The organism is Kitasatospora sp. NPDC001540, assembly GCF_042894345.1.
In the GTDB taxonomy this organism is placed as follows: Bacteria; Actinomycetota; Actinomycetes; order Streptomycetales; family Streptomycetaceae; genus Kitasatospora; species Kitasatospora phosalacinea_C.
Genome location: NZ_JBIAVO010000004.1, coordinates 230172 through 287307, shown reverse-complemented (window position 1 = coordinate 287307; position 57136 = coordinate 230172). Strand labels below are relative to the sequence as shown.

The following is a 57136-nucleotide window of genomic DNA, read 5'->3' as shown; positions in this document are numbered from 1 at the left end:
CCAGGAGGGACTCTGGCCCGACCTGCGCCGCCGCGGCTCGCTGCTGGAGGCCGACCGGATCGGCCGCGACGGCCTCGCCGAACCGCTGTCGGCGGGCGCGCTGCTCGCCGAGGAGCGGCGGCTGTTCTACGTCGCCGCGACCCGGGCCAAGGACCGGTTGGTGGTCACCGCCGTCAAGGCGCCCGCCGAGGACGGCGACGAGCCCTCCCGGTTCCTGCGCGAGCTCTACCGCGAGACCCTCGACCCGCGCACCGGCAAGGTGCTGGAGCGCACCCCCCGGGTCAAGGTCGCCGACGTCACCTCCCGGCCGCGCCGCCCGCTGTCGGTGCCCGCGCTGGTCGCCGAGCTGCGCGCCGTCACCGTCGACCCGGCCCGCTCCCCGCAGCTGCGCCGGGCCGCCGCCGAACGCCTCGCCACCCTCGCCGCCGCCCTCGACGAGGACGGCCGCCCGCTCGTCCCCGCCGCCCACCCCGACCAGTGGTGGGGCCTGGACGACCTCACCGCCGCCCCGCAGCCGCTGCGCGGGGCCGAGCAGCCCGTCCGGCTCTCCGGCAGCGGCCTGGAGCAGCTGGAGTCCTGCGCGCTGCAGTGGTTCCTGGAGAAGGACGTCAAGGCGGGCAGCACCGCCTCCGCCGCCCAGGGCTTCGGCAACGTGGTGCACGCCCTCGCCGACGAGGTCGGCTCCGGCCGCACCCCCGCCGACCTGGCCGTCCTGATGGAGCGCCTGGACACCGTCTGGGACGCCCTCGCCTTCGACGCGCCCTGGAAGTCCACCCAGGAGAAGGGCGAGGCCCGCGCCGCCCTGGAGCGCTTCCTGCGCTGGCACGTGCTGGAGCGCGAGCGCACCACCGTCGCCACCGAGCACGGCTTCGACCTGACGCTGGAGGTCGGCGGCGTCGCGGTGCGCCTGCGCGGTTCGATGGACCGGGTCGAGGCCGACGCCGCGGGCCGGGCGTACGTCGTCGACTTCAAGACCGGCAAGACCCCGCCCGCCAACAGCTCGCTGCCGGAGAACCGCCAACTCGCGGTCTACCAGCTGGCGGTGGGCCGCGGCGCGCTCGACGGACTGCCCGGCTTCGAGCACGGCGCCACCCCCGGCGGGGCCGAACTGGTGCACCTGCGCGAGCCGGACCGGAAGGACCCCGAGGCGCCCAAGGTGCAGCGGCAGCTGCCCGAGGAGAGCACCCCCTGGATCGAGGACCTGCTGGTGGAGACCGCCGGGAAGGTGCTCGCCGAGAAGTTCACCCCCACCGCGGGCGAGCGCTGCGGCCGCTGCGCCTTCCGCGGCAGCTGCTCCGCGCAGCGGGACGGCCGGCATGTCGTCGACTGAGCCGCTGCAGCACCCGGCCCAGCTCCGCGAACTGCTCGGGATCCCGTTCAACGACGAGCAGTTGGCGGCCATCGGCGCCCCCATGGAGCCCGGCGTGATCGTGGCCGGCGCGGGCTCCGGCAAGACCACCGTGATGGCCGCCCGGGTGGTCTGGCTGGTCGGCTCCGGCGCGGTGCGCCCCGAGCAGGTGCTCGGCCTGACCTTCACCAACAAGGCGGCCGGGGAACTCGCCGAACGCGTCCGCGCCGCCCTGCTGCGCGCCGGGGCCCGCGAGGCGGACGAGGACCCCCTCGGCGAACCGCAGATCTCCACCTACCACGCCTTCGCCGGGACGCTGCTCAAGGAGCACGGCCTGCGCCTGGGCATCGAGCCCGACGTCCGGCTGCTCGCCGACGCCACCCGCTTCCAGCTCGCCGCCCGCGTCCTGCGCCAGGCCCGCGGCCCCTTCCCGGCGCTCACCGGCACCTTCTCCGCGCTGGTCGCCGAGATCGTCGCCCTGGACTCCGAACTCGCCGAGCACCTGGTCGAGCCCGCGCGACTGCGGGCGTACGACGAGGAGCTGCTCGACGAGCTGGCCACCGTCAAGCTCACCAACGAGGACCTGCGGGCCGTCCCGAAGGCCGCCCGCGGCCGACAGGAACTGCTGCGCCTGGTGGAGGACTACCGGGCCCGCAAGCAGCAGCTCGGCCTGCTCGACTTCGGCGACCAGATCGCCGCCTCCGCCCGGCTCGCCACCCGGCGCCCCGAGGTCGGCCGCCTGCTGCGCGAGCAGTACCGGGTGGTGCTGCTGGACGAGTACCAGGACACCTCCGTCGCCCAACGCCTGATGCTGGCGGGCCTGTTCGGCGGCGAGCAGGGCGCCGGGCACCCGGTCACCGCGGTCGGCGACCCCTGCCAGGCGATCTACGGCTGGCGCGGTGCCTCGGTCGCCAACCTGGACGACTTCCCCCGGCACTTCCCGCGCGCCGACGGCAGCGGGGCGCACCGCTTCGCGCTCAGCGAGAACCGCCGCAGCGGCGGCCGCCTGCTCGACCTCGCCAACCGGCTGGCCGAGCCGCTGCGCGCCATGCACGAGGGCGTGGAGGCGCTGCGGCCCGCCCCCGGCGCCGAGCACGACGGCCACGCCCGCGTCGCGCTGCTGCCCACCCACGCCGAGGAGGTCGACTGGCTGGCCGACTCGGTCGCCCACCTGGTGCGCACCGGCACCGCGCCCGGCCGGATCGCCGTGCTCTGCCGGGCGGGCAGCTCCTTCGCCGACCTGCACGCCGCGCTGGTCGCCCGGCAGGTCCCGGTCGAGGTGGTCGGCCTCGGCGGGCTGCTGCAACTGCCCGAGGTGGCCGACCTGGTGGCGGTCTGCGAGGTGCTGCAGGACCCGACCGCGAACGCCGCCCTGGTCCGGCTGCTGATCGGCCCGCGCTGGCGCACCGGCCCGCGCGACCTGGCGCTGCTCGGCCGCCGGGCCGCCGAACTCGTCCGCACCGCCCGCCCCGGCGAGCAGGACGCGCTGGCCGCCGCCGTCGCCGAGACCGACCCGACCGAGGTGGTCTCGCTCGCCGACGCGCTGGAGACCTTCGTCGACGCCGAACAGCCCGACGACCTGCCGTTCTCGCCCGAGGCCCGGGTCCGCTTCGCCCGCTTCGCCCGGGAGATCCGCGAGCTGCGCCGGGCGCTGGCCGAGCCGCTGATGGACGTCCTGCACCGGGTGCTGACCGTCACCGGCCTGGAGGTCGAGCTCTCCGCCTCCCCGCTGGCGCTGGCCGCCCGCCGCCGCGAGACGCTGCACTCCTTCCTGGACATCGCCGCCTCCTTCGCCGACCTGGACGGCGACCCCGGCCTGGCCGCGTTCCTGGCCTTCCTGCGCGCCGCCCAGGAGTACGAGCGCGGCCTGGACGCCGGGCTGCCCGGCGGCGAGGACACCGTCAAGGTGCTCACCGCGCACAAGTCCAAGGGCCTGGAGTGGGACGTGGTCGCCGTCCCCGGCCTGGTCAAGGGCGCCTTCCCGTCCCGGAAGGGGCGCGACAGCTGGACCGCCAGCCGCAAGGTGCTGCCGCACGCCCTGCGCGGCGACGCCGCCACGCTGCCCGCCGACCCGGCCTGGACCTCGAAGGGGATGGGCCTGTTCAAGAAGGAGATGACCGAGCACGCCGCGGTCGAGGAACTGCGGCTCGGCTACGTCGCCTTCACCCGGCCGCGCTCGCTGCTGCTGGCCTCCGGGCACTGGTGGGGACCGTCCCAGAAGCGCCGCCGCGGGCCGTCGGAGTTCCTGACCGCGCTGCGCGAGCACTGCGAGCGGCCCGGCGGCGGTGGCGAGGTCGAGCACTGGGCCGAGGAGCCCGCGCCGGACGCGCGGAACCCGGCGTTCGACGTCTCGGTGGAGACCCCCTGGCCGCTGCCGCTGGACCCGGCCGCGCAGCAGGCCCGCCGCCGGGTCGCCCGGGTGGTGCGGCAGCGGATCGCCGGGGCCTCCGCGCCCGCGGCCGAGCCGATGGGCGTCGAGGACCAGCGGCTGCTGGCCTCCTGGGACCGCGACCTGACCGCCCTGCTGGGCGAGCTGGAGCGCTCCCGGCGGGCCGTCCGGGACGTCGAGCTGCCCGCCTCGCTGTCCGCCTCCCAGCTGATGCGGCTGGCCGCCGACCCGGACGGCTTCGCCCGCGACCTGGCCCGCCCGATGCCCCGCCCGCCCGCGCCCGCCGCCCGCCGCGGCACCCGCTTCCACGCCTGGGTGCAGTCCCGCTACGACCAGCCGCTGCTGCTGGGCCCGGACGCGCTGCCCGGCCTGGAGGCCGAGGAGATCGAGGACGAGCGCGACCTGGAACGGCTCAAGGAGGCGTTCCTGCGCGGCCCCTACGCCCGCCGCACCCCGCACCGGGTCGAGGCGCCCTTCCAACTGGTGCTCGCGGGGCGGGTGGTGCGCGGCCGGATCGACGCGGTCTACCGGGACACCGGTCGTGGCGCTGGGTCACCGCGCTACGAGGTGGTGGACTGGAAGACCGGCCGGGAGGAGAGCGGCGACCCGCTGCAACTCGCCATCTACCGGCTGGCCTGGGCCGAGCAGGTCGGCGTCCCGCCGGAAGAGGTCACCGCCTCGTTCTGCTACGTGCGCTCGGGTCGGGTCGAAACCCCGTCAGGACTTCCCGGCCGAAAAGAGTTGAGCGATCTTCTGATCGGGAATAGGTAGAAAAGAGTCACTCAGAGCATTCAACCCGTCACGAGATCACGCGAAACCTGTGCGCCCTGCACGTTTCGTGCCTATTGTGGGGTCGGTAACCGGTCATCCCTCGTACTCCGGCCGCCGTCAGGGCCTCCCGACCCCCTGACCTCCCGTCAGACCCGCAGGTGCCGAGCAGCACCCGCACCTTCCGCTGGAGAGACCGACGTTGAGCGCGACCGGATGGATCAGGGACGTCCTCCACGGCCCCACCCCAGGACCGGTACCGGGCACCGTCACCGGCACCTGGCCCAAGACCTCGCACGCCCTGCCGCTGATCGGCATGGCGCTGATCCTCTCGTTGGACCTGCTGACCAACAGCCAGGTCACCGTCGAACCCGCCCTGACCGCCGTCCCCGCCCTCGCCGCCGTGGTCTCCCGCCGCACCTGGTACCCGCTGCTGATCGGCGCCCTCGCCGAGGTCTGCGCCTTCGGCATGGCCTGGTTCCACGGCGTCCTCGGCCAGTCCGTGCACACCGCCACCGTCGCCGCGATCGTCCTGATCGCGGGCATCGGCCACCTCAGCGCCACCCTGCGGCTGCGCCAGGAACTTGCGCTCGCCGAGGCCCAGTTGGTCGCCGAGATCGCCCGCCGGGTGCTGCTGCGCCCCGTCCCCGAGCGGGTCGGGCCGGTGCGCGCCGCCGTCCGCTACGCCGCCGCCGCGGCCCACGCCTCCATCGGCGGCGACCTGTACGAGGTGGTCCACACCCGCTACGGCGTGCGCGCCGTGATGGGCGACGTCCGCGGCAAGGGCCTGGCCGCGGTGGAGACCGCCGCCGCGGTGCTCGGCGCGTTCCGCGAGGCCGCGCACCAGGAGGCCGCCCTCGACAAGGTCGCGGGCTGGCTGGCCGTCAGCCTGGACCGCGCCCTGCACGAGAACGAGCACCCCGGCGTCGAGGAGGAGTTCGTCACCCTGGTGCTGCTCGGGGTCCGCCCCGACGGCGTCCTGGAGATCGCCAACTGCGGCCACCCCGCGCCCGTCCTGCTCCGCGGCGACGCCCCGCCGCGGCTGCTCGCCGCCGACGAGAGCGTCCCCCCGCTGGGCGTGCTGGACCCGGCGGACGTCCGGCCCCCGCTGCGACTGCTCGACGTGCGGCCCGGTGACCGGATCCTGCTCTACACCGACGGCGTCATCGAGGCCCGCGACCGCTCCGGCGCCTTCTACCCGCTCACCGACCGCCTCCCGCTGCTCGCCGACGACGGCCCCGGCGACGTGCTGCAGCGCCTGCACGACGACGTGGTCCGCCACGTCGGCCACCGGCTCGGCGACGACGCGGCGATGCTGCTGCTCCAGTACGACCCGGTCGCGATGCCCGCGCAGGGCGCGTACTGGGGCGGCGCGTACGCGGGAGCCCCGTCAGGTGCCCCGCGTCCCTGACGCCGCGCTCCCCGCCCGCTACACCTCGATGTCGACGACCAGCGGCCGGTGGTCCGACACCCCCGTGCGGGGCGCCGAGACCGAGCCGACGGTGCTGCGCGGGACGCCGATGCCCAGGATGTGGTCGAACTGCACGGCCGGGCGGTGCGAGGGGTACGTGGGGGTGCGGGCCAGGTCGTACCAGCCCTGCAGCCGGGTGCGCCGGGCGGTGCGGACGCGCTCGCGCCGCGCGGTGCGCTGGATCGCGTGCGCCGAGCCGAGCACCGTGCGGGGCACCGCGCCGATCAGGTTGAAGTCGCCCAGCACCAGGTAGGGCTGCGGCAGGTCGGCGATCCAGCGCCGGATCGCGGCGAGCTGGGCGACGTTCCACCCCGGCACGAAGGACAGGTGCGCGGCCACCACCGTGAACTCCCCGCCCGGACCGGCCAGTACCGCGGCCAGCGCCGCCCGCGGCTCGTCCGGGACCGGCGTCAGCCCGCGCCGCCCGGCCACCCGCAGCGGCAGGCCGAAGGGCGCGGGGGCGAACCGGCGGGCCCGCCAGTGCAGCACCGGGAGCCGGGTGAGCAGCGCGGTGCCGTACGAGGGCCGGGAGTCGTCGTCCAGGTCGGTCGGCCCGTAGACGGCCAGGCCGGGCCGCTCGGGGTCGGGGAGCCAGCCCGCGCCGGGGGCGGGGGTGCCGTGCAGCGCGGCGGCGAAGCGCCAGTCGGTGGCGCCCATGGCCTTCGCGGCGACGGCGGCCTGGTCGGTGCGGCCGGAGCGGTCCTGGTACCGGTCGACCTCCTGGAGGGCGAGCACGTCGGCGTCGAGCGAGCCGACGGCGTCGGCCAACGGCCCGCCCGGCTCGGCCGGGTAGGGCGCCGGGCTGCCGTCGGGGGCGAGCGGCTGGCCGTGCAGCAGGTTGTACGTGGCGATCCGCAGTGTGGTCACGCCGTCGACCGTACCGGGCCGGTGCGAACGGGACGGCGGCTTGAGTCGAGGGCCACATACCCGGTATACATACTCGGTATGTCGATCCGTCACGGCCTGCTGGCCCTGCTCGACCAGGGCCCGCGCTACGGCTACCAGCTGAGAACCGAGTTCGAGGCCCGCACGGGGGCGACCTGGCCGCTGAACGTCGGCCAGGTCTACACCACGCTGGGCCGCCTGGAACGCGACGGCCTGGTCGAGGCCGCGGGCGAGGACGACGAGGGCCACCAGTTCTACGCCGTCACCGACGAGGGACGCGCCGAACTGCGCCGCTGGTTCGACACCCCGGTGCCGCGCACCAACCCGCCCCGCGACGAACTCGCGATCAAGCTCGCGATGGCGGTCACCATTCCGGGCGTCGACGTCGCCGCGGTGGTGCACGGCCAGCGCCGGCACAGCATGCAGGCCCTGCAGGACTACACCCGGCTCAAGGGCCGCGCGCTCGCCGCCGACACCGGCTCCGGCGGCGACCTGGCCTGGCTGCTGGTGCTGGAACAGCTGATCTTCCAGACCGAGGCGGAGATCCGCTGGCTGGACCACTGCGAGGCCCGGCTCGCCCAGCACGCCGAACGCGCCGCCGCCGCGCCGACCGCCGCCGCCGCGCCGACCGCCCGACGCGCCGTCAAGAGCCGCGACCGCGGCCGTACCTGAAGAACCTCCTGGGGGAGCGATGACCGAACAACTCAAGCCGGCCGACCCCGTCCTGCACCTCGACCGGGTCAGCCGCACGCACGGCCACGGCGCGGCCGAGGTGCACGCGCTGCGCGCCGTCGACCTGCGGGTGTACCCCGGCGAACTGGTCGCCGTGATGGGGCCCTCCGGCTCCGGCAAGTCCACCCTGCTGACCCTCGCGGGCGGCCTGGACAGCCCCACCGGCGGCCGGGTGGTCGTCGAGGGCACCGTCCTCGGCGAACTGGACCGCAAGAAGCTGGCCGCCGTCCGCCGCCGCTCGGTCGGCTACGTCTTCCAGGACTACAACCTGATACCGGCGCTCACCGCCGCCGAGAACATCGCGCTGCCCCGCGAACTCGACGGCGTCTCCGCCCGCGCCGCCCGCCGCGAGGCGCTGGCCGCGCTGGAGGAGCTCCACATCGCCGAGCTCGCCGACCGCTTCCCCGACGACATGTCCGGCGGCCAGCAGCAGCGCGTCGCCATCGCCCGCGCCCTGATCGGCGACCGCCGCCTGGTGCTCGCCGACGAACCCACCGGCGCCCTGGACTCCACCACCGGCGAGTCCGTCCTCGCCGTGCTGCGCGCCCGCTGCGACGCCGGGGCCGCCGCCATGATGGTCACCCACGAGGCCCGGCACGCCGCCTGGGCGGACCGGGTGGTCTTCCTGCGCGACGGCCTGCTGGTCGACGAGACCGCCCGGCAGGACGCCGGCAGCCTGCTCGTCACCGCCGCCGCCAATGCCCGGAAGGACGGGCAGCCGTGAAGCCGAGCGCCTGGCGCGCCGCCCTCCGGATCGCCCGCCGCGACGCCGTCCGGGCCAAGGGCCGCAGCGCCCTCGTCCTGGCGATGATCGCCCTGCCGGTGCTCGGCGTGGCCGGGGTGGACGTGATCGCCCGCAGCACCCAGCTGGAGCCCGCCGAGCGGGCCGCCCGGGCGATGGGCACCGCCCAGGCCCACGTCACCATGTCGTCGCCGGGCGGCACCGTCCTGCAGACCCCCGACGGCGAGGACAGCACCGACCGGATGCCCGGGAAGGACCAGCCGAGGACCCCCGCGCAGCAGCGCAGCTCCTCGGCCGACCCCGCGCAACTGCTCACCGAACTGCTGCCCGGCGCCGTGCTGGTCCCGACCGGGCAGAACAGGAGCACCTCGGCCACCACCGCGGAGGGCCGGATGTCGGTCACCGTCCAGGAGGCCGACCTGACCGACCCGGTGTGGCGCGGCAAGCTCGAGGTGGTCGACGGCACCGCTCCCACCCGACCCGACCAGATCGCCGCCACCCGCGAGTTCCTGGACCGCTCCGGCCTGCGGATCGGCGACCGCACCGCCCTCCACGGCCTGGCCTCCCGGCCCTACACCGTCACCGCCGTCGTCGAGGACCCCGGGCACCTCGACCAGAACGCGCTGTACGGCCGTCCCGGCGCGGTGATCGCCCCGCTGGCCCAGGCCGACCCGGACTCCGCCGACAGCGGGCCGCAGAACCCGACGAGCTGGCTGGTCAAGCTGCCCGACGCGGGGCGGATCGACTGGCCAGGGGTGAAGCGGCTCAACGAGTACGGCTTCGCGGTCACCTCCCGGGACGTCCTGCTGCACCCGCCCGCCCGCAGCGAGGTGCCCTACTACGCGGAGGAGGCCACGCTCTCCTCCGGCTACGTCAACAAGAGCCTGCTGGCCGTCGCCGCCCTGGTGCCCGGCATGGCCCTGCTGGAGATCGTGCTGCTCGCCGGGCCCGCCTTCGCGGTCGGCGCCCGCCGCTCGCGCCGCCAGCTCGGCCTGCTCGCCGCGGGCGGCGGCGACCGCTCGCACGTCCGGGCCGTGGTGCTGGCGGGCGGCGCGGTGCTCGGCACCGGCGGCGCCGTGCTCGGCCTGTTCGTCGGCGTCGCCCTGGTCGCCCTGCTGCGCGACTGGCTGGAGGTGTACGGCGGGCAGCGCTTCGGCCACTTCGACGTGCAGCCCCTCGACCTGCTCGCCGTCGCCCTGGTCGGCCTGGTCACCGGCCTGCTCGCGGCCGTCGTCCCCGCCGTCCAGGCCTCCCGGCAGGACGTCGTCGAGGCGCTCACCGGCCGCGGCGGCAGCAAGCCCGCCAACCGGATCGTCGCCGTCCTCGGCGCCGTGATGGTGGCCGCGGGCACCGGACTGGCCCTGCTCTGCGCGGTCACCAACACCGCCCCCGTGCCCGGCCTGCTCGGCGGCTCGGTGATCGCCGAACTCGGCATGCTGCTGTGCACCCCGCTGCTGATCGGCCTGTTCGGCCGGCTCGGCCGCCACCTGCCGCTCAGCCCGCGGCTGGCGCTGCGCGACTCGGTGCGCAACCGCGGCCGCACCGCCCCCGCCGTGGCCGCCGTGATGGCCGCCGTCGCGGGCGCCGTCGCGGTCGGCATCTACGACGCCAGCAACGTCGAGCATCAGCGCCGGGACTACCGGCCCACCCTGCCGGCCGGAGCGGTCGCCCTGCTGCAGTTCGGCCGCTCGGACACCGACCCGGCCGGGTTCGCCACCCTGCGCGAGGCCGTCGAGAAGGACTTCGGCACCCTGGGCGAGCGCGCCGACGTGCTGAGCCCCACCGCCGTCCCCCGCGACTGCGGGAGCAGCTACAAGTGCGGGTACGTCCAGGCGCTGAAGACACCGGACAAGCGCTGCCCGGCCGTCGACGCGACCACCGACGAGGAGCGCGAGCGGCTCTCGGGCGACCCCCGGTGCACCGTCGAGCGGTCGATGCCCGCCGAGCTGGGCAGCATGTTCGGCGACGTCCTGATCGGCGACCCGGCGCTGCTGCACAACCTGCTCGACGTGCACGACCCGGCCGCCGAACAGGCCCTGGCCGCGGGCAAGGCCCTGGTGTTCCGCCCCGACCGGGTGGGCGGCGGCAAGGTCACCCTGCGGGCCGAGGAACCGCCCACCCAGGCCCAGATCGACGCCGACGTCTACCGGGGCAAGACCCGGGACGTCGAAATGGACGCCGTCGAGGTGCACTCGCCGCTCCCGTTCGCCACGGTCGTGATGAGCGAGGAGGCCGCGCAGCGGGCCGGACTGGGCACCCGCTCCGAGGGATCGCTGTGGAAGTCCACCGCCCAGCCCTCCGACAGCCGGGTCCAGAAGGCCAGCGCGCACCTCGGCAAGCTCGACGACAGCGTCTACCTGGACGTCGAGCAGGGCTTCAAGGCCGAGCGGAGCATCAGGATGGTCGGCCTGACCGTCTTCGCCGCCCTGGTCGCCCTCGGCGCGGCCGGCATCGCCACCGGCCTGGCCGCCGCCGACTCCCAGCAGGACCTGGCCACGCTGGCCGCGGTCGGCGCCTCCGGCGGCATCCGGCGACGGCTGTCCGGCTTCCAGTGCGGGGTGATCGCCGCGATGGGAGCGGTGCTCGGCCTGCTCTGCGGCGCCGTACCGGCGGTCGCGCTGCGGCTGCTGGAGGCCCGCAACTCGCTGGTCTGGATCAACGGCGTCCCGAGCGGCCACGAGGACGCGGTCATCGCCGTCCCCTGGGCCGACCTGGCGGCCCTGCTGATCGGCCTGCCGGTGGTGGCGGTCCTGCTGGCCGGGCTGCTCACCCGCTCCCGGATCGGGCTGACCCGCCGGGCCGGCTGAGTCGCGACCGCGGCGGGGCGGGACCGCGGGGGGCGGGACGGCAGGGGGAGCGGGCCCGCGGGGGAGCGGGCCCGCCGCGGGGGCGGGGGACCGCGGCGGGTGACCGTGCTCACGGCCGGGGGAGGCCGTGGGCAGGCACCCGCCCGGGCGAACTAAAGTCGTCCGTATGACCAAAACGCCGGACAGCGCCGTCCGCTCCTTCATCGACCGGCACGAGGACGCCTTCCTGGCCGACCTCGCCGACTGGCTGCGCATCCCCTCGGTCTCCGCCGACCCGGGCCGGGCGGGCGAGGTCCGCCGCTCCGCCGAGTGGCTGGCCGACAAGCTGCGCGCGACCGGCTTCCCGGTCGCCGAGGTGTGGGAGACGGACGGGTTGCCCGCGGTCTTCGCCGAGTGGCCCTCCGGCGACGCGGGCGCGCCGACCGTGCTGGTCTACGGCCACCACGACGTGCAGCCCGCCGCCCGCGAGGACGGCTGGGACACCGACCCGTTCGAGCCCACCGTGGTCGGCCGCCGCCTGTACGCGCGCGGCGCCGCCGACGACAAGGGCCAGGTCTTCTTCCACACCCTGGGCCTGCGCGCCCACCTCGCCGCCACCGGCCGCACCGCGCCCGCGGTCAACCTCAAGCTGCTGGTCGAGGGCGAGGAGGAGTCCGGCTCGCCGAACTTCGCCGCCCTGGTGCGCCGCGAGGCCGAGCGGCTGGCCGCCGACGTGGTGGTCATCTCCGACACCGGCATGTGGTCCGAGACCACCCCGACCGTGTGCACCGGCATGCGCGGCCTGGCCGACTGCCAGATCGACCTGTACGGCCCGGACAACGACATCCACTCCGGCTCCTTCGGCGGCGCCGTCCCCAACCCGGCCGACGTGGCCGCCGCCCTGGTCGCGGGCCTGCACGACGCCGACCGCCGGGTCACCGTCCCCGGCTTCTACGACGGCGTGGTCGAACTCACCGAGGAGGAGCGGGCGCTGTTCGCCGCCCTGCCCTTCGACGAGGCGCAGTGGCTGAAGGTCGCCAAGTCGTACGGCACCCAGGGCGAGAGCGGCTACACCACCCTGGAGCGGGTCTGGGCCCGGCCGACCGCCGAGGTCAACGGCATCTGGGGCGGCTACACCGGCCCGGGCGGCAAGACCATCGTCCCGGCCGAGGCGCACCTGAAGCTGTCCTTCCGGCTGGTCGCCGGGCAGGAGGTGGAGAGGGTCCGGGAGGCGGTGGCCGCCTGGGTTTCCGCGCAGGTCCCGGAGGGCATCCGGTACGAGATCGTCTTCCCCGGCGCGACCCGCCCCTGCCTGACGCCGCTGGACCACCCCGCCCTCCGGTCCGTCGTCCGGGCGATGGAGCGGGCCTTCGAGCAGAAGGTCCTGTTCACCCGCGAGGGGGGCTCCGGCCCGGCCGCCGACCTGCAGGACGTGCTGGGGGCACCGGTGCTGTTCCTCGGCATCTCGGTGCCCTCGGACGGCTGGCACTCGATCAACGAGAAGGTGGAGCTCGACCTGCTGCGCAAGGGCGTCGAGACCTCCGCCCACCTGTGGGGCGACCTCGCGGAGAACTTCCGGCGATGACCGTTCCGCACTGGCACCGCAGCCGCAACGAACGCGAACGGGGATGGACGAGTTGAGCAGCGCACCCGAGACCAAGCACCTCGCGCTGGCCCGCGCCGGGGTGGACCGGGCGGCGCACCGCCGACTGGACGAGCCCTGGCTGGCCGCCGCCTGGAGCCACCCCACCACCCGGGTGCTGCCGATCGCCGGCGGCGAGGCCTTCGTGGTGGACACCGCCACCGGCAGCGAACTGGTGCTGCTGCCCTCCTTCGAGGCCCCCCAGAGCGGCGACCGCTACTTCCTCGGCACCGACGAGGACGGCACCCACTACTTCGCGCTGGACTGCGAGTCGCTGCCCGGCCGGCTCGACGGCGACGCCCGGCCCGCCGGGCTGCGCGAGGTCGGCGGCACGCTCTCCGACCGCGACTCCGGGCTGCTGGTGCACGCCGTCGCCCTGGAGCACTGGCACCGGCTGCACTCCTTCTGCTCCCGCTGCGGCCACCCCACCGAGAAGGCCGGGGCCGGCCACCTGCGCCGCTGCACCTCCTGCGCGGCCGAGCACTACCCGCGCACCGACCCCGCGGTGATCATGCTGATCACCGACGGCGAGGACCGCTGCCTGCTGGGCCGCCAGGCGCTCTGGCCGGAGGGCCGCTGGTCCACGCTGGCCGGGTTCGTCGAGCCCGGCGAGTCGATCGAGCAGGCCGTGGCCCGCGAGGTGCTGGAGGAGGCGGGCGTCCGGGTCGGCGAGGTCGAGTACGTGGCCAGCCAGCCCTGGCCGTTCCCGTCCAGCCTGATGCTCGGCTTCCTCGGCCGGGCGCTGCCCGACGGCACTGGGATCACCGTGGACGGCGAGGAGCTGTCCGAGGCCCGCTGGTTCACCCGGGAGGAACTGCGGGCCGGGATGGCCGCCGGGGAGATCCTGCCCCCGTCCGGCATCTCGATCGCCCGGCACCTGGTCGAACTCTGGTACGGCGAACCGCTCCCGGCGGCCGCCCGCTGGTGACCGCCGACGACGGGGGCGCGCGGAGGCGCTCCGCACGCCCCCGTCGTGCGTCGACCCGCCGACGGGACGCGGACGGCCGCGGGGGTTCCCGTGCCCCAATCCTGGTCGGGGATACGGGATTTCGCTGAAACCGCGCGAGCCGACTGGCTAGATTCACTCGCGTGACGATCCACCGCGGCGGCACCCCGCACCAGCCCAAGTACCAGCGGCTCGCCGCCGACCTGCGCCGCCGGATCGAGTCCGGCGAGTGGGCGGACGGCGGCCGGCTCCCGGTCGAGACCGAACTGGAGGGGCAGTACGGGGTCGCCCGTAACACCGTCCGGCTCGCCGTGGACGCGCTGGTCAACGAGGGCCGGGTGGTGCGCGTCCAGGGCAAGGGCACCTACCTGCGCCAACCCTCCCGGCACGACCACCGGGTGCACGCCCGCCCCGCCCGCCGCGGCCCGCTCACCCCCAGCGGCGAGGTGTACGCCGCCGAGGCCGAGGCCGCCGGGCGGCAGCTCACCGTCGACTTCGAGGTCGCCGCCGTCCGGGCCCGCCGCGACATCGCCGCCTGGCTCGGACTGCGCCCCGAGGACACCGTCATGATGCGCCGCCAGCTCTGCCGGGTCGACCAGGAGCCGTACGCCATCGAGGAGAGCCACTACCGGGCCGGGCTGGCTGCCGGGACGCCGCTGATGCAGGACCGGCCGGTGCCCGGCGGCGACGAGCGGATACTGGCCGAGCTCGGCCGGACCGAGACCGCCGCCACCGACCACCTCACCGCCCGGATGCCGAACCCGGCCGAGGCCGCCTGGTTCGGCCTCGGCCCCGGCGTGCCGCTGCTGGTCAACACCCGGATCAGCAGCGACCGGCGCGGCCCGATCCGGGTGGTGGAGACCCGCTACGCCGCCGACCGGGCCCGGCTGCTCTACGAGCTCGGCGAGGGCGCCCCGGCGGTCGGCTGAACCGGCCGGGCCGGGGCGCTCCGAGGCGACCCGGGCGGTCCGCTCCCGGTCAGGCCAGCGCGGCCTGGACCTGGCGCAGGCTCGGGTTGGTCATCACGCTCTGCTCGCCGGAGGCCGAGACCACCACGACCGTCGGCACCGTCTGGTTGCCGTCGTTGACCGACTCCACGTACGCGGCCGAGGCCGGGTCCTGCTCGATGTTGATCTCGCTGTAGGCGATGCCCTCGCGGTCCAGCTGGCTCTTGAGGCGGTTGCAGTAGCCGCACCAGGTCGTGCTGTACATCGTGACGGTGCCGGACATGGCGAGGTGCTCCTTCGGTCGACGGACGGTGGCCGGGCGGCCGCCCGGTGCAACGTCCGGCGGCCCGGGCCCATTCCGGGGCGGGTGAGTGGTGCGACGATCCGACCATCACGGGCCGCCTGTGGACAAGCCCGTCCGAACTGTCCGGCGCGCCTGCGAGGATGGAGGGCATGCAGGAAGACCTCCTCGGGTTCGACGACCCGCACGCGCAGTACGGCCACGCCCCCGTCGGAGCGGACGCGGTGCTGGCCGGGCTGGACCCCGAGCAGCGCGCCGTGGCCACCGCCCTGCACGGCCCGGTCTGCGTGCTGGCCGGGGCCGGCACCGGCAAGACCCGCGCCATCACCCACCGGATCGCCTACGGCGTGCGCAGCGGCGTCTACCACCCCGCGCAGGTCCTCGCCGTGACCTTCACCGCCCGCGCGGCCGGCGAGATGCGCGGCCGCCTGCGCCAGCTCGGGGCGGACGGCGTGCAGGCCCGCACCTTCCACTCCGCCGCGCTGCGCCAGCTCCAGTACTTCTGGCCGCGCGCCGTCGGCGGCGAGTTCCCCCGGCTGCTGGAGCGCAAGGTCCAGCTGGTCGCCGAGGCGGCCGGCCGCAGCGGCCTGCGCGTCCAGCGCACCGAACTGCGCGACCTGACGGCCGAGATCGAGTGGGCCAAGGTCACCCAGGCCGTCCCCGACGACTACCAGGCCGCCCTGGCCAAGTCCGGCCGCGAGGCCCCGCGGGACCCTGCGGAGATCGCCCGGGTCTACGCCGCCTACCAGGACCTCAAGGGCCAGCGCGGCCTGATCGACTTCGAGGACGTGCTGCTGCTCACCGCCGCCATCCTGGAGGAGCGCCCCGAGGTCGCCGAGCGGGTCCGCGCCCAGTACCGGCACTTCACCGTCGACGAGTACCAGGACGTCTCCCCGCTCCAGCAGCGCCTGCTGGAGCAGTGGACGGGCGGCGACGGCGGCGCCAGCCTCTGCGTGGTCGGCGACGCCAGCCAGACCATCTACTCCTTCACCGGCGCCACCCCCGACCACCTGCTGAACTTCCGGCACCGGTACCCCGAGGCCACCGTGGTCAAGCTGGTCCGGGACTACCGCTCCACCCCGCAGGTGGTGCACCTGGCCAACGGCCTGCTCGCGCAGGCCCGCGGCCAGGCCGCCCAGCACCGGCTGGAACTGGTCTCGCAGCGCGAGGCGGGCCCCGAGCCGGTCTACCGCGAGTACCCGGACGAGCCGACCGAGGCCGAGTCCACCGCCCGGCTGATCCGCGACCTGCTCGGCACCGGCGTGCGGGCCAGCGAGGTCGCGGTGCTGTTCCGCACCAACAGCCAGTCCGAGGTGTACGAGCAGGCCCTCGCCGACCTCGGCATCGCCTACCAGCTCAAGGGCGCCGAGCGGTTCTTCGAGCGCCCCGAGGTCCGCGAGGCCGGCGTGCTGCTCAAGGGCGCCGCCCGGGCCGCCGACGACCCGCTGACGGCCGGCGCGCCCGACCTCGCCGCCCAGGTCCGCGCCGTGCTGGCCACCCGCGGCTTCGCGGCCACCCCGCCGGCCGGCTCCGGCGCCGTCCGCGAGCGCTGGGAGTCGCTGAACGCGCTGGTCCGGCTGGCCGAGGAGTTCGAGGCCGCCCGCACCGCCGCGGGCGAGCGCACCGACCTGGCGGCTTACGTCGCCGAACTGGACGCCCGGGCCGCCGCCCAGCACGCCCCCGCCGTCGAGGGCGTCACGCTGGCCTCGTTGCACGCCGCCAAGGGCCTGGAGTGGGACGCGGTCTTCCTGGTCGGCCTGAGCGAGGGCACGCTGCCGATCATCTACGCCAAGACCGACGAGCAGGTCGAGGAGGAGCGCCGCCTGCTGTACGTCGGCGTCACCCGGGCCCGCCGCTTCCTCACCCTCTCCTGGTCGCTCTCCCGCTCCCCGGGCGGCCGCGCCTCCCGCAAGCCCACCCGCTTCCTGGACGGGCTGCGGCCCGGCTCCGGCAGCCCCGGCGCGCGCACCCGCGGCGGGCGCGGCGGCGTCGAGCCGGGCGCGGAGCGCTCCGCCGCGCGCCGGGCGCGCGGCCCGGTCAAGTGCCGGGTCTGCGACCGGACGCTGACCGAGGGCCGCGAGATCAAGCTCCGCCGCTGCGAGGACTGCCCCTCCACGATGGACGAGGCGCTGTACGAGCGGCTGCGCGAGTGGCGCTCGGTCAAGGCCAAGGAGCAGGGCGCCCCGGCCTACGTGGTGTTCACCGACGCCACCCTGACGGCCATCGCGGAGGACGTGCCGGGCAGCCTCGCGGAGTTGTCCCGGATCTCGGGAGTGGGCGCCATGAAGCTGGACAAGTACGGCGCCGACGTGCTGTTGTTGTGTGCGGGGGAGAGTCCGGAGCCGGTGGGGGAGACCGACCGGGAGCCGGCGCCCGCCCCGTCCGAGGGCGAGGTCGAGAACGAAGCCGGGAACCAGGCTGAGAACGAGGCTGAGAACTCGCCGGAAAAATAGTTTGCGCGCCGCGTGTACGGCGCAATAGCCTGCCGGAGCGGTCAAGGGGACGAGGCCGCGAAGCTCGCAGAGGGCTTGTTTCTGCGTGCGCTGACCATCAACCAGATATCGGAGCCCGGGCGACCGGGCGCCGCGAGACGCCGAGAGGAGGCGAGTTCAGTGGAGACCAAGATGATCACCAAAGTGACCGACCTGATGACCACTCTCGCCATGCCCTCGCGCGTCAGCGCGTCGGGTCTGGGTCTTGGCACGGCCGGCGGCAACGCCGGCGTCCAGCTGTCCGAGCACTGCCTTGTCAGTGATCTGGGCAATGCTGAGGGCACCCGTGTCGAGGCAGGTCTGTCCCGTGACTGGGCGATGTTTGTCGACGGCATTTCGCTGTCCGACGAGCGACCGACCCAGGCACCGAAGGCAGTAGCAGCAGAAGCCCTGCATGGGCGCTATGTGGCCGCCTCCGGTGCCGGAAACAACACGCAGGACCAGCAGATCTCCCTGGCCGAGGCCGCCGTTCGCGGCGCCGGAGCCGGCCGGAAGCAGGCTTTCCGCGGGCCTGGACCCTGGAGCGAACGACCCTGACTGAGCCAGTCACGGGCGGTGCCTCCAGGGCCGCGGAAACCCAGCAACCGGGTTCCGCGGCCCTTCTGTTTTGTCCGGTACGCAAGACCCACCCAGGCCCCCCGGGGCCTCCGGACCGATCCGAACAACGGAACGGCCGGATCCACATCGAAGACGAGGAAGACGCCCACAGTGTCCACGGTCATCACACCGCCGCCCCTCCCGTCCGTACCGACCGACAAGACCGTCAAGGCCGACCAGGCCGACCCCCCGGAGGTAACACTCATGCAGCTCACCGCCATCGACGAGGCTGACTCGCTCGGGCTCCCGATCCCGTGCCGGGCCTTCGACCCGGAGGTCTTCTTCGCGGAGACCCCCGCCGATGTCGAGTACGCCAAGTCCCTGTGTGGCACCTGCCCCGTGAAGGCCGCCTGTCTCACCGGCGCCATCGAGCGCCGCGAGCCGTGGGGCGTCTGGGGCGGCGAGCTCTTCGTCCAGGGCGTCGTCGTCGCCCGGAAGCGCCCGCGTGGCCGTCCGCGCAAGACCGAGGTCATGGCGTGAACCCCGCAGCCAGGGCCGACCGCAGCGGCACCGGAGCCGTCCGCAGGGGAGAGCAGCCCCCGCTGGACACCGCTCTGCGCCACTCGGTACGCATCGCGGCCGCCAAGGCCGACGCAGAACTGTCCCGTCCCTTCCCGAGCACGCACCACGAGCAGGACCACCACATGAACCCCGCCGGCATCGATCCGACCGTCCGCTCCGAGCAGACCACTGAACTCCAGATCCAGAACAGGACCCTTGAGATGAATCTCCTCCAAGAATCCCTGGCGCGCGCGCATATGCAGCAACGCCTCCACGAGGCCGAGGAGCAACGCCTCGGCCTGCGGGTGATGCGCGCGGCGCGACTGCGCCGCAAGGCCGAACGTGCCTCCCTGCGCGCCCGCAAGGCCCTCGCCGTCGCCCTGATGTGACGGATGCACCACCCCCGCCGGTCGGCCGCGAGGCCCCGCCGGTGACACACCCCTGAACGCCGACGGCCGGCTCCCCGCACCCGGGGAGCCGGCCGTCGACGCGTTCCGGTGCCGCCGTTCCGGCCGCCCGCCGGGCGGGTGCGGAGCGGGACCGGAACGACCCCTGGGCGAACCCGGGCACCGTCTGCCCCGTTCCGTCGCATTCATTCCCCGGCCCAAGACCCCACTTCCGCACGGCTGTTCTTCACTCGAACTGGTCGTGCGAGGATGGGCGCCATGTGGCCCTCCCTCCCGCTCGGCGAGAAACTGCGCACCGTGCTCGGCCCGCCGCGCAAGGTCCGCCGCCTGGTCAGCAGCCCGCGCTCCCGGGTCTGGCGGGCCGAACTCTCCGGCCGTCCGGTGGTGGTGAAGCAACTCGTCGACGCGCCCGGCGCCGAACAGCGCTACGCCCGCGAGGCCGCCGCGCTGGCCCTCGCCGGCCGGCCCGGCCGCCCCGGCCGACCGGTGGTGCCCGCGCTGATCGCCACCGACCCGGCCAACCGGCTGCTGGTGCTGGAACGCCTGGAGGACCGCACCCCCGGCCCCGGCTGGCAGACCGACTACGCCACCGCGCTCGCCGGGCTGCACGCGAGCGCCCCCGCCGACCTCGACGACCTCGCCGGGACGGCCCCCGGCACCGACCTGCCCGCCTGGACCGGCCCGACCGAACGCGACCTCGGCTGCTTCATCGCGCTGGCCCGGATCCTCGACGTGCCCGCCCCGCCCGGCGCCCGCGCCGAGGCCGAGGCCCTGGTCGACCGGCTCTCCGCCACCCCCGTCCGGCACGCGCTGCTGCACGGCGACCCCTGCCCGGGCAACGACCTGCACACCGCCGACGGCGTCCGGTTCGTCGACTTCGAGCAGTCCGCCCTCGGCCCCGGCGCGGTCGAATTCGCCTACCTGCGGATCGGCTTCCCCACCTGCTGGTGCTCCACCACCCAGCCCGCCGCCGCCCTGGCCGAGGCCGAGGCCGCCTACCGCACCGCCTGGCGCGCGGCCACCGGCACCGAAGCGGCCGGCGCCGCCGAACTCGCCGACGCCTGCGCGGGCTGGCTGATCCGCGGCGACGCCCTCGTCCCCGCGGCCGAACGCGGCACCGCCGACCACCTGTCCCGGCTCCACCACGGCGACTGGACCTGGGGCAACGCCACCGCCCGCCGCCGCCTCCTGCACCGCCTCCGGGTGGTCGCCGAACTGGCCGACGCCGACACCGCCCTCCCGGTCTTCGGCCGCTTCTGCGCCACCCTCGCCGCCCGCGCCCGCACCACCTGGCCCACCGCGGGCCCGCTCACCACCGAACGGGCCTGACGGCCCCGGCCGGTCAGGCCCGTCAGGCCCGGACGACCGTCACCCCGTGCTGCTCCAGTGCGCGGGCCAGTTCCTCCGGGTAGCCGGGGGCGATCACCGGACCCTCGGAGGCTTCCGCCAACTCCCGTTCGGTGGTGGCGAAGTCGTGCCAGACTAGGGTGAACGGCGGGACGACCCCGAAGCCGCCGCACAGGCAGTCGAGGAGGGGGGCCAGCCCTCCGCCGTAGTAGCCGCCGGGCCCCCGGATCGCCTCGCCGATCGCGCAGTGCAGGCCCGCTTCGTCCTGCACGCCCGCGCCGTCCAGGTGGTACTCGCCACCGGAGCGGTCCGGCCCGAAGCCGTGGAAGACCCGCAGCGCGGCCAGCAGCCAGGCCTGCTTCTGCTCCGCCGTCAACCCGCGCCAGCTCCCCGCCTTCCGGGGCCGCCCGGGCAGCCAGTGCCGCCAGGCCGCGCGGGCCGCCGAGCCGGGCAGCAGATCGGCGTCGACCGACAGCAGGACGTCGACCAGCGCGCCGCCGAGCACCGAGGGCCTGGTCCACTCGACGTCGAAGCCGGTCGAGACCACGGCCGCCCGGCGCCCGTGCGCGTCCAGCGCCCACAGCTCGGTGTACGTCGGCGGGGCGCCCTTGCGCTTGCGCAGGATCCTCCGCATCGGCTCGGCCGGTTCGCAGCCGATCAACCGCAGGTGCGCCTGCGCGGGCTCCGGCCGCTCCACCGCCAGCCCGGGCAGGGTCGCGCAGGCGGCCGTCACCACGTCGTGCCGCGGGGTCAGCTCGAAGCGCAGGAAGGTCCGGCCGGGCCCGCACGCGGAGCCGTACGACAGCTGCACGCCCGCGCCGAGGGTCACGTCCACCAGCGCGGGGTCGTCGGCGTGCGGCGTGACGGCCAGGACCTCGGCGTCCAGCAGCGTCCACCAGGCGTCGTCCTGGGGTTCGGCCGCCCGGCCGACGATCGAGGTCGGGCCGAGCGGGCCGGGCCGGGCCCCGGGGGCGCAGCCGCGCATGGCCAGCACTTCGCGCGGCGGCGGGGGCGGGTCGGCGAACAGGCCCTCGACGGCCGCGCACCGGCCGAGCAGGTGCCAGTCCTGGCCCTCCTCGTCCCAGTCCTCGGCGACGAGGAGGTACCGCACCGGGAACGGCCGGTCCCACCGGGCGTGGTTCTCCGCCCGCACGTAGTCCACCCACACCTGGTCCGACAACCGCCGCCCCCCTCGTCCGGATCGCCCAGCCTGCCCTGACCGGCCCGGGCCGGGCAAGGCATTTGGCGGTCAGGCCCGGCCCGGGGGCGGGAGCGCCGCACCACGGCGACCCGGTCGGTCAGTCGGCCTCCGGTTCGGCGAAGCCGGGCAGCCAGCGGACCAGCTCCTCGTGCAGGCGGACGGTGGCGCCGAGCTGGCACAGGACGCCGATGGTGGAGAGGGTGACCCGGTGGATCAGCAGGTAGGAGGGCGGGAGGTTGAGCCGCTTGCCGAGGTTGTAGGCGGGGGAGCGCGGGTCGGCGATCCGGGCGGCCTGGGTGCGCATCCAGTCGCGGCTGAAGGTGAACTGCTCGGCGCGGGTGGGCTCGATGATCGGGAGCAGGTAGTCGAGCACCGCGTCCGGGTCGAGGGTGATGCCGGGGCGGATGAAGTTCTCCTGCCGGAGCAGGTCGTACACCGCCGCCGCGTCACCGGCCAGAGCCAGGCGCAGCGAGGTGCCGATCGGGCGGGGCAGGCCGCCGGGGAGGCGGTCGACGGTGCCGAAGTCGAGCACGCCGAGCTTCCAACTCGCCGAGGTGCGGCCGGTCTTGACCAGGCGGAAGTTGCCGGGGTGCGGGTCGGCGTGCAGCAGGCCGGTGCGGGTCGGGCCGGCGAACAGGAAGCGGGCGAGCAACTGCCCGGCCCGGTCGCGCTCGGTGCCGGTGCCGTCCGAGACGACCTGGGAGAGCGGCTTGCCCTCCAGCCACTCGGTGACCAGCACCCGCCCGGACTGGGCGACCACCCGGGGCACCAGGATGTCGGCGTCCCCGGTGAACTCCTCGGCGTGCACCTGCTGGGACTCCGCCTCCAGCCGGTAGTCGAGCTCCTCGGTGACCCGCTCGCGCAGTTCGGCGATCAGCGGCTTGATGTCCACGCCCGGGATCAGCGGGCCCAGCACCCGGGCCAGCCGGGAGAGTTGGCCGAGATCGCTGAGCAGGGCGTCGCCCGCGCCCGGGTACTGGATCTTGACCGCGACCTCCCGCCCGTCCTTCCAGACGGCGCGGTGCACCTGGCCGATCGAGGCGGCGGCGGACGGCTGGTCGGAGAAGGACCGGAAGCGGTCGGCCCAGTCGGCCCCGAGGTCGTCGGCGAGCACCGCGTGCACGGTGCGGGTCGGCATCGCCGGGGCGGACTCCTGGAGCTTGGTGAGCGCGGCCCGGTAGGGGCCCGCGACGTCCTCCGGGAGGGCGGACTCGAAGACCGACATGGCCTGCCCGAACTTCATCGCACCGCCCTTCAACTTGCCGAGGGTCGCGAACAGTTGCTCGGCGGTCTGGGCCTGCAGCTCGGCCGCGACCTCCTCCGCGGGCCGCCCGCCCAGGCGCTTGCCCAGGCCGAGGGTGGCCCGCCCGGCGAAGCTCAGCGGCAGCGCCGCCAGCCGGGCCGTCCGGGAGACCGCCTTGCGCGGCATCTCAGACATCCGCCGCCCCCGTCCGGTCGGTGCGGCCGGCGCGGGCCGGGGCCGCCCCGGCACGTGGGCGGACGACCGGCCGAGCCGTGCCGGATCCTGCCTTGCGCGGTAGATCGCTCACCGGACCTCCTGATCCTCCGGACCGGCCGGCTCCCCGCCGGCGGTCGGTACAGCGGCGTCCCGGAGCCCGGCCCGGCGGCCCCGCCACCGCCGCCGGGCGCCGCCGCCCGACCCGGGGGCGGTGCCCCGGGCGGTGGCGGTGGCGGGCGGATCGGTCGTGGACCACCGGACGGGCCCAGGGCTCGTCCTAGGCCATTGTGCCCGTTCGCCCCGGCGCGGCGGACTGCCAGAGACAACCGCAGTCCGGGTGGCTGCGCAGCCGCAGCCGCCGCACCATGCCGTCGGCGGCGGACAGCTCGCACCAGCCGTCCACGCTCGGCGGCGGTGACCCGTCCAGGTACAGCTGGACGTGCAGGGCGGCGAGCCCGGCGACCGCGGCCGCGACCGCGCCGTCGCAGGCCGGGAGGCGGGCCCGGCCGGGGCCCTCGTCGATCAGCTGGGCCAGCAGCCGCGGCCAGGCCTCGTCCTCGTCGCGCCGGGCCAGGGTGGCGCAACTGCCGCAGGCGGAGGCGCCGGGGACGACCAACGGGCCGACCACGCCGAGGTGTTCGAGCACCCCCGTGTACAGGTGCGGGATCCCGGCCCGCATCAGCTCCTGGGCGTCGACGGCGGCCCCGGTGTACGCGGCGGAGCCGTCCCGCGGGGCGAGCACCACCAGGGTGGGCGGCGGGGGAGCGGCGGGCGGACGCCGGTAGCGCTCGCCGACCGGGGCGCCGGTGGCGCGGTGCACCAGTTCGCGGGCGGCGGTGGTGCGCAGCCGCCCGATGTCGCCCGGCGGGAGGCCGCCGGGCGCGCAGTCCCGGGCGGCGACCCGGCCGCGGTCCAGCACCGCGACCTCGCCGATCCCGCCGGCCGCCAGCGCGGCCCCGACGGCGGCCCCGATCCGCCCGGCCCCGCGCACCTCGACCCGGGCCCGGGCCCGCCCGTGCAGCACGGCCGCGGCCTCGCCCGGTGCCGGGTGCACCAGGGAGAGCGAGGCCAGGTCGGGGCCGAGCAGGTCGCGCCGGGCCGGTGGGTACAGCTCCAGCACGTCCCGCAGGGCCTGGGCGTCGTCCAGCAGTTCGCTGCTGCCGAGCGAGTCGAGCACCGCCTGGCAGTACTCGGCGCTCAGGCCGAGCTTCTGCCCGGCGGCGATCACCGCGGGGCCGTCCCGACTGCCGTCGACCAGCTCCAGGAAACCGGCCAGTCTCCGGTCGACGCCCTCGATCAACCGGGCGTGCCGCCGCACGGTGCCGAACTGCAGGGTCTGCTTCTCCCGCCAGAGCCGGGACAGGGCGGGCTTGATCACGGGGCGCATGCGGGTTCCTCCCAGGGTCGGGATCCCGGCGTCGGGATCGCTGGTGACCGCAGCTTGCCCGCCCGTCCGGACGCGCGGAAATCCGTTGTCCACAGCCCCGGTAGGACGATCCGCTCATCACTGTGCACAGCCTGTGGACAACGCGCCCGGGTGGTCCCGGATGCCGCGCCGCCCCGGTGCCGGACTTCTGTCACGGGGACGGGGTAACGTCCTGTGCCATGGCAGCCGAACGGGACTCCCACCGGTCGGCGTCGCGTCGGCGCGCCCGGGCAGCCTCCGGACCGGCGGCCGCGGCGCCGGGTGCGTACGCCAGCACCGGGGCCGACCGCGAGTACACCTCCGACCGCGAGCGCGCGTCCGAGCCGCGCCGCTCGCTCGATCCGCGCCGGGCGTCCGACCCGCGCCGCACCCCCGGCCCGAACCGCGCGCCCGACCAGGCCCGCGCACCCGAGCGCCCCGGCATCGACCGCAGCAAGGTCGAGGTCCGCCGCAGCGCCCGCCGCAGCCGCACCGTCTCCGCCTACCGCGAGGGCGACCGGACGGTGGTGCTGATCCCGGCCCGGATGTCGCACGCCGAGGAGCAGCGCTGGGTGGCGCAGATGCTCGACAAGCTGGCCGCGCAGGAGAGCCGCCGGATGCTCGGCGACGAGGCCCTGCAGTCCCGGGCCCGCGAGCTCTCCCGGCTCTACCTGGACGGCCGGGCCGTCCCCGAGCAGGTCCGCTGGGTCACCAACCAGAACTCCCGCTGGGGCTCCTGCACCCCCAGCGAGCGCACCATCCGGCTCTCCCACCGGCTCCAGGGCATGCCCGAGTACGTGGTCGACTACGTGCTGCTGCACGAGCTGGCGCACCTGCTGGTCCCCGACCACGGCCCCCGGTTCTGGGCCCTGCTGGAGGCCTACCCGCGCACCGAGCGGGCCCGCGGCTACCTGGAGGGCGTCGCCTCCGCGGCCCGGCTGCCGCACATCCCGCCCGCCCGCACCACCTGAGCCCGAGCCCCGAGCCCCGAGCCCCGAGCCCGAGCCCCGAGCCCGCCCCGGACGACGGGTGACGACGAGGCCCCGGCCACCCCCCGAGGAGGGCGGCCGGGGCCTCGCGGCACACCGGGCGCGGTGCGTCAGAGCAACGTGCGGGCCCGCGCCACCAGGTCGCGCACCGAGCGGTCGGTGTCGGACGGCAGGTCGTCCCAGTCGAACCAGCGCAGGTCCAGCGACTCCTCGCTGATCAGCTCGCGCGCCCCGGCCGGGGCCAGGGCCACGTACTGCACGTCCAGGTGGGTGTTCTCCGGCCGGTCCTTCCCGGCGCAGCGGACCTGGTGCCGGTCCAGCTTCACGGGCGCGGTGCGGCCGTCGGTGGCGAGCAGGGACAGGTCCGCGATGCCGGACTCCTCGACCGCCTCGCGCAGCGCGGCCGCGGCCAGCGTGGCGTCGCCGGGCTCGCAGTGGCCGCCCATCTGCAACCACCGCCCGACCTTCGGGTGCAGGGTGAGCAGCACCCGCCCGCCCTCCGGGTCGACCACCAGCGCGCTGGCGGTGACGTGCCCGGGCAGGCAGGCCCGCCACATGCCGTCGGGGCGGTCGGCCAGGTGGGCCAGGTAGTCGCGGCGCAGCTCGTCCTGGTCGGCCCCGTCGGGCGCCCAGTCGGTCAGGGCGCGGACGGCGTCCTCGTGCAGTGCGGTCACGGTCACTTGGCGGTGCCCTCCGGCCCCTGCTCGCCGTCCTCGTCGCCCTCGCCCGGAGCGGTCTTCGGGGCGTCGTCCGACGAGGTGCCCTCGGTGTCCTTCGTCAGGTCCGCCTTGCCGCCGTCGGTCGCACCGTCGGTCGCACCGCCGGTCGCGCCCCCGCCCGCCGCCTCGCCGAGCAGCTTGTCGAGCGCGTCGAAGTCGAAGCCGCCCTCGGTCACCGGCGCGGTGTCCCGGTGCACGAAGCCGTCCGGGTCGTCCAGGTCGGCGGCGGTGGGCAGCATGTCGGGGTGGCTCCACAGCGCGTCCCGGCCCTCGACGCCGCGGGCGTCGGCGAGCGAGGCCCACAGGCGGGAGGCGTCGCGCAGGCGGCGGGGGCGCAGTTCGAGGCCGACCAGGGTGGCGAAGGTCTGCTCGGCGGGGCCGCCGGAGGCGCGGCGGCGGCGGAGCGTCTCGCGCAGGGCGGCGGCGTGCGGCAGGTGCGGGGCGGCGGCGGTGTGCACCACGGCGTCGACCCAGCCCTCGACCAGGGCGAGCGCGGTCTCCAGGCGGGCCAGGGCGGCCTTCTGCTCGGGGGTGTCCTCGGGCTGGAGCAGGCCGCCGGCCAGCGCCTCCTGGAGGGCCTCGGGGTTGGCCGGGTCGATCTGGCCGACGAGTTCCTCCATCCGCGAGGTGTCGACCTTGATGCCGCGGGCGTACGCCTCGACGGCGCCGAACAGGTGCGCCCGCAGCCACGGCACGTGGGCGAACAGGCGCTGGTGGGCGGCCTCGCGCAGGGCGAGGTAGAGCCGGACCTCCTCGGCGGGCACGTTCAGGCCCTCGCCGAACTCGGCGATGTTCTGCGGCAGCAGCGCGGCCTTCCCGGCGGGGGCCAGCGGCAGGCCGACGTCGGTGGAGCCGAGCACCTCGGCGGCCAGCGCGCCGAGCGCCTGCCCGATCTGGGTGCCGAACATGGCGCCGCCCATCGAGCGCATCATGCCCATCAGCGGCCCGGCCATCGCCTGCATCTCCTCGGGCAGCACGCCGCCCATGGCGTTGCCGACCCGCTCGGCGACCGGATCGACCAGGTCCTTCCAGACCGGCAGGGTGGCCTCGATCCACTCGGCGCGGCTCCAGGCGACCGCGGCGGAGGAGGTGGAGGGGAACTCGGTGGCGGAGTCCAGCCACAGGTCGGCGAGCCGGACGGCCTCGGTGACGGCGGTGCGCTCGGCCGCGCCGACCGAGCGGTCCTTGCTCTTCCCCTCGGGCTGCTCGGCGACGACGGTCTGCCGGGCGATGTTCTTGGCGAGCTCCCAGTTCACCGGGCCGCCCTCGAACGAGAGCATCTGCCCGAGCTGCTGGAACGCGGCGCCGAGGTCGTTGGGGTTGAAGCCGCCCATCATCGCGGCGAACGGGTTGTCCCCGCCCTGGCCGCCCGCGCCGAAGAGCGCCCCGAAGGGGTTGCCGGTGCCGAAGCCGAAGGGCTGCTGCGGGGTCGAGTCGCCCTGCTCGCCGTCCTTCTTGCCCTTGTTCTTGCCGTCCTCGGGCTCCTCGGGGGGAACGCCGAATCCGAAGGGGAGGTCGCTCACGGGGGTCCTCGATCTGATCGGCCGTCACGCGGGTGGTGTGGCGGGAAAGTCTGCCGCCCGGGGGCTCCGAGCGGTTTCAATGGTCTCGCGGCGACCGCGCCGGGTGCACCGCCGGGGCCGAGCCTCGGGCAGGATGGTCGAGTGCGTGACACTCGTACGTCCGCACTTAAGCTAACCGTGGAGGATGGCCGGTGAGTTCCCCGCCTTCGGACGTTCGCTCTGGGCTGACCGAGGGCGAGGACGCGCCGACCGTCGCCGGATCGCCGACTCCAGCCTACGGCGGCAGGCCGCTGACCGTGGCCGTCACCGGTGCGGCGGGGGTGCTCGGCGAGCGCGTCGCGCAGCGGCTGGTGGACTCCCCGCACGTGCGACGGGTGCTGGCGGTGGACGAGCGGCGCGGCGAGGTGCCCGGCGTGCAGTGGCGGGTGCTGGACGTGCGCGACCCGGCGGTGGCCGAGCGGCTGGCCGGGGTGGACGTGGTGGTGCACCTGGCGATGGACCTCGGCATGGAGTCCGACCCGCGCGCCCGCAGCGCGTACAACGTGCGCGGCGCGCAGACCGTGGTGACCGCCGCCGCGGCCGCCGGGGTGCACCGGGTGGTGCTGTGCACCTCCGCGATGGTCTACGGGGCGCTGCCCGACAACGAGGTCCCGCTGGCCGAGGACTCCGAGCTGCGGGCCACCGAGGAGGCCTCGCTGGTCGGCGACCTGCTGGAGATCGAGCGCCTGGCCCGGCGCGCCCCGCGCGCCCACCCGGGGCTGCAGGTCACCGTGCTGCGCCCGGCGGTGGTGGTCGGCCCGGGCATCGACACCGTGCTGACCCGGCACTTCGAGGCCCCGCGGCTGCTGGTGGTGGCGGGCTCCCGGCCGTGCTGGCAGTTCTGCCACCTGGACGACCTGGCGGCGGCGCTGGAGTACGCGGCGCTCGGGCTGGTGGAGGGCGAGGTGACGGTCGGCTGCGACGGCTGGCTGGAGCAGGAGGACGTGGAGGAGCTGTCCGGGATCCGCCGGATGGAGCTGCCCGCCTCGCTGGCCCTGGGCACCGCGGCCCGGCTGCACAGGCTGGGCCTGACCCCGGCCCCGGCCGGGGACCTGGCGTACACCATGTACCCGTGGGTGGTGTCCGGCAGCCGCCTGCACGAGGCGGGCTGGCGGCCGCGGTACACCAACGAGGAGGTGCTGGCCGAGCTGCTGGCCCAGGTGTCGGGCAAGCACGCGGTGGCCGGGCGCCGGCTGGGCGGCAAGGAGGCGGCGACCAGCCTGGGCGCGGCGGGGGCGACGGTCGCGCTGATCGGCACCGCCGCGCTGGTGCGCCGGGCCCGCAAGCACCGCCGGATCTGAGCGCCGCCGGATCCGAGTGCCGCCGGGCCTGCGGGCGCCGCCGGATCTGATCACCACCTTTTCGCATCACGGAATTACCGCATCGTGATACGAAAATCCTTGCGGCCGGTCGACGGACATGCGGAATGATGGTGGGCATGTCCGAGAACCACGACCCGATCCGCCTGCTCGCCGTCCGCGAGACCCCGCTCTCGCTGGACGAGGTCCACGCCGCGGTCGGCGACGACGCGGCCGGCGGCACCACCCTGTTCGTCGGCACGGTCCGCGACCACGACGGCGGCAAGCCGGTCGCCGCGCTGGAGTACAGCGCCCACCCGACCGCCCTGCGCGAGCTGCGCCGGATCGCCGAGAAGGTCTGCGCGGACTTCCCGGTCCGGGCGCTGGCCGCGGTGCACCGCACCGGTCGGCTGGAGATCGGGGACGTCGCGGTGATCGTCGCGGTGTCCTGCCCGCACCGCGGCGAGGCGTTCGCGGCCTCCCGGCGGCTGATCGACGACCTCAAGCACGAGGTGCCGATCTGGAAGCACCAGGTCTTCACCGACGGCGAGGAGGAGTGGGTCGGCGCGGGCTCCTGCTGAGGCCCCCGTGTCCGCGCGGGGCGGCGCTCGTTCCCCGTTCGGCGGTACCCCGTCGCGGTGAAGACCGGGCCCGTCCCGTAACCCGGATGCCGCGCGCGCCGTTCCCCCTGCAGGCGGTTAATCTGCTGATACGCATGACGAGCCTGTGGGGAGTTCGAAGATGGCTGCGCTCGCCTGGTTGATCATTCCTGTGGTGGCCGGGGTCCTGGCCGCGGTCTGGGCCACCTGGGCCGCCCGCCCGCCCCGTGCCATGACCGACCCGTCCTCGCTCGCCGAGCACGAGCGCTTCCGCGCCGCGATGGAGCGCAGTACCGGCGTCCGCGACTGACCGCGGGGGAGCGGGGCCGGGGCCCGTCGCGGGCCCCGGCCCCGCGCCGCCCCGATCGGCGGTGCGGGGCCCGGGCCAGCTGTACACCCCGTCCCGCACTTCCCGTACTGTCGTGGCATGCCACGCCGATCGGCGACGATGCTCGCCGCCACCCTGCTGCTGATAGGCCTGCTCTGCGCTTCGGTCCTGTTCAAGGTGCCGTTCACCGAGATGAGCCCGGGGCCGACGTACAACACCCTCGGCGTGCAGGACAAGACGGGCACCCCGGTGATCACCATCACCGGGCACGAGACCTACCCGACCAGCGGGCACCTGAACATGACCACGGTCCAGGTCACCGGGGCGAACTACCAGCCCGGCCTGGTCTCGGCGATCGTCGGCTGGGTCCGGGACGACGTCCTGGTCGTCCCGCACGACAACGTCTACCCGCAGGGCCAGACCGACCAGGAGGCCCAGCAGGAGAACGCGGAGCAGTTCGCCTCCTCCGAGGACAGCGCCAAGACCGCGGCCCTGAAGCAGCTGAACATCCCGGTCGGCACCGAGGTCATCGTCTCCGCGGTGAGCGCGGGCGGGCCCTCCGAGGGCAAGCTGCACGCCGGTGACCAGATCGTCGCGGTGGACGGGGTCGCCATCACCGACCGGACGCAGGTCGCCCAGCAGGTGACCAAGCACAAGCCCGGCGAGAGCGTGGTCTTCACCGTCGTCCCGCACGCCAAGGCCAGTGCGACGCCGGACCCGGCGGACGAGGTGCAGGTGCCGGTGGTCACCGCGAAGTCGGACGACGGGGGCCCCGAGCGGGCGGTCGTCGGGATCACGCCCAGCGTCGACCACGTCTACCCGTTCAAGATCGACATCGGTCTGCAGGACGTCGGCGGCCCCAGCGCCGGGCTGATGTTCGCGCTCGGCATCGTCGACAAGCTGACCCCCACCGACCTCACCGGCGGCAAGTTCGTGGCGGGCACCGGCACCATCGACGACGACGGCGCGGTCGGCCCGATCGGCGGCATCCAGATGAAGCTGATCGCCGCCCGGGACAAGGGCGCCGAGTACTTCTTCACCCCCGCGGACAACTGCGCCGAGGCGACCAAGGGCACCCCGTCCGGCCTCACCCTGGTCAAGGTCGAGAACCTGGACGGCGCGGTGAAGGCGCTCGACAGCATCCGCAGCGGCGACAGGGCGGCCCTGCCCGGCTGCGGCAAGTAGCGGCACGGCAACGGCGGAGGACCCCCGGCCGGGGGTCCTCCGCCGTTGCCGTGGCGCGGGGCGGCGGGTGGCTCAGGAGAAGGTCGCCAGCAGGGCGTCGGTCAGGTTGGGGACGAGCTCCGGGCCGGTGAGCACCTCGCGGGCGACGTCCTTCTCGCGCAGCCGCAGGGCGACCTCCTTGGCGCCGTCGCGCAGCACGGCCGCGGTGATCCGGACCTCCTGGCGCTGCGGGTGGGAGGCCACCCACTCGTTGATCTCCTGCTCGGTGGCGTTCTTCGGCCGGGAGGCCTCCGCGCCGGGCGGGAGCATCAGCCGCTCGACCACCAGGGCGCAGCCGACCACGCCGTCGGGCCAGGCGATGGTGCCGAGGAAGCGGTCGAGCTCGGTGCCCGGGGGGATCTCCTCCTGCTCGACCGGGGTCAGGCCGGTCGGGTTGTCGTCCAGGCCCAACTGCGAGGCGAGCCGCGGGTTGGCCTTGCGCATCTGCGCGTTGTCGACCAGGGCGAACAGGCGGGCGGGGAGGTCCCAGCCGAGGGTCGCGACGTGCTCGTCGATCTCCAGGGCGGCCCGGGTGAGGGGGGTGGCCGCGGGGAGGCCGGAGGCGGCGGCGGTCAGGTCAGGGGAGTCGGACATGGGCCAATCCTCACATGCCCGAGGGGGCCCGCTCCAACTCCGACGCAGCCTCCGGGAACTCAGGTAAAGACTGTTTAAGTTGCATGGGAGACCGCTGTCCGCCATGGTGCGGCGGCACGCAACTCCGACGACGACAGCTGAGGTGGCGCCTTGACCTTCCAGATGCCGGACCGCTCAGGTCCGGGTTCCCGAGCGAGAGTCGGCCCGCCGTCGCGCCGGGCGAAGGTACTGCTGCTGACGCTCGGCGTGCTGGCGGCGCTGTTCCTGCTGTTCGTGATGTTCGCGGGGCTGTGGACCGACTGGCTGTGGTTCGACTCGGTGCACTACGGCTCGGTGTTCACCTCGCAACTGGGCGCCAAGGTCGGCCTGTTCGCGGTGTTCGGGCTGCTGATGGCGCTGGTGGTCGGCTTCAACCTGTGGCTGGCGCACCGGCTGCGGCCGCCGCTGGCCGCGATGTCGGTGGAGCAGCAGAGCCTGGACCGCTACCGGATGGGCGTCGCGCCGTTCCGCAAGTGGCTGCTGGTCGGCCTGTCGCTGCTGGTCGGCCTGGCGGCGGGCGCCGCCGCGGGCGCGCAGTGGCGGACGTGGATGCTCTGGGTCAACGGCACCCCGTTCGGGGTCAGGGACAGCCAGTTCCACAAGGACGTCTCGTACTACGCGTTCAAGCTGCCCTGGTACGAGTTCGTGCTGGGCTTCGCGTTCAGCGCGGTGATCGTCTCGCTGCTGGCCGCGGCGGCCGTGCACTACCTGTACGGGGGCCTGCGGCTGCAGGGGCCCGGGCGGCGGGCGAGCGCCGGGGCGCAGGGCCACCTGGCCGTGCTGCTGGGCGTGTTCGTGCTGCTGAAGGCGGTCGCGTACTGGCTGGACCGGTACGCGCTGGCGGTGAAGAGCGAGTCGTACAAGAACGTCGACGGCTGGACCGGCCTGCGCTACGTGGACGCGAACGCGTTCCTGCCGGCCAAGACGATCCTGTTCTTCGTCGCGGTCATCTGCGCGCTGCTGTTCTTCCTGACGCCGGTCCGGCGGACGTGGGCGCCGGCGCTGATCGGCTTCGGGCTGATGGCGCTGTCGGCGATCCTGGTCGGCGGGGTGTACCCGGCGCTGGTGCAGCAGTTCCAGGTCAAGCCGAACGAGCAGGCCAAGGAGACCCGCTACATCCAGCAGAACATCGACGCGACCCGGCAGGCGTACGGCATCGCGGGCGCGGCCGAGCAGCAGTACGCGCCGACCGACTCGACCGACGCCGAGAAGCTGAAGCAGGACGCGCAGACCATCGCCGACATCCGGCTGCTGGACCCGAACGTGGTCATGCCGACGTTCCAGCAGAACCAGGCGCTGCGCAACTACTACGCCTTCCCCAAGACGCTGGACGTGGACCGGTACGGCAAGCAGGACACCGTGCTGGGCGTGCGCGAGCTGGACCTGGCGGGCGTGCAGCAGCGCAACTTCATCAACGACCACTTCAAGTACACCCACGGGTACGGCGTGGTGGCCGCCAAGGGCAACCAGGTCGACCAGAACGGCAACCCGGTCTACACCGAGCAGTCGCTGCCGACCACCGGCGACCTGGGCTCCTACGAGCAGCGGGTGTACTACGGCGAGAAGACCACGATGTACTCGGTCGTCGGCCCCGGCATGGACGAGATCGACTACACCCGGGACGGCCAGCCGGACCAGACCTCCCAGTACGGCGGCGGCAGCGGCGTCCCGATGGACAACCCGCTGACCAGGGCGGCGTACGCGGTGAAGTTCGCCGAGCCGCAGCTCCTCTACTCGGGGGCGATCAAGGACGGCGCGAAGATCCTGTACGACCGCACCCCCAAGGAGCGGGTCGAGAAGGTCGCGCCGTGGCTGTCGATCGACGCCGACCCGTACCCGGTGGTGCAGGGCGGGCGGCTGGTGTGGGTGCTGGACGGCTACACCACCTCGGACGGTTACCCGTTCTCCTCGAAGACCACCTTCGGTGACGCCACCAAGGACTCGATGACCGACCAGCGCGGCCGCACCCTGACCGCCGCCAACCAGGTCAACTACATCCGCAACTCGGTGAAGGCCACCGTGGACGCGTACACCGGCGAGGTGACGCTCTACCAGTGGGACGAGGCCGACCCGGTGCTGAAGACCTGGATGAAGGCGTTCCCGGGCACGGTGAAGGCGAAGGCGGACATCCCGGCCGCCCTGCTGCCGCACCTGCGCTACCCGCAGGACCTGTTCAAGGTGCAGCGCGACCTGCTCGGGCAGTACCACATGACCGACGCCACCGCGTTCTTCAACGGCACCGACATCTGGGAGGTGCCGGAGGACCCGACGGTCAACACCCACGAGGTGCAGCCGCCGTACTACCTGACGGTGCGGATGCCGGACACGCAGGAGGCCAGCTTCTCGCTGACCACCTCCTTCGTGCCCGCGGGCCGCAAGAACCTGACCGCGTTCATGTCGGTGGACGCCGACCCGGGCCCGGACTACGGCAAGTTGCGCATCCTGCGGATGACCTCCAGCTCGGGCGCGCTCGGCCCGGCGCTGACCCAGGCGAAGTTCAACTCCGACTCCGAGGTGGCCCGGCAGCTGACCCTGCTGAGCAACGGCGACGACTCGGGCCTGGTCTACGGCAACCTGCTGACCCTGCCGGTCGGCGGCGGCATCCTCAACGTGGAGCCGGTGTACCTGGTCGCCCGCGGCGCCAAGGTGCCGGTGCTGAAGAAGGTGCTGGCGGTGTACGGCGACCGCAACGTGGCGCTGGCCGACACCCTGGACGAGGCGCTGGCCAAGGTGCTCGGCAACGCGGCGGCCGGGGCCACCACGCCCACCGCCCCGGCCCAGCCGGGTACCCCGGGCACGGACCAGCCGCCCACCACCCCGACGACGCCCACCACCCCGGAGAGCCCGGAGCTGCAGAAGGCGCTCGCGGACGCCCAGAAGGCCTTCGACGAGGGCCAGGCCGCCATGAAGAACGGCGACTGGACGGCGTACGGCAAGGCCCAGGAGGCGCTGAAGAAGGCGATCGCCGACGCGGTGGCCGCCGAGCAGAAGGGCGGCGGCGCCCAGCCGGGCGGCTCGCCGTCGACCGCGCCGTCGGCCTCGCCGGGCGCCTCACCGCCCGCGTCGCCGCCCGCGTCGCCCTCGGCCTCGCCCACCGGCTGAGCTGCGGCAACCGGTTTGTTGGTCCACCCCGTGATCGTGATACAGTGGTTTCACCGACGCGGGGTGGAGCAGCTCGGTAGCTCGCTGGGCTCATAACCCAGAGGTCGCAGGTTCAAATCCTGTCCCCGCTACTCAGTAGCGAAAGGCCCGGAGGCATCAGCCTCCGGGCCTTTGCCATTCCTTGGGACTCCGGGTGATTGACACCCCCTGTGGTCCAGTCCAATCTGAGTCATGCCCATGACGGGCGGCCCCCACCGCCCGTCCTGATGCGCTGCAACTCGCATGCCAGCAACGAGGGTCGATCACGTTCTGGCTCCGTCTGCCGCTCTCCCCGACCGGGTGTCGGACGGCGTTCCTGCATCCCCACGTGACAGGAGAGAGGCACATCCGCATGCATCGCAACAACCGCAGGGCCTGGGCCGTCACGGCCGCGGCCGCCACGCTGCTCGCCGGGGCGGTGTCGCTGCTGGGAGCCCCCAGCGCGAGCGCCGGACCGGGCAACACCACCGGGGCCCCCGCCACCAGCGGCGGCATGAAGGTCGCGTACTTCGACCAGTGGTCGATCTACCAGAACGCCTTCTACCTGAAGAACGTCGACACCAACGGCATGGCCGGGAAGCTCGACTACCTGCTGTACGACTTCGCCAACATCGACCCGAACAACCTGACCTGCTTCGAGCCGAACTCGGCGGCCTCCCAGGACGAGAACAACCCGAACGCGGGCGACGGCGCGGGCGACTACTACGCCGACTACGCGAAGACCTTCGCCAACGGCAACAGCGTCGACAACTCCACCGACACCTGGAACCAGCCGCTGGCTGGCAACTTCCACCAGCTCCAGGAGCTGAAGGCGAAGTACCCCAAGCTCAAGGTGCTGATGTCGATCGGCGGTTGGACGTACTCCAAGTACTTCTCCGACGTGGCCGCCAGCGACGCCGCGCGCAAGAAGTTCGTCTCCTCCTGCGTCGACATGTTCATCAAGGGCAACCTCCCCGCGCAGGGCGGTTACGGCGGCCCGGGCACCGGCAAGGGCATCTTCGACGGCTTCGACATCGACTGGGAGTACCCGGGCGGCGGCGGCCACCTCGGCAACCACGCCTCGCCGAACGACAAGCAGAACTTCACCGCGCTGCTGGCCGAGTTCCGCAACCAGCTCAACACCCAGGGCGGCGCCGACGGCAAGACCTACGCGCTGAGCGCGGCGCTCCCGGCCGGCCAGGACAAGATCCAGTACATCGAGACCGACAAGATCGGGCAGTACCTGACCTTCGCGGACCCGATGACGTACGACATGCACGGCGGCTGGGAGGCCCAGGGGCCGACCAACCACCAGACGCCGGTCTACCAGAACCCGAACGACCCGATGAACAACGTGCCGCCGGGCAACGCCAAGTACTCGATCGACGAGGCGGTCAAGGCGTACACGGTCGGCGACTCCTCGTACGGCATCCCCGGCGGGTTCCCGGCGAACAAGCTGAACATGGGCGTCCCGCTGTACTACCGGGGCTGGACGGGCGTGGCGGCGGGCGCCAACCACGGGCTGTTCCAGCCCGCCAGCGGACCGGCCCAGGGCGCGCCGAACTCCGGCAACGTCAACGGCGTGCGGATGTACAAGGAACTGCTCGGGACGGTGGACAACCCCAGCTACACCTACTGGGACGCCGCCTCGCAGGCCGCGTACTTCTACGACGGCAACAACTTCTGGTCCGGTGAGAACGCCAGGTCCATCCAGGCCAAGATGGACTACGCGCACTGCAACGGCCTCGGCGGCTCCTTCGTGTTCTCGCTGTACGACGACCCGAACGCGGCGCTGCTCAACCCGCTGATGACGGCCACCAACGGCTCGGCCGCCTCCTGCCCGGCCCCGCCGACCGGCTCGCCCAGCGCCAGCGCCTCGCCGACGAAGTCCGCCTCCCCGTCGCCGTCGACCAGCCCGTCCACCTCCCCCTCGACCAGCCCGTCGACCTCGCCGTCCACCAGCCCGTCCTCCTCGCCCACCTCGCCCGGCGGCGGCATCGTCGCCAACCCGGGCCTGGAGTCCGGCGCGCTCAGCCCGTGGACCTGCGCGGGCGGCGGCGGTGCGGCGGTCAGCGGCGGCCACAGCGGCTCGTACGCCCTGCAGGGCAACGTCAGCGCCGGGGACACCGCGCAGTGCCAGCAGGTGGTGACGGTCAAGCCGAACACCACCTACACGCTGTCCGCCTGGGTCAAGGGCAACTACACCTACCTGGGCGTCACCGGCTCCGGCGCGGACAGCTCGACCTGGACCCCCGGCGGGAGCGCGTGGACGCAGCTGTCCACCAAGTTCTCCACCGGTGCCTCGGTCACCTCGGTGACGATCTGGGTGCATGGTTGGTACGGACAGGGTGCTTACCAGGCCGATGACTTCAGCGTCAGCTGAGCCTGCGTCAACATCGTTTTGAGGAAGGCCCGGCGGACTCCGTCCGCCGGGCCTTCGCCCTTGCGGGCGCGCGGAGTTGATCGACTCCGGTACGATGCGTGGCCGGGGTTTGTGGGGCTCAAGTGTCGGGAAATCGACAAAGAGCCGAAGCGATCTCGCCGCGCTTCGGCCCCGCTCCGCCAAAACGGACGGAGCAGGTGTACGCGGTGTGCGGGTGATGCGACGATGGACCACGAGGGGGACGCGGCACGGCCACTGACCGGCCGTCCGCTGCGACGTGCCCCTCGGGGGACGCGCCCCCGGCCGACGGCCCGGGGCGGATGCCGCGACACTCGGGGGGAGCGGGAGTCGGCATGAAGCTCATCGGCAACAGCGGGACGGGAGAACGACTGGCGGCCGGCACCACCGCGGACACCGAGACCGGCGTCCGCCCCACCGGCCAGTCCAGCGACCAGTCCACCGGCAGCCTGCCCGCCCAGCGCGGCACCGCGGGCGGGGACATCGACGTGACCGGGTACGGCCCGGAGCGCCTGGTCCACCTGACGGCCGACCGGGTCGCCGCCGCCTCCGCCCGCGACCTCGCCGACCCCACCGACCCCGCCGACACCGGCGAGGACAGCTTCGAGACCGCCCTCGCCGCCCGCGAACAGGCCGCCCTCGAAGCCCGCCACCGCGGCTCCGCCGACGCCGGCGACCCCAACGCCGCCAGCCAGCTCGGCGCCCTGCTGCTGCGCCGCGGCGACCTGCGCGACGCCGAACCGTACCTGCGCGCCGCCGCCGCCGCGGGCCTGCGCGCCGCCGCCAACAACCTCGGCGTCCTGCTCCACCAGCAGGGCCACCGCACCGAGGCCGCCCAGTGGTGGCGCCAGGCCGCCGTCGCCGGGTCCGCCCCGGCCGCCCACGCCCTCGGCCTGCAACTGCGCGACCAGGGCGAGGAGGAGGCCGCCGAGTACTGGCTGCACTTCGCCGCCGAACAGGGCCACCCGCTCGGCGCCTACGCCCTCGGCGACCTGATGGAGCACCGCCGCGACGTCCGCGCCGAACGCTGGTTCAAGGCCGCCGCCGACTCCGGCCACCGCGAGGCCGCCTACCGCCTCGCCCGGATGCGCGAGGCCGCCGGGGACAAGGACACCGCCGAGACCTGGTACCGCACCGCCGCCGCCCGCAGCCACGCCCGCGCCGCCCTGCGCCTCGGCGTCCTGCTCGAGGCCCGCGGCGACCTCGACGAGGCCGCCCGCTGGTACCGGCAGTCCGCCCAGAACGGCGAGGCCCGGGCCGCCTGCGCCCTCGGCTTCCTGCTCCGCGACACCGGCGACCTCTCCGCCGCCGCCGAATGGTGGCAGGAGGCCGCCGAGGCGGGCGACGGCACCGCCGCCAACGCCCTCGGTGCGCTGCACGCGGGCCGCGGCGAGAACGCCGTCGCCGAACGCTGGTACCGCGCCGCCCTCGACGCGGGCGACCACAACGGTGCCTTCAACCTCGGCCTGCTGTGCGCGGGCGCCGGTCGCGAGGCCCAGGCCGAGCAGTGGTACCGCCGGGCCGCCTACGCCGGGCACCGCGAGGCCTGCAACGCGCTCGCGATCGTCCTGCTCCAGCGCGGCGACGAGTCCGGCGCCGAACCCTGGTTCTCCAAGGCCGCCGAGGCCGGCTCCGTCGACGGCGCCTTCAACCTCGGCGTCCTGCACGCCGGTCGCGGCGAGATGCGGCAGGCCCAGGAGTGGTACGCCCGCGCCGCCGCCGAGGGCCACGGCGAGGCCGCCCTGCAACTCGCCGTCGCCCAGGAGCAGCGCGGCAACCTCGCGGGCGCCCTCGAACGCTACCGCCAGGCCGCCGACGGCGGCTCCGCGGAGGGTGCCTTCCGGCTCGCCTCGCTGCTCGACCGCCGCGGCGACGCCGACACCGAGGCCGAGCACTGGTACGCGACCGCCGCGGACGCCGGGCACCGCCGCGCCCAGGTCCGGATGGGCGTCCGCGCCGCGGAGCGCGGCGCCCTGCAGATCGCCGAGAGCTGGTACCGCCGCGCCGCGGAGGGCGGCAGCCGCAGCGCCGCGTTCAACCTCGGCCTGCTGCTGGCCCGCCAGGACAGCGAGGCCGAGGCCATGCTCTGGTACACCCGCGCCGCGGACGCCGGCCACGGGCGCGCGGCGCTGCGGCTCGCGCTGCTGGCGCTGCGGCGGGGCGAGGCCGTCCAGGCCGAGAACTGGTGCAGGCGCGCGGCGGAGTACGGCCCGGCGGAGGTCGCGGAGCGGGCGGGGCGGCTGCTGGGGGCGCTCAACGCGGAGCTCTCCGCGTAGCGCTGCGCGGGCCGAGGGAACACGCCGTCAGGGAGCGCAGACAGGGAAGCAGGGAGAGCTGCTGCGCGGGCGGGATGGTGCAGACAGGGGCGCGGGGAACTGCGCGCGGTGGGAGGATCACGCCAGCAAGATCGCGGGATAGTGCAACCGGCTGTCCTGCGTCGCGATCCGGCTGTGCGTGCTCGCTTGGTCGCGCAGTTCCCCGCGCCCCTGCTCGCGCAGCCTGTCAGCTACACGCTGAGCGAGCGCAGCGCGGCTTCGTGGAGGACGCCGTTGGTGGCGACCGCGTCCGCGCCGGTGGGGCCGTCGATGCCGTCGAGGCCGGTGAAGCGGCCGCCGGCCTCCTGGACGATGATGCAGGGGGCGGCCATGTCCCAGAGGGAGAGCTCGGGTTCGGCGGCGATGTCGACGGCGCCCTCGGCGACCATCATGTAGGACCAGAAGTCGCCGAAGGCGCGGGTGCGCCAGCAGATCCGGGTGAGGTCGAGGAAGGCGTCGAGGCGGGCGCGCTCCTCCCAGCCGCTGAGGGAGGAGAAGGAGAGCGAGGCGTCGGCGAGCCGGGAGACCTTGGAGACGTGGATGCGCTGGGACTTGGCGAGGCTGCGCCCGGCGAACGCGCCGAGGCCCTTCGCGGCCCACCAGCGGCGGCCGAGCGCGGGGGCGGAGACGATGCCGACCACCGGGACGTGCTCGCCGTCGGGCCGCTCCTCCAGCAGGGCCACCAGGGTGGCCCAGACCGGGACGCCGCGGACGTAGTTCTTGGTGCCGTCGATCGGGTCGATCACCCAGCGGCGCGGCCCGGAGCCCTGCAGGCCGTACTCCTCGCCGAGCACCGCGTCGCGCGGGCGGGCCCGCTGCAGGACGGAGCGGACGAGTTCCTCGGCGGCCTTGTCGGCGTCGCTGACCGGGGTGAGGTCGGGCTTGGTCTCGATCTTGAGGTCGAGCGCGCGGAAGCGCTCCATCGTGATCGAGTCGGCCGAGTCGGCGAGGACGTGGGCGAGTCGGAGGTCGTCGTGGTAATCGGCCATGCACGGAACCCTAGCGGACTCAGTGTCCCGAGCCGCTGAGCTGCAGACCGATCACACCGGCGATGACCAGGGAGACGGAGACCAGCTTCAGGGTGGAGGAGGACTCGCCGAGGAAGAGCATCCCGTACACGGCGGTGCCGGCCGCGCCGATGCCGGTCCACACCGCGTAGGCGCTGCCGACCGGCAGGGACTTCAGGGAGAGGGTGAGCAGGCCGAAGGAGCCCAGCGCGAAGAGCGCGAAGCTGATGGTGGGCCAGAGCTTGGTGAAGCCGTGGCTGAGCTTGAGGTTGACCGCGAATCCCGTTTCCAGCAGACCGGCGAGGATCACCAGGGCCCATGCCATCCGGTTGACTCCCTGTCAGGTAGGACGGTGTGACCTTCCTATCGTTACCCGGCGCAGCGGCCCGAGCTACTCGTGATCGTCGGAAATTCCCGCGCGCTCAGTCCCCCTCGGGGGTCTCGCGGGTGGCCAGCAGGCGGCGCAGCGAGTACAGCCGGGCCGGGTCGGCGTGGCCGTCGGCGACCCAGTCGTCCAGCGCGCAGTCCGGTTCGTCGTGGGAGCAGGCCCGCGGGCAGTCGACGGTGCCGGGCTCCAGGTCGGGGAAGGCGTGGATGACCCGGGACGGGTCGATGTGGGACAGGCCGAAGGAGCGGAAGCCGGGGGTGTCGATCACCCAGCCGGGGTCGAGCGCCTTCTTCGAGCCGGGCTTGGCGCCGGGCGGCGGCGGAAGCCGCAGGGCCAGCGCGGAGACGGTGGTGTGCCGCCCGCGGCCGGTGACCGCGTTGACCAGGCCGGTGCTCCGCTGCCGGTCCGGGACGAGCGCGTTGACCAGGGTGGTCTTGCCGACGCCGGAGTGCCCGATGAACACGGTGGTCCGCCCCCGCAGGTGCGCCCGGACGGCCTCGGCGCCGACCGTCTCCAACTCGTCGGCCCGGGTCACCACGTAGTCGATGCCCAGCGGCGCGTACGACTCCAGCAGCTCGTCCGCCGGGGCCAGGTCCGACTTGGTGAGCACCAGCAGCGGCTCCAGCCCGGCGTCGTACGCGGCCACCAGGCAGCGGTCGATCAGCCGCGGCCGCGGCTCGGGGTTGGCCAGCGCGGTGACGATGGCCATCTGCTGGGCGTTGGCGACCACGATCCGCTCGTACGGGTCGTCGTCGTCCGCGGTGCGGCGCAGCACCGAGCTGCGTTCCTCGACCCGGACGATCCGGGCCAGGGTGTCCGGCTCGCCGGACAGGTCGCCGACCACGCTGACGGTGTCGCCGACGACGACGCCCTTGCGGCCCAGCTCGCGGGACTTCATCGCGACGACCTGGCGCTCGTCCTTCGTACCGCTGTCGACCAGGCAGGTCATCCGGCCCCGGTCCACGGTGAGGATCATCGCCTCGGCGGCGTCCTCGTGCTTGGGCCGGATCCGGGTGCGGGGGCGGGAGCCCCGGCGGCCCGGGCGGCTGCGGATGTCGTCCTCGTCGGCGTTCTTGTCGTAGCGGCGCATGCTGCCCTTCCCCCCGTCAGCCCTGGCCGAGGAGGTCGGCCCACATCTGCGGGAAGTCCGGCAGGGTCTTGGCGGTGGTAGCCACGTTCTCCACCAGCACGCCGTCGACGGCCAGGCCCAGGACGGCGGCGGCGGTGGCCAGCCGGTGGTCCTCGTAGGTGTGGAAGACGCCGCCGTGCAGCGGGCGGGGCCGGATCCGCAGGCCGTCCTCGGTCTCCGAGACGTCGCCGCCCAGCGCGTTGATCTCCCGGGCCAGCGCGGCCAGCCGGTCCGTCTCGTGCAGGCGCAGGTGCGCGATGCCGCACAGGTGCGACTCGGAGTCGGCCAGCGCCGCCACCGCGGCGATCACCGGGGTCAGCTCGCCGACGTCGTGCAAGTCGGCCTCGATGCCGTGGATCTTGCCGGTGCCGGTGAACTCCAGCCCCTCGTCGGTGAATTCGCACGAGCCGCCCATCGCGGTGTAGATCTCGCGCAGCTGGTCGCCCGGCTGGTACGTGTGCTTCGGCCAGTCCCGGACGGTCACCCGGCCGCCGGTGGCCAGCGCCGCCGCGAAGAACGGGGCCGCGTTCGAGAGGTCCGGCTCGACCACCAGGTCGCGGCCGATCAGCGCGCCCGGGGTGACCCGCCAGACGTCCTTCTCGCCGCCGTCCTCCGGCGCGTCGACCTGGCCGCCCGCCTTGCGGATCATGTCCACGGTCATCCGGATGTGCGGCAGCGAGGGCACCGGGCCGCCGGTGTTGCGGATCTCCACGCCGTGGTTGAACCGGGCGCCGGAGAGCAGCAGCGCCGAGATGAACTGCGAGGAGGACGAGGCGTCCACCTCCACCGCGCCGCCGTCCAGCCCGCCCGTGCCGTGCACGGTCAGCGGGAAGCCGCCGCGGCCGCCGTCCTCGATCCGGGCGCCCAGCGCGCGCAGCGCGTCGATCACGCCGTGCTGCGGGCGCTCGTGGCTGCGCGGGTCGCCGTCGAAGTGCACCGGGCCGTCGGCGAGGGTCGCCAGCGGCGGCAGGAAGCGCATCACCGTCCCCGCGTTGCCCACGTCCACCCGGGCCGGGCCCAGCAGCCGCTCGGCCGGGATGACCCGCCAGGCCTCGCCGCCGCCGGTGCCGCCGGACGCCGCGTTCACCGTCTCCTCGACCGTCACGCCCAGGGCCCGCAGGCCGTCCGCCATCAGCTGCGAGTCGCGGCTGCGCAGCGGGCGGCGCACCCAGCCCGGGCCGTCCGCGAGGGCGGCCAGCACCAACGCGCGGTTGGTCGCGGACTTCGAGCCGGGGATGGTCACGGTCGCGTCCACGGCGGCGGTGGCGACGGGAGCGGGCCACAGGGAGTCGGTCATGGCGCCAGTCTATGAGGCGCGGCGCCGCTAGCGGGGCAGCAGCCAGGCCGCCCCCAGCCCCAGGCAGGCCAGCGCCACCGCCAGGAACACCAGCACCCACAGCGCTCCCGGCACCCCCGTCAGCCGCGCCAACTGGTCCGCGTCCGAGCCGGGCGCGCCGCCGCGCCGCCGGGACACCCAGAGCTCCAGCAGCGGGCGCACCCCCGCCAGCAGCAGGAACCACACCCCCAGGTAGGCGAACGCCCCCTGCCATTCGGCCGTCCCGTACCGGGAGACCGCGACGAACGCCCCGCCGGTGACCAGCACCGCCGCCACGCCGAACAGGTTGCGCAGCGTCAGCAGCATCGCCGCCAGCAGCGCGGTGCCGATCCACAGCAGGGCGGTGGTCCGGCCCGCCGCGAGCAGCGCCGCCCCGCCCAGGCCCAGCAGCGAGGGCGCCGGGTACCCGGCCGCGGCGGTCAGCACCATGCCCGGGCCGGTCGGCCGCCCGGAGGAGACGGTCAGCCCCGAGGTGTCCGAGTGCAGCCGGATGCCCGACAGCCGCCGCCTGGTCAGCAGCGCGGTCAGCCCGTGCCCGCCCTCGTGCGCGATCGTCACCACCGTGCGGCTCCACGCCCACACCGGGCGCACCGCCACCGCCAGCACCGCCACCGCCGCCGTGCCCCACACCAGCCAGTGCGGGGGGTCCGGCCGCACGGCCGTCGCCCGGTCCCACAGCCCCACGAAGTCCATCGCCGCCGACCTCCGATCGCCGTCGCCTCCCCTGCCCGGGGCGGGCAGCCTCCCACGGAAGGACGGGCCGCCGGTAGCCGGTGGTTCTGCTCCGCCGCGCTCTGGCAAGCTGGGCGCCATGTGCGGACGCTTCGCCTCCTCCACCGACCCCGCCGAACTGGTCCGCCTGTTCGGCGTCCAGCAGTGGGACCCGGCCGAGACGATCGCCCCCAGCTGGAACGTCGCCCCCACCGCGCGGACGTACGCCGTCCTCGACCGCGCCCCGCGCGGGCAGCGCCGCCCCGTGCGCCAACTGCACGTCCTGCGCTGGGGCCTGGTGCCCGGCTGGGCGAGCAGCCCCGACACCGCGGTCAAGATGATCAACGCCCGGGCGGAGACCGTCCACGAGAAGCCCGCCTACCGCCAGGCCTACGCCTCCCGGCGCTGCCTGATACCCGTCGACGGCTACTACGAGTGGCAGACCGCCCCCACCGACGACCTCTCCCGCCCGCCGCGCCGCCCCTACTTCGTGCACCGCGCCGACGGCGCGCCGCTCGCCCTCGCCGGGCTGTACGAGTTCTGGCGCGACCGCGAGCGCCCCGGAGACCACCCCGACGCCTGGCTGGTCACCTGCACCGTCGTCACCACCGCCGCCGAACCGCTGCTGGCCCCCGTCCACGAACGGATGCCGCTCTACCTCGGCCCCGACCGCTGGGACGCCTGGCTCGACCCGCACGCCGAGACCGCCGACCTCACCCCGCCCCCGCCCGGCGACCTGCGCATCCACGCCGTCCCCGACGAGGTCGGCAGCATCCGCAACAACCACCCGGGCCTGACCCGCCCGCTCACCGAGGACGACCGCACCACGCTGTTCTGAGCCGCGCGGGGGAGCCGGGGCGGGTCCCCTCTATACGCTCGGCGCCATGCAGCGGATCGTCGACACCCCCGCCGGGGACGCCCGGCTCCACTACTTCCGGGCCGCCGCCCCGCGGGCGCTCCTGCTCCTCGGGCACGGCGCCGGCGGCGGCGTCGAGGCGCCGGACCTGCAGGCGCTCGCGGCGGCGCTCCCGGCGGCCGGGGTCGGCGTGGTGCTGGCCGAACAGCCCTGGCGGGTGGCCGGGCGCAGGCTCGCCCCCGCCCCGGCCGCGCTCGACGCCGGGTGGCCCGCGCAGTTCGCCGCCGCGGCCGAGGAGGGCCTGCCGGTGTACGCGGGCGGGCGCAGCGCGGGCGCCCGGGTCGCCTGCCGGACCTCCGCGGCGCTGGGCGCGGCGGGCGTCCTCGCGCTGGCCTTCCCGCTGCACCCGCCGGGCAGGCCGGAGAAGGCCCGGGCCGGCGAACTGCTCGACACCGGCCTGCCCACGCTGGTGGTCCAGGGCGGGGCCGACGCCTTCGGCACCCCGGCCGAGTTCCCCGCCCTGCCCGCCACCCACCGCCTGGTGGAGGTCCCGCACGCCTCGCACGGCTTCAAGGTCCCGAAGCGGGCCCCGCTGACCCAGGAGGCCGCCCTGGACCTGGTCGTCGCCGCGGTCACCGACTGGATCCCGCGGCCGGGCGGGTGAGTTGCGCCTCAGGGCCGGAGCCGGGGAATGTCCGGGCGGCGGGCGGGGTTGCACGAGGCGTCAGAACATGCCCCCGGTGGAAAGGCAGCGCCCATGGGTTCGATCGCGTGCCGCGAGCGGCCGGAAGAGCGGGCTGCGCAGTCTGCGCTCCTGCCCGACTGGTCGGAGTGGGTTGTCGCGGGCGAGAAGCCGGTCAGCCCGATATCCTCGCTTGCGGGTCGGCCCGAGGTGGGCCGTGTGCGGGTTTCCGAGGAGGTGGGTCCGGTCGTCGGGACGGATGACGCGGCCGTGTCGGGCGCTGCTGGCGCCGACCAGGGCCGTCCGGAGGGCGAACAGCTCACCGGCGACGAACTGGCCGAGGCGATCGGCGAGGACACCTTCCGGGTGTCCGAGAACGAGAGCGAGGAGGCCAGGCGCGAGCGCTTCGAGCGCGACGCGCTCGGCTACCTGGACCCGATGTACTCGGCGGCGCTGCGGATGACCCGCAACCCGGCCGACGCGGAGGACCTGCTCCAGGAGGCGTTCGCCAAGGCGTACGCGTCGTTCCACCAGTTCCGCGAGGGCACCAACCTCAAGGCCTGGCTGTACCGCATCCTCACCAACACGTTCATCAACTCGTACCGCAAGAAGCAGCGCGAACCCCAGCGCACCGCGGCCGAGGAGATCGAGGACTGGCAGCTGGCGCGCGCCGAGTCGCACATGTCGACCGGCCTGCGGTCGGCCGAGGCGCAGGCGCTCGACCACCTGCCGGACAGTGACGTGAAGGACGCGCTGCAGGCGATCCCGGAGGAGTTCCGGATCGCCGTGTACCTCGCGGACGTCGAGGGCTTTGCGTACAAGGAGATCGCGGACATCATGGGTACACCCATCGGTACGGTGATGTCCCGACTGCACCGTGGCCGCCGCCAGTTGCGCGGCATGCTGGAGGACTACGCCCGCGAGCGGGGGCTGGTCCCGGCCGGTACCGGTGCAGGGCAGGAAGCGAAGGGCGCGGGCTCATGAGCTGCGGAGATCCGCACGAGACCGAGTGCGGTGAGGTGCTCGACCACCTCTACGAGTTCCTCGACAACGAGATGGCCGAGGGTGACTGCGCCAAGCTGCGGGTGCACTTCGACGAGTGCTCGCCGTGCTTGGAGAAGTACGGCCTGGAGCAGGCGATCAAGGCGCTGATCAAGCGTTCCTGCGGCTGCGACGACACGCCGACCGACCTGCGGGCGAAGGTGCTGGCCCGGATCGACTCGATCCGCACCCAGCGCCCGGGGGAGGTGGACACCTCGGTGATCGAGGTGTCCGCGGTGAGCGTGGAGGTGACGGTCGAGGGGGCGCCCGGGCACGACTCGGCGGTCGCGACCGCCGAGTAGCGCTCACTCGATCGGGTGAGCTGTCGCTGCTCCGACTGCGGTGATGCGCGATCGTGCGCCGCGTCCGTCCGGGCGGGCCCTATTCTCTGACGAGTCCTCACGTCGGAGGGCCCGGGACGGGCGGGGGAGGCCGAGATCGCCAGCGAGAGCGAACGCGAGCACCGCGCCGTCCTGCCGGGGCGGGCCGTGGGCTACCTGGCCGCCGTGCTGGTGGCCGCGTCCGCGGTGCTGCTGCCGCTGGCCGTGACCGGACCGCGGCTGGAGTGGCCGCGGATCGGGCTGCTGGCCCTGCTGCACATGTGCCTGGAGTCGCTGGCCCAGGGCGCCCGCACCCCGTGCGCCCGGTTCCGGCGCCGACTGCGCGGCCCCGGCGTCGACGAGGGCGCGACCGACCCGCGGGGCAGCGGCTTCTTCCCGGTGCTGTTCGCGGGCGTGCTGATGCTGCCGCCCGCCGCGGCGGCGCTGGTCGCACTGCCGGGGGCGCTGCTGGGGCCCGCCGCGCACCCGCGCGGGCTGCGCCGGGTGTGGAACGGCGCCCAGTTGGCGCTGGCCGCGGCCGCCGCCGCGGAGGTGTTCCGGCTGCTGGGCGGGGTCCGGCTGCTGCTCGGCACCCGCTTCCCCGGGGCGGCGCTCGGCGCGCTGGCCGCGATCCTGACGTTCTGCCTGGTCAACGGCGCCCTGGTGACCGGGATGGTCCGGCTGAGCTGCGGCACGGCGGGCCCGGGCGTGCTGCGCGGGCTGCGCCGGGCCGCGCCCGCGGCACTGCTGCACGGCGCGGGCGGCCTGATGATCGCGGTGCTCTGGCAGGGCCCGTACGGGGCGTTCGCCGCGGTGCTCGGGCTGCTGCCGCTGACCATCACCGCCTGGCTGTCCGCGCAGGGCCACCGCGAGCGGGCCGCGCACCGGGCCACCGTGCAGGCGCTGGTGCAGGCCGTGGAGATCAAGGACGCGTACACCCGCGGCCACAGCGAACGGGTCGGCCGGGCCTCGGTGCTGATCGCCCGCCAGCTCGGCCTGGCCGAGGACCGGGTGCGCACCCTGCACTTCGCCGGGACGCTGCACGACGTCGGAAAGCTCGCCGTGGCCACCGAACTGCTGCGCCGCAACGGGCCGCTGACCGAGGCGGAGCGGCGCGCGGTGGAGGTCCACCCGGTCTTCGGGCACGAGCTGGTGCGGCAGCTGGACTTCCTCGGCGAGGGCCGGGACGGCATCCTGCACCACCACGAGCGGATGGACGGCCGCGGCTACCCGTACGGGCTGGCGGGGGAGCGGATCCCCGAGTTCGCCCGGATCATCTCGGTCGCGGACGCCTTCGACTCGATGACCTCGACCCGGTCCTACCGGCGCGGCCGACCCGTCCCGGAGGCGGTGGCCGAGCTGGAGCGGTGCGCGGGCAGCCAGTTCGACCCGGTGATGGTCGCGGCGCTGGTCGAGGCCGTCGCCGAGCACGGCTGGCAGCCCGAGCCGCCGCCGCCCGGCGGCTGGGACGGCGAGGTGCCCGACATCCCGCTGGGCGTGCCCGAACCGGCCCGGCTGCCGCAGCAGTCCGGCACCGGCCTGCCGACCGGGGGAGCGGCGTGAGCACCCGCCGCCGCCCGGTCCCGGCCGACCTGCTGCTGGTCGCGGCCGTCGCGCTCGGCGCCGCGGGCCTGCTGCACGCCCTGCTCGACGGCGTCGCCCAGCACGGCGTGGCACTGGCCTTCGCCGGGCTGGTCGCGCTCGGCCAGTGCGCCGGGCCCGCGCTGCCCGGCGACCGCGAGCCCGCGCCGGTCGCCACCGCCGTCGCGCTGGCGTACGCGCTGCTGGGCCCGCTGCACGGGCTGCCCACCACGCACGGGGTGCTGCAGGTGGTGGCCGTCGCCGCGGGCGGCACGCTGGTCGGCCTGGCGGTGCAGCGCGCCGGGCAGGCGGCGCTGGCCGCGGCCCGGCACCGCCCGCGCGCCCCGCGGACCGGGGCGGCCCGGTCGGCCGGGCGGCCGCGGCCGTGGACCGCTTCCGCCGGGCAGCCCTTCGACGCGGCGGCCCGGCGGCTGGTGACCGTCGCCTTCGCCGCGCTGCTGTTCCAGCCGCTGTACAACGCGGGCGTCACCGACCGGCTGCCCGGCCCCGCGTACGGGGGGCTGCTGGCGGGGGTGGCGGCGCTGGCGGCGCTGGCCGACGCGGTGCTGGCGGCCGCCCAGCAGTGCACCAGGACCGGGCTGCGGTACGCCGCCGCGCTGGACGACCAGCTGCACGCGCTGCTCGGCATCGGTTCGGCGCAGGTCGCCACCGGGCTGCTGCTGAGCCTGCTCGCCGGGGAGGCCGGGCTGTGGGCGCTGCCGGTGTTCTGCCTGCCGCTGCTGCTGGCGCAGGCCTCGTTCCGGCGGGCGGTCGCGGTGCGGGCCACCACCGGGCAGACCATCGAGACGCTGGCCCGGGCCACCGAGATCGCCGGGTACACCACCCCCGGGCACGCCCGCCGGGTCGCCGACACGGCGTGCGCGCTGGGGCGCGAACTCGGGCTCGGGAGCCGGGAACTGACGCTGCTGGAGTACGCCGCGCTGATGCACGACATCGGGCAGCTGTCGCTGGTCGAACCGGTCCCGGGCGGGGCGACGGCGCTGCTGCCGGACGCCGAGCAGCAGCGGATCGCCCGGCTGGGCAGCGAGGTGATCCAGCGCACCGGGGTGCCCCGGCAGGTGTGGCAGCAGGTCGCCCGGCTGGCCGACCCGTGCCGCCTCGCCGACGGCCGGCACGATCCGACGCTGCCGCTGGCCTCCCGGATCATCCGGGTCGCCAACGCCCACGACGACCTGCGCACCGCCGCCGCCGACCGCCCCCGGGCGGGCGCCCTGGACCCGCTGGAGCACCTGCGGCTGGACGCCGGGCACGGCTACGACCCGGTGGTGCTGGACGCGCTGGCCCGGCTGGGCCGCCGCGGGCACCGGGCGGCCCGCCGCCCGGCGGGGCACTGCCGCCCGGCGGCCTGAATGGCCGCGCGGGGCGCGCGGCCGGGGGCGGGCGTGGTTGGATGCGGTCGTGGCGGGAAGACCCGGAGGCGGGGCGACCCGGTGACGACCGACGGCAAGGGACCAACGTGAGGATCTTCCACCGCGCACGGCACCGTCCGTCGGCGACCTGGCGGCAGACCACCGACCGTGCGTTCACGCTGATCGGCGACGGCCGCTACGAGGACGCCGGGGCGCTGCTGGTGATGGCAGCGGACCTGGAGCCGTGGCTGTCCGACTCCTGGTTCAACCTGGCGCTGCTGCACAAGTTCCGCCGCGACTGGGAGCAGGCCCGCTCGGCCGGCCTGCGCGCCGTCGCGCTGCTCGACCGCCAGCAGGGCGCCCCGGACTGGTGGAACCTCGGCATCACCGCCACCGCCCTGCAGGACTGGCCGCTGGCCCGCCGGGCCTGGCAGGCGTACGGGCTGCGGCTGCCCGGCGGGCCCGCGCTGGACGGGCCGATCGAGCTGGACCTCGGCACCACCCCGGTGCGGCTGTCCCCGGACGGCGAGTCCGAGGTGGTGTGGGGGCGGCGGCTGGACCCGGCCCGGGTCGAGGTGCTGTCCATCCCGCTGCCGTCCTCCGGCCGCCGCTGGGGCGAGGTGGTGCTGCACGACGGCGCCCCGCACGGCGAGCGGGTCGCCGACGGCGTCGCCTACCCGGTCTTCGACGAGATCGAGCTGTGGGCGCCCTCCCCGGTGCCGACCTGGGTGGTGCTGCTGCAGGCCGCCACCGCCGCGGACCGGGACGCGCTGGAGAAGACGGTCGCCGACGCCGGGTACGCGGCGGAGGACTGGACGTCCTCGGTGCGGCTGCTGTGCCGCACCTGTTCGGAGTCCCGGATGGCGATCGACGACGGCCGCACCGCCCACCACGACCCGCACGACGACGGCGACCCGCTGCACCCCGGCCACCTCAGCCACCTCAGCCAGGGTTCGGCGGGCGGCCCCTGGCAGGTCGAGCGGGAGTGCGGGATCGCCGCGCCCGCTGGCCTGGTCCGGGCGCTGCTGGAGCGCTGGGTCGCGGCCTCCCCGGCCACCCGCGCCTACCGGGACCTCGAAGAGGTCTGCTGACCCCGGGGCGCCCGGGCGGGCGCCCCGGGCCGGGCCGCGCCCCGTACCCTGGACCGGTACACCAGGCGGATGCGGACGAAAGCGGAACCGAGCGATGGCCGAGCAGCACGACCACGAGCACGACCACGGACACGACCACGCGCACGAGGACACCGAGCCCCAGCGGGTGGTCGGCGAGGAGCCGGACCTGTCCAGGGGCACCGCGCGGCCGATCACCGTGGTCGGCAACCCGGTGCTGCACCGCGAGGTGCGGACGGTGACCGCCTTCGACGCCGAGCTGTCCGCGCTGATCGACGACATGTTCCAGTCGATGTACGCGGCCGAGGGCGTGGGCCTGGCCGCCAACCAGATCGGCGTGGACCTGAAGGTGTTCGTCTACGACTGCCCCGACGACGAGGGCGTCCGGCACATCGGGCACGTGGTCAACCCGGTGCTGGAGGAGCTCCCGGCCGGGCGCCGGGTGCTGGACGACGGCCAGGAGGGCTGCCTGTCCGTGCCGACCGCGTACCAGGAGCTGGCCCGCCCCGACTACGCGGCCGTCACCGGCCAGGACAAGCACGGCAACCCGGTCCGGGTCGAGGGCACCGGCTTCTTCGCCCGCTGCCTGCAGCACGAGACCGACCACCTGTACGGGTACCTGTACATCGACCGGCTCTCCAAGCGCGACCGCAAGGACGCGCTGCGGCAGATGGCCGAGGGCACCCCCAAGTACGCGACCGTCCCGAACGACTGACCGCACGGCGAAGGGCCGCACCCCCGCGGGGGTGCGGCCCTTCGCCGTACGGCGGGCGGCCCAGTGCCGCGTCAGGCAACCTTCGCCCGTCGCGACGCCCGGCACGCACTCTCGCCGCACCGGCCGAAAACCCAAGTACACCCAGTACGAGGGCTTCCGGCCGGCACGCCGACAGCACGCACCGGACGCCGCTCCTTGACGGCAAAAGTTGCCTGACGCGGCACTAGAAGTCGTCGTCGAAGGAGACCGAGCCCTCGACGGCGACCTGGTAGGCGGAGACCCGGCGCTCGAAGAAGTTGGTCAGCTCCTGGACGTTCTGCAGCTCCATGAAACCGAACGGGTTGGTGGAGCCGTACCGGACCGGGAGGCCGAGGCGGGCCAGGCGCTGGTCGGCGACCGCCTGCAGGTACTCGCGCATCGACTCGGTGTTCATGCCGGGCAGGCCCTCGCCGCACAGGTCGCGGGCGAACTGGAGCTCGGCCTCGACGGCCTCCTCCAGCATCTCGGTGACCTGCCGGGCCATCTTGTCGTCGAAGAGGTCGGGCTCCTCCTCGCGGACGGTGTCGACCACGGAGAACGCGAAGTCCATGTGCATCGACTCGTCGCGGAACACCCAGTTGGTGCCGGTCGCCAGGCCGTGCAGCAGGCCGCGGCTGCGGAACCAGTACACGTACGCGAACGCGCCGTAGAAGAACAGGCCCTCGACGCAGGCCGCGAAGCAGATCAGGTTGAGCAGGAAGGCCCGGCGGTCCTCCTTGCTCCGCAGCGACTCGATGTGGTCGACCGCGTTCATGTACTTGAAGCAGAACTGGGCCTTCTGCGCGATGGAGGGGATGTTCTCCACCGCGGCGAAGGCCGCGTTGCGGTCCTCCGGGTCGGGCAGGTAGGTGTCCAGCAGCGTCAGGTAGAACTGGACGTGCACGGCCTCCTCGAACAGCTGCCGCGACAGGTAGAGGCGGGCCTCGGGGGAGTTGATGTGCTTGTAGAGGCTCAGCACCACGTTGTTCGCGACGATCGAGTCACCGGTGGCGAAGAACGCGACCAGCCGCCCGATCATGTGCCGCTCGCCCTCGGAGAGCTTGGCGAGGTCGGCGACGTCGGAGTGCAGGTCCACCTCCTCCACGGTCCAGGTGTTCTTGATCGCGTCCCGGTACCGGTCGTAGAACGACGGGTAGCGCATCGGACGCAGCGTCAGCTCGAAGCCCGGGTCGAGCAGCATCTTCTTCTGGTCTTCGGTGCTCATTACTGGCAGGCCTCGCAGGACTCGGGGTTCTCCAGCGAGCAGGCGATGGCGTCCTGCTCGGCCTGGGAGAGGGAGGGGGTCTGCACCGGGACGGGGGCGGCGGTGCGGGCGGCTCCGGACGCGGCCTGGGCGATCCGGGTCGCCGGGCGGGAGCGCAGGTAGTAGGTGGTCTTCAGACCGACCTTCCAGGCGTACGCGTACATCGAGGAGAGCTTGCCGATGGTCGGCGCCGCCATGAACAGGTTCAGCGACTGGCTCTGGTCGATGTACGGCTGCCGGGCGGCGGCCAGGTCGATCAGCGCGCGCTGCGGCAGCTCCCACGCGGTGCGGTACAGCGAACGGACGTCCTCGGGCAGCCACTTGAAGTCCTGCACCGAGCCGTTGGCGTCGCGCAGCGCGTCCCGGGTGGTCTGGTCCCAGACGCCCAGCTCCTTGAGCTCGCGCACCAGGTACGGGTTGACCTGGAGGAACTCGCCGGAGAGGGTCTCGCGCTTGAACAGGTTGGAGACCTGCGGCTCGATGCACTCGTAGACGCCCGCGATGGACGCGATGGTCGCGGTCGGGGCGATCGCCAGCAGCAGCGAGTTGCGCAGGCCGACCTCGGCGATCCGGGCGCGCAGCGCGTCCCAGCGCTCGGTCCACTGCGGGTTCGCCGAGCCGAAGTGGTCGACGTGCAGCTGGCCGCGGGCGGCGCGGGTCTCGCCGTACGCCTCGTGGCGGCCGAACTGCTCGGCGAGGTCCGCGGAGCGCTCGTACGCGGTGAGCATGATGCGCTCGGCGATCAGGGTGGAGAGGGTCTTCGCCTCGGCGGAGTCGAAGTCGATCCGCAGCTGGAAGAAGACGTCCTGCAGGCCCATCACGCCCAGGCCGACCGGGCGCCAGCGGGAGTTGGACGTCCCGGCCTCGGTGGTCGGGTAGAAGTTGATGTCGATCACGCGGTCGAGGAAGGTCACCGCGGTGCGGACGGTGGCGTCCAGGCGGTCCCAGTCCATCGCGTTCAGCAGGTCGGCGGCGGTGGCGCCGGGGGCGACGTGCGCGCCCAGGTTGACCGAGCCCAGGTTGCAGACCGCGGTCTCGGAGTCGTCGGTGACCTCCAGGATCTCGGTGCACAGGTTGGAGGAGTGCACCGTGCGGCCCGGCAGCGCGGTCTGGTTGGCGGCCCGGTTGGAGGCGTCCTTGAAGGTCATCCAGCCGTTGCCGGTCTGCGCCAGGGTGCGCATCATCCGGGCGTACAGGGTCTGCGCGGGGATGGTGCGCACGGCCTTGCCCGCCAGCTCGGCCTTCACGTACGCCTCGTCGAACTCGGCGCCCCACAGGTCGACCAGCTCCGGCACGTCCGCCGGGGAGAACAGCGACCAGTCGGCGTTGGCGTTCACCCGGCGCATGAACTCGTCCGGGATCCAGTGCGCCAGGTTCAGGTTGTGGGTGCGCCGGGCCTCCTCGCCGGTGTTGTCGCGGAGCTCCAGGAACTCCTCGATGTCGGCGTGCCAGGTCTCCAGGTACACGCAGGCCGCGCCCTTGCGCCGGCCGCCCTGGTTGACCGCCGCCACGGAGGAGTCCAGGGTGCGCAGGAACGGCACGATGCCGTTCGACTTGCCGTTGGTGCCGCGGATCAGCGAACCGCGCGAGCGGATCCGCGAGTACGACAGGCCGATGCCGCCGGCGTGCTTGGAGAGCCGGGCGATCTGGGCGTACCGGTTGTAGATCGAGTCCAGGTTGTCCAGCGGCGAGTCCAGCAGGTAGCAGGAGGACATCTGCGGGTGCCGGGTGCCGGAGTTGAACAGCGTCGGCGAGCTGGTCAGGTACTCCAGGCGGCTCATCAGGGTGTACAGCTCGGCGACCTCGCGCACCGACTCCTCGGTGGTGCCGACCGCCAGGCCCGCCGCCACCCGGAGCAGGAAGTGCTGCGGGGTCTCCACGACCTTGCGGGTGATCGGGTGGCGCAGCAGGTAGCGGGACTGCACGGTGCGCAGGCCGAAGTACTCGAAGCGGTCGTCGCCCGCCTCGTCCACCAGCGAGTCGAACAGCGCGGCGTGCTCGGCCACGAACGCGGCGGTGGCGTCGCCGATCAGGCCCTCGGCGTGGCCGACGGCCACCGAGGAGGAGAACGAGGTGACGTGCTGGGTGGCGGCCTCGTCGCGGATCTCCAGCGCCAGCAGGCGGGCGGCCAGCTTCGAGTACTGCGGGTCCTCGGCGATCATCGACGCGGCGGCCTCCACGGCCAGCCCGCGCAGTTCGGCGAAGTCCGAACCGGCGTGGCGGCCGCGCAGCGCGGCGGCGGCGACGTGGCCGGGGTCCACCTGGGGGAGGTCGGTGCTGCGGTCGGTGAGCAGCCGGAGCAACGCCGCACCGGGGTCGGTGAAGGCGTCGGCGGATCCCTGGGACGGCAGGGTGACTGAGGCGGCGACGGTCAAGGCGCACTCTCTCCTGTGGCGGCGGCGGACGTGGCTCTCGGGTGTCCGGCAGCGCACGCGGCCAGGGGGAGGCGGCACGGAGGAACGACGACGCGTTCCGGCGCGCGAAAGACCCACCCCCGGTCCGCCCGCGAGACCGGACGGCAAAGCTGTGCTGCATGGCGTCTGCGGGGATGCCGTGTCGCACACCGTCGGCAGGTCCTCGGACTGCGCGGGCGTCGCTGCAGCCCGCTCACCGTTGCGGGGCAGCCCCGGATTCTCACCGGGTTCCCCTGCGTCGACAGCGAGAGTGAGCATACATGTAGTGGCGACTGGAGCTGGAAGCACCAGATGTAGTAGCGCGTGTCGCGTCGGCGGTGCCGCGCGTAGACAACGAAAACGGGCCGCACGGCTCCTGAGGGACCGTCGGCACCGGGCCGGCCGGGACGCACCCGCCGGGCGCCCGGGCTTCAGAACCGGGTCGTGTAGACCAGCAGGTCCGTGCCGGGGGCCGCCGACCAGTCCCGCTCGGGGGCGCGGACGAAGCCCAGGGCGTCGTAGATCCGGTGCGCGGCGGTCATCGTCGGGCGGGTGGAGAACGCCATCCCGGCCAGCCCCAGCTCCCGGCTGCGGCCGACCGCCGCCGTCACCAGTGCCCGGCCCACGCCGCGGCCGCGGGCCGCCGCGCCGACCGCGAGCATCCGGATCTCGCCCTCGTCGGGCCGGGCGACGTCCGCCCACGCGGTGCCGCCCGGGGCGAAGGTCACGCAGCCGAGCACCGTTCCGGCGCCGTCGACGGCGACCAGGAGTTCGGCCTCCCGGTTGCGGTGGGCGGCGTCGCGGAGGAGGTCGACGTACGGCGAGTCGGGGCGGGTGTGGCCGTCGCCGACGAAGGCCTCGACGCTGACCTCCCCGGCTCCGGCGAGGTCGCGGTCGAGGGCGCGGCGGACGATCGGGGGGTGCATCCGGACAGTGTGCCGGACGGGCGGCGGCGCGGGTCCGCCAGGTCCGGGTCGAACGGGTAGCCGGTGGGGCGGTGCGCGTTGTCGCGGCCGTGGCGGCCGTTGCGGTCCAGGTCGCGGCCGACCAGGACGCCGAGGAGTCCGAAACTGCCGATGAGGCCCAGCAGGGCGAGCGCGGTGGTCATGCCTCCACTGTGCTGCGGCCCGGCGGCCGGAACGAGTGGCAGGAACGCACCATTGCCACGAAATCCTGCCACTGCCATCCTGGCACCATGCGCATGCTGAACAACGTCGCCGTCGTGGTGCTGGAAGAGATCCACCCCTTCGAACTGGGCGTGGCCTGCGAGGTGTTCGGGCTGGACCGGAGCGAGTCCGGCCTGCCCGTCTACGACTTCGCCCTGGTCGGCGACCGCCCCGGACCGATGCGCACCCACGCGGGCTTCACCGTCGACGTCCCGCACGGCCCCGAGCGGATCGCCGAGGCCGACCTGGTGATCGCCACCGCCTCCGGCATCCGCGCGCACTACCCCGAGGAGCTCTGCGAAGCGCTGCGGGCCGCCCACGACCGCGGCGCCCACCTGCTGTCGATCTGCTCCGGCAGCTTCCTGCTCGGCGCGGCCGGACTGCTCGACGGCCGCCGCTGCACCACCCACTGGCGCTACGCCGGGCTGATGGCCGAGCGCTTCCCGCTGACCACCGTCGAACCCGACGTGCTGTACGTCGACGACCACCCCGTCAT

The 57136-nt window shown here is 74.4% G+C and carries 47 protein-coding genes, 1 tRNA gene and 1 riboswitch (2 of these 49 only partly in view); of the genes, 32 read left to right on the top strand and 16 right to left on the bottom strand.

Translation table 11 applies throughout. The features are described from left to right. The 3 genes from ACFY00_RS08095 to ACFY00_RS08085 form a co-directional block, all read left to right on the top strand. A protein-coding gene (locus ACFY00_RS08095) for an ATP-dependent helicase (RefSeq protein ID WP_388028444.1) crosses the window boundary here: on the top strand, nt 1-1330 show its final stretch. The gene continues 1958 nt to the left of window position 1, outside the view; 1330 of the gene's 3288 nt are visible here — the last part of the coding sequence; the start codon falls outside the window, past its left edge; it ends in the stop codon at nt 1328-1330. Then, nucleotides 1317-4508, top strand: a complete 3192-nt coding sequence (locus ACFY00_RS08090; protein WP_388028442.1) for an ATP-dependent DNA helicase — start codon at nt 1317-1319, stop codon at nt 4506-4508. The genes ACFY00_RS08095 and ACFY00_RS08090 overlap by 14 nt, the downstream gene beginning before the upstream one ends. Before the next feature lie 199 nt (nt 4509-4707). After that, complete coding sequence (locus ACFY00_RS08085; protein WP_388028440.1) at nt 4708-5916, top strand: PP2C family protein-serine/threonine phosphatase; 1209 nt, start codon at nt 4708-4710, stop codon at nt 5914-5916. Between the two features lie 18 nt (nt 5917-5934). Here the strand turns inward: ACFY00_RS08085 and ACFY00_RS08080 are convergent, their stop codons facing one another. Further along, nucleotides 5935-6843, bottom strand: coding sequence for an endonuclease/exonuclease/phosphatase family protein (locus ACFY00_RS08080; RefSeq protein WP_388028437.1), 909 nt, complete (start codon nt 6841-6843; stop codon nt 5935-5937). A gap of 78 nt (nt 6844-6921) precedes the next feature. Here ACFY00_RS08080 and ACFY00_RS08075 point away from each other — a divergent pair, with 78 nt between their 5' ends. The 6 genes from ACFY00_RS08075 to ACFY00_RS08050 all read left to right on the top strand — a co-directional run bounded on the left by ACFY00_RS08075 (nt 6922) and on the right by ACFY00_RS08050 (nt 14638). Next, nucleotides 6922-7533, top strand: a complete 612-nt coding sequence (locus ACFY00_RS08075; protein ID WP_388028434.1) for a PadR family transcriptional regulator — start codon at nt 6922-6924, stop codon at nt 7531-7533. 19 nt (nt 7534-7552) lie between these two features. After that, nucleotides 7553-8317, top strand: coding sequence for an ABC transporter ATP-binding protein (locus tag ACFY00_RS08070; RefSeq protein WP_388028431.1), 765 nt, complete (start codon nt 7553-7555; stop codon nt 8315-8317). Further along, the gene (locus ACFY00_RS08065; protein ID WP_388028429.1) at nt 8314-11142 is read left to right on the top strand and encodes an FtsX-like permease family protein; all 2829 of its coding nucleotides are present in this window, start codon (nt 8314-8316) and stop codon (nt 11140-11142) included. Before ACFY00_RS08070 ends, ACFY00_RS08065 begins: the two co-directional genes overlap by 4 nt. 166 nt (nt 11143-11308) lie before the next feature. Beyond that, entirely contained in the window at nt 11309-12706 is a 1398-nt protein-coding gene (locus tag ACFY00_RS08060; protein ID WP_388028426.1) for a dipeptidase, read from the top strand. A gap of 43 nt (nt 12707-12749) precedes the next feature. Beyond that, a complete protein-coding gene (gene nudC, locus ACFY00_RS08055; protein ID WP_388028425.1) occupies nt 12750-13691 on the top strand; it encodes an NAD(+) diphosphatase in 942 nt (313 codons plus the stop codon). Nucleotides 13692-13852: 161 nt separating this feature from the next. Next, nucleotides 13853-14638, top strand: a complete 786-nt coding sequence (locus tag ACFY00_RS08050; RefSeq protein WP_388028424.1) for a GntR family transcriptional regulator — start codon at nt 13853-13855, stop codon at nt 14636-14638. Between the two features lie 49 nt (nt 14639-14687). On the opposite strand, the gene ACFY00_RS08045 is transcribed toward ACFY00_RS08050, so the two are convergent. Further along, complete coding sequence (locus ACFY00_RS08045; RefSeq protein ID WP_285734670.1) at nt 14688-14939, bottom strand: mycoredoxin; 252 nt, start codon at nt 14937-14939, stop codon at nt 14688-14690. A 170-nt stretch (nt 14940-15109) separates the two neighbouring features. Between ACFY00_RS08045 and ACFY00_RS08040 the strand changes: the two genes are divergently transcribed. From ACFY00_RS08040 to ACFY00_RS08020, 5 genes are all read left to right on the top strand, one after another. After that, entirely contained in the window at nt 15110-17410 is a 2301-nt protein-coding gene (locus ACFY00_RS08040) for an ATP-dependent DNA helicase UvrD2 (RefSeq protein ID WP_388028421.1), read from the top strand. A 159-nt stretch (nt 17411-17569) separates the two neighbouring features. Continuing rightward, entirely contained in the window at nt 17570-17986 is a 417-nt protein-coding gene (locus ACFY00_RS08035) for a hypothetical protein (protein ID WP_388028419.1), read from the top strand. A 171-nt stretch (nt 17987-18157) separates the two neighbouring features. Continuing rightward, nucleotides 18158-18526, top strand: a complete 369-nt coding sequence (locus tag ACFY00_RS08030) for a WhiB family transcriptional regulator (protein WP_285734674.1) — start codon at nt 18158-18160, stop codon at nt 18524-18526. A gap of 164 nt (nt 18527-18690) precedes the next feature. Continuing rightward, on the top strand, nt 18691-18936 hold the full coding sequence (locus tag ACFY00_RS08025; RefSeq protein WP_033212161.1) for a hypothetical protein: 246 nt from the start codon (nt 18691-18693) through the stop codon (nt 18934-18936). Between the two features lie 276 nt (nt 18937-19212). Continuing rightward, nucleotides 19213-20283, top strand: a complete 1071-nt coding sequence (locus tag ACFY00_RS08020; RefSeq protein ID WP_388028416.1) for an aminoglycoside phosphotransferase family protein — start codon at nt 19213-19215, stop codon at nt 20281-20283. A 22-nt stretch (nt 20284-20305) separates the two neighbouring features. Here the strand turns inward: ACFY00_RS08020 and ACFY00_RS08015 are convergent, their stop codons facing one another. The 3 genes from ACFY00_RS08015 to ACFY00_RS08005 form a co-directional block, all read right to left on the bottom strand. Continuing rightward, on the bottom strand, nt 20306-21481 hold the full coding sequence (locus ACFY00_RS08015) for a barstar family protein (protein ID WP_388028414.1): 1176 nt from the start codon (nt 21479-21481) through the stop codon (nt 20306-20308). 118 nt (nt 21482-21599) lie between these two features. After that, the gene (locus ACFY00_RS08010; RefSeq protein ID WP_388028412.1) at nt 21600-22940 is read right to left on the bottom strand and encodes an ABC1 kinase family protein; all 1341 of its coding nucleotides are present in this window, start codon (nt 22938-22940) and stop codon (nt 21600-21602) included. A 298-nt stretch (nt 22941-23238) separates the two neighbouring features. Next, nucleotides 23239-24348, bottom strand: a complete 1110-nt coding sequence (locus tag ACFY00_RS08005) for a ThiF family adenylyltransferase (RefSeq protein ID WP_388028409.1) — start codon at nt 24346-24348, stop codon at nt 23239-23241. Between the two features lie 461 nt (nt 24349-24809). On the opposite strand from ACFY00_RS08005, the gene ACFY00_RS08000 reads away from it, so the two are divergent. Next, nucleotides 24810-25337, top strand: coding sequence for a M48 family metallopeptidase (locus tag ACFY00_RS08000; RefSeq protein WP_388028624.1), 528 nt, complete (start codon nt 24810-24812; stop codon nt 25335-25337). Between the two features lie 128 nt (nt 25338-25465). Here ACFY00_RS08000 and ACFY00_RS07995 read toward each other — a convergent pair whose 3' ends face one another. Together ACFY00_RS07995 and ACFY00_RS07990 are read right to left on the bottom strand one after the other, a co-directional pair. Next, on the bottom strand, nt 25466-26029 hold the full coding sequence (locus tag ACFY00_RS07995) for an NUDIX hydrolase (RefSeq protein ID WP_388028622.1): 564 nt from the start codon (nt 26027-26029) through the stop codon (nt 25466-25468). 2 nt (nt 26030-26031) lie between these two features. Next, nucleotides 26032-27597 carry a zinc-dependent metalloprotease gene (locus ACFY00_RS07990; protein WP_388028407.1) on the bottom strand — a complete coding sequence of 522 codons (1566 nt, stop codon included), beginning with the start codon at nt 27595-27597 and terminating at the stop codon, nt 26032-26034. Between the two features lie 191 nt (nt 27598-27788). Here ACFY00_RS07990 and ACFY00_RS07985 point away from each other — a divergent pair, with 191 nt between their 5' ends. The 4 genes from ACFY00_RS07985 to ACFY00_RS07970 all read left to right on the top strand — a co-directional run bounded on the left by ACFY00_RS07985 (nt 27789) and on the right by ACFY00_RS07970 (nt 31046). Continuing rightward, the gene (locus tag ACFY00_RS07985; RefSeq protein WP_388028405.1) at nt 27789-28937 is read left to right on the top strand and encodes an NAD-dependent epimerase/dehydratase family protein; all 1149 of its coding nucleotides are present in this window, start codon (nt 27789-27791) and stop codon (nt 28935-28937) included. A gap of 137 nt (nt 28938-29074) precedes the next feature. Beyond that, nucleotides 29075-29515 (top strand): molybdenum cofactor biosynthesis protein MoaE, encoded by a 441-nt coding sequence (locus tag ACFY00_RS07980; protein WP_285734691.1) that lies wholly within the window; start codon nt 29075-29077, stop codon nt 29513-29515. 160 nt (nt 29516-29675) lie between these two features. Continuing rightward, a complete protein-coding gene (locus tag ACFY00_RS07975) occupies nt 29676-29843 on the top strand; it encodes a hypothetical protein (RefSeq protein WP_285734692.1) in 168 nt (55 codons plus the stop codon). Between the two features lie 117 nt (nt 29844-29960). Next, nucleotides 29961-31046 (top strand): PDZ domain-containing protein, encoded by a 1086-nt coding sequence (locus ACFY00_RS07970; RefSeq protein ID WP_388028403.1) that lies wholly within the window; start codon nt 29961-29963, stop codon nt 31044-31046. 72 nt (nt 31047-31118) lie between these two features. On the opposite strand, the gene ACFY00_RS07965 is transcribed toward ACFY00_RS07970, so the two are convergent. Next, a complete protein-coding gene (locus tag ACFY00_RS07965) occupies nt 31119-31679 on the bottom strand; it encodes a PPA1309 family protein (RefSeq protein WP_388028401.1) in 561 nt (186 codons plus the stop codon). 162 nt (nt 31680-31841) lie between these two features. Here ACFY00_RS07965 and ACFY00_RS07960 point away from each other — a divergent pair, with 162 nt between their 5' ends. The 4 genes from ACFY00_RS07960 (at nt 31842) to ACFY00_RS07945 (ending at nt 39515) form a co-directional block, all read left to right on the top strand. After that, nucleotides 31842-34820 (top strand): UPF0182 family protein, encoded by a 2979-nt coding sequence (locus ACFY00_RS07960; RefSeq protein WP_388028619.1) that lies wholly within the window; start codon nt 31842-31844, stop codon nt 34818-34820. Nucleotides 34821-34877: 57 nt separating this feature from the next. After that, nucleotides 34878-34951: transfer RNA gene (locus ACFY00_RS07955), tRNA-Met, on the top strand. A gap of 260 nt (nt 34952-35211) precedes the next feature. Continuing rightward, nucleotides 35212-37221: a glycosyl hydrolase family 18 protein gene (locus tag ACFY00_RS07950; protein ID WP_388028399.1), complete on the top strand. Its 2010-nt coding sequence runs from the start codon at nt 35212-35214 to the stop codon at nt 37219-37221. A 353-nt stretch (nt 37222-37574) separates the two neighbouring features. Then, complete coding sequence (locus ACFY00_RS07945; RefSeq protein WP_388028396.1) at nt 37575-39515, top strand: tetratricopeptide repeat protein; 1941 nt, start codon at nt 37575-37577, stop codon at nt 39513-39515. A 230-nt stretch (nt 39516-39745) separates the two neighbouring features. Here the strand turns inward: ACFY00_RS07945 and hisN are convergent, their stop codons facing one another. The 5 genes from hisN to ACFY00_RS07920 form a co-directional block, all read right to left on the bottom strand. Beyond that, nucleotides 39746-40543: a histidinol-phosphatase gene (gene hisN, locus ACFY00_RS07940; protein ID WP_388028394.1), complete on the bottom strand. Its 798-nt coding sequence runs from the start codon at nt 40541-40543 to the stop codon at nt 39746-39748. Between the two features lie 19 nt (nt 40544-40562). After that, entirely contained in the window at nt 40563-40886 is a 324-nt protein-coding gene (locus tag ACFY00_RS07935; RefSeq protein ID WP_388028392.1) for a DMT family transporter, read from the bottom strand. A 97-nt stretch (nt 40887-40983) separates the two neighbouring features. Beyond that, nucleotides 40984-42039: a ribosome small subunit-dependent GTPase A gene (gene rsgA, locus ACFY00_RS07930; RefSeq protein WP_388028390.1), complete on the bottom strand. Its 1056-nt coding sequence runs from the start codon at nt 42037-42039 to the stop codon at nt 40984-40986. A gap of 16 nt (nt 42040-42055) precedes the next feature. Further along, a complete protein-coding gene (gene aroA / locus ACFY00_RS07925) occupies nt 42056-43375 on the bottom strand; it encodes a 3-phosphoshikimate 1-carboxyvinyltransferase (protein ID WP_388028389.1) in 1320 nt (439 codons plus the stop codon). Between the two features lie 27 nt (nt 43376-43402). Then, the gene (locus ACFY00_RS07920) at nt 43403-44107 is read right to left on the bottom strand and encodes a M50 family metallopeptidase (protein ID WP_388028388.1); all 705 of its coding nucleotides are present in this window, start codon (nt 44105-44107) and stop codon (nt 43403-43405) included. A 118-nt stretch (nt 44108-44225) separates the two neighbouring features. On the opposite strand from ACFY00_RS07920, the gene ACFY00_RS07915 reads away from it, so the two are divergent. From ACFY00_RS07915 to def, 8 genes are all read left to right on the top strand, one after another. After that, the gene (locus tag ACFY00_RS07915) at nt 44226-44963 is read left to right on the top strand and encodes an SOS response-associated peptidase (RefSeq protein WP_388028387.1); all 738 of its coding nucleotides are present in this window, start codon (nt 44226-44228) and stop codon (nt 44961-44963) included. Nucleotides 44964-45009: 46 nt separating this feature from the next. Continuing rightward, a complete protein-coding gene (locus ACFY00_RS07910) occupies nt 45010-45645 on the top strand; it encodes an alpha/beta family hydrolase (RefSeq protein ID WP_388028385.1) in 636 nt (211 codons plus the stop codon). Between the two features lie 288 nt (nt 45646-45933). Beyond that, complete coding sequence (locus tag ACFY00_RS07905) at nt 45934-46647, top strand: sigma-70 family RNA polymerase sigma factor (protein ID WP_100836424.1); 714 nt, start codon at nt 45934-45936, stop codon at nt 46645-46647. After that, complete coding sequence (rsrA, locus tag ACFY00_RS07900; RefSeq protein WP_388028384.1) at nt 46644-47006, top strand: mycothiol system anti-sigma-R factor; 363 nt, start codon at nt 46644-46646, stop codon at nt 47004-47006. Before ACFY00_RS07905 ends, rsrA begins: the two co-directional genes overlap by 4 nt. A 186-nt stretch (nt 47007-47192) precedes the next feature. After that, on the top strand, nt 47193-48587 hold the full coding sequence (locus ACFY00_RS07895; protein ID WP_388028383.1) for an HD-GYP domain-containing protein: 1395 nt from the start codon (nt 47193-47195) through the stop codon (nt 48585-48587). Next, entirely contained in the window at nt 48584-49975 is a 1392-nt protein-coding gene (locus ACFY00_RS07890; RefSeq protein WP_388028381.1) for an HD-GYP domain-containing protein, read from the top strand. The genes ACFY00_RS07895 and ACFY00_RS07890 overlap by 4 nt, the downstream gene beginning before the upstream one ends. A 107-nt stretch (nt 49976-50082) precedes the next feature. Continuing rightward, nucleotides 50083-51066, top strand: coding sequence for a tetratricopeptide repeat protein (locus ACFY00_RS07885; protein ID WP_388028379.1), 984 nt, complete (start codon nt 50083-50085; stop codon nt 51064-51066). Nucleotides 51067-51160: 94 nt separating this feature from the next. Then, nucleotides 51161-51799: a peptide deformylase gene (gene def, locus ACFY00_RS07880; protein ID WP_388028376.1), complete on the top strand. Its 639-nt coding sequence runs from the start codon at nt 51161-51163 to the stop codon at nt 51797-51799. A 223-nt stretch (nt 51800-52022) separates the two neighbouring features. Here the strand turns inward: def and ACFY00_RS07875 are convergent, their stop codons facing one another. The 3 genes from ACFY00_RS07875 to ACFY00_RS07865 form a co-directional block, all read right to left on the bottom strand. Then, on the bottom strand, nt 52023-53042 hold the full coding sequence (locus ACFY00_RS07875; protein WP_388028374.1) for a ribonucleotide-diphosphate reductase subunit beta: 1020 nt from the start codon (nt 53040-53042) through the stop codon (nt 52023-52025). Next, nucleotides 53042-55456 (bottom strand): ribonucleoside-diphosphate reductase subunit alpha, encoded by a 2415-nt coding sequence (locus tag ACFY00_RS07870; RefSeq protein WP_285734727.1) that lies wholly within the window; start codon nt 55454-55456, stop codon nt 53042-53044. The genes ACFY00_RS07875 and ACFY00_RS07870 overlap by 1 nt, the downstream gene beginning before the upstream one ends. A gap of 175 nt (nt 55457-55631) precedes the next feature. Continuing rightward, nucleotides 55632-55770: riboswitch (cobalamin riboswitch) on the bottom strand. A 135-nt stretch (nt 55771-55905) separates the two neighbouring features. Beyond that, nucleotides 55906-56400 carry a GNAT family N-acetyltransferase gene (locus ACFY00_RS07865; RefSeq protein WP_388028372.1) on the bottom strand — a complete coding sequence of 165 codons (495 nt, stop codon included), beginning with the start codon at nt 56398-56400 and terminating at the stop codon, nt 55906-55908. 275 nt (nt 56401-56675) lie between these two features. Here ACFY00_RS07865 and ACFY00_RS07860 point away from each other — a divergent pair, with 275 nt between their 5' ends. Continuing rightward, nucleotides 56676-57136: the 5' end (the start) of a helix-turn-helix domain-containing protein gene (locus ACFY00_RS07860; protein WP_388028616.1), read on the top strand. Its footprint extends 514 nt past the window's final position; the window shows 461 of its 975 coding nt (coding positions 1-461); it begins with the start codon at nt 56676-56678; its stop codon lies beyond the right edge, outside the window.

Bases quoted from the DNA above. Each gene is read 5' to 3' on its own strand.
- ACFY00_RS08090 (WP_388028442.1), top strand. From the start codon at position 1,317: ATGTCGTCGACTGAGCCGCTGCAGCACCCGGCCCAGCTCCGCGAACTG.
- ACFY00_RS08075 (WP_388028434.1), top strand. From the start codon at position 6,922: ATGTCGATCCGTCACGGCCTGCTGGCCCTGCTCGACCAGGGCCCGCGC.
- ACFY00_RS08070 (WP_388028431.1), top strand. From the start codon at position 7,553: ATGACCGAACAACTCAAGCCGGCCGACCCCGTCCTGCACCTCGACCGG.
- ACFY00_RS08060 (WP_388028426.1), top strand. From the start codon at position 11,309: ATGACCAAAACGCCGGACAGCGCCGTCCGCTCCTTCATCGACCGGCAC.
- nudC (WP_388028425.1), top strand. From the start codon at position 12,750: ATGGACGAGTTGAGCAGCGCACCCGAGACCAAGCACCTCGCGCTGGCC.
- ACFY00_RS08045 (WP_285734670.1), bottom strand. From the start codon at position 14,939: ATGTCCGGCACCGTCACGATGTACAGCACGACCTGGTGCGGCTACTGC.
- ACFY00_RS08040 (WP_388028421.1), top strand. From the start codon at position 15,110: ATGCAGGAAGACCTCCTCGGGTTCGACGACCCGCACGCGCAGTACGGC.
- ACFY00_RS08025 (WP_033212161.1), top strand. From the start codon at position 18,691: ATGAACCCCGCCGGCATCGATCCGACCGTCCGCTCCGAGCAGACCACT.
- ACFY00_RS08020 (WP_388028416.1), top strand. From the start codon at position 19,213: ATGTGGCCCTCCCTCCCGCTCGGCGAGAAACTGCGCACCGTGCTCGGC.
- ACFY00_RS08010 (WP_388028412.1), bottom strand. From the start codon at position 22,940: ATGTCTGAGATGCCGCGCAAGGCGGTCTCCCGGACGGCCCGGCTGGCG.
- ACFY00_RS08005 (WP_388028409.1), bottom strand. From the start codon at position 24,348: ATGCGCCCCGTGATCAAGCCCGCCCTGTCCCGGCTCTGGCGGGAGAAG.
- ACFY00_RS07980 (WP_285734691.1), top strand. From the start codon at position 29,075: ATGTCCGAGAACCACGACCCGATCCGCCTGCTCGCCGTCCGCGAGACC.
- ACFY00_RS07975 (WP_285734692.1), top strand. From the start codon at position 29,676: ATGGCTGCGCTCGCCTGGTTGATCATTCCTGTGGTGGCCGGGGTCCTG.
- ACFY00_RS07970 (WP_388028403.1), top strand. From the start codon at position 29,961: ATGCCACGCCGATCGGCGACGATGCTCGCCGCCACCCTGCTGCTGATA.
- ACFY00_RS07965 (WP_388028401.1), bottom strand. From the start codon at position 31,679: ATGTCCGACTCCCCTGACCTGACCGCCGCCGCCTCCGGCCTCCCCGCG.
- ACFY00_RS07960 (WP_388028619.1), top strand. From the start codon at position 31,842: ATGCCGGACCGCTCAGGTCCGGGTTCCCGAGCGAGAGTCGGCCCGCCG.
- ACFY00_RS07950 (WP_388028399.1), top strand. From the start codon at position 35,212: ATGCATCGCAACAACCGCAGGGCCTGGGCCGTCACGGCCGCGGCCGCC.
- ACFY00_RS07945 (WP_388028396.1), top strand. From the start codon at position 37,575: ATGAAGCTCATCGGCAACAGCGGGACGGGAGAACGACTGGCGGCCGGC.
- hisN (WP_388028394.1), bottom strand. From the start codon at position 40,543: ATGGCCGATTACCACGACGACCTCCGACTCGCCCACGTCCTCGCCGAC.
- ACFY00_RS07935 (WP_388028392.1), bottom strand. From the start codon at position 40,886: ATGGCATGGGCCCTGGTGATCCTCGCCGGTCTGCTGGAAACGGGATTC.
- rsgA (WP_388028390.1), bottom strand. From the start codon at position 42,039: ATGCGCCGCTACGACAAGAACGCCGACGAGGACGACATCCGCAGCCGC.
- aroA (WP_388028389.1), bottom strand. From the start codon at position 43,375: ATGACCGACTCCCTGTGGCCCGCTCCCGTCGCCACCGCCGCCGTGGAC.
- ACFY00_RS07920 (WP_388028388.1), bottom strand. From the start codon at position 44,107: ATGGACTTCGTGGGGCTGTGGGACCGGGCGACGGCCGTGCGGCCGGAC.
- ACFY00_RS07915 (WP_388028387.1), top strand. From the start codon at position 44,226: ATGTGCGGACGCTTCGCCTCCTCCACCGACCCCGCCGAACTGGTCCGC.
- ACFY00_RS07910 (WP_388028385.1), top strand. From the start codon at position 45,010: ATGCAGCGGATCGTCGACACCCCCGCCGGGGACGCCCGGCTCCACTAC.
- rsrA (WP_388028384.1), top strand. From the start codon at position 46,644: ATGAGCTGCGGAGATCCGCACGAGACCGAGTGCGGTGAGGTGCTCGAC.
- def (WP_388028376.1), top strand. From the start codon at position 51,161: ATGGCCGAGCAGCACGACCACGAGCACGACCACGGACACGACCACGCG.
- ACFY00_RS07875 (WP_388028374.1), bottom strand. From the start codon at position 53,042: ATGAGCACCGAAGACCAGAAGAAGATGCTGCTCGACCCGGGCTTCGAG.
- ACFY00_RS07865 (WP_388028372.1), bottom strand. From the start codon at position 56,400: ATGCACCCCCCGATCGTCCGCCGCGCCCTCGACCGCGACCTCGCCGGA.